Source organism: Kitasatospora kazusensis (assembly GCF_039529945.1).
Lineage (GTDB): Bacteria > Actinomycetota > Actinomycetes > Streptomycetales > Streptomycetaceae > Kitasatospora > Kitasatospora kazusensis.
This window is the reverse complement of sequence record NZ_BAAANT010000014.1, coordinates 109,065-161,837: the sequence shown is the minus strand read 5'-3', so window position 1 is coordinate 161,837 and position 52,773 is coordinate 109,065. Positions and strand designations below refer to the sequence as shown.

Genomic DNA, 52,773 nt, shown 5'->3' with positions numbered 1-52,773 from the left:
ACCTGATGGCGCAGGCCATCGAGGTGGCGCAGGGGCACCGCAAGAGCATCGACATGAAGGAGCTCGGCCAGGCGGCCGAGGGCGGCGCGGTGGCCGGTGCGGCCGGTCACCTGCTGGGCAAGGGCGTCGGTGCGGCGGGGGAGAAGCTGGGCCTCGGCGGTGCGATGGGCACGACGGCGGGCAAGATGGTCACCGGCGCGGGCGTCGGTGTGGGGACGGACGCGGCGACGCAGCTGATCACGACCGGCCACGTCGACGGCAACAGCCTGCTCGGCTCCGGCCTGAGTGGTGGCGCGGGCGCCGGGCTGCACGCGGGGGCGAGCGCGGCCAAGGCCCACTTCAACGAGCCGAAGACGGTCCCGGAGGGCGGTGCGCTCCCCGGCGGGGAGCACCCGACCTTCTCGTCCGACAGCAAGCCCACCACCGAGGACAGCTACCAGGGCCCCACCGGCTCCGGGGAGAAGAGCGGGCCCGCCGGCCCCACCGCAGACGAGGGCGGATCGTCGGCCGACCGGCCGACCGGCCTGGTCCCGTTCGGCTCCGACCGCACCTCCGCTGCTCCGTCCTCCTCGGCCGAGTCTCCCCGGGCCGGTAGTTCCGAGACGGCCCCCGCCTTCTCGGAGGGGGCGTCGGAGCGTGGCACCTCCACGCCCGAACCCTCCTCCGCCTCCCTCGGCAACCGGGACAGCGCCCCGACCGACCGGTCCGCGTCGCCGGACCGGGCACCGCTCAGCCCGAGTGAAGAGCTGCCCGCCCACGAGGTTCCGTCGGAGAGCGCCCGCGTCCAGGAGACCGTCGCTGCCCAGGGTGAGGCGTTGTCACCGGAGAGCGGCGCGGAGGCAGTCGGTGGTGACCAGAGGGCGGCGGGTGAGGAGTCGGCGCGGTCGATACCCGCGCCGGAGGCGCTCACCGGGCACGAGGTTCCGTCGGAAGCCGCTCCCGTCCAGGAGACTGCGGCTCCCCGGGAAGAAGCTCAGACGCCCGTCGCGGAGACGGCGTCCGTACGGGAGGCCGCTCCCGCGCAGGAGGCCGTTCCCGTGCAGGAGTCGCCCCCGGTGCAGGAGGCGGTTCCGGTACAGGAGGTGGCTCCGGTACACGAGGCGGCGCCCGTCAGTGAGGCGGCCGCCGCGCCGATGCGCGAGAGCGAGGCGCCCGACCTCGCGCGGACGGCGGAGCCGGAGAGCCGGCCCGCGCCCGTCCCGACGACGGCGGCCGAGGCAGGGGGTGGACCCGCGCCGGTCTCCCACGCGGAGCCGGTGTTCGGCCCGGTCGGCGGGCAGGCCGACAGCGCCACCCCGCCGACCGCCGGGCACCTTCCCGGCGTCACCGGGACCCACCTCGACGGCGCCCGGGTCGCGAGCGCCCCGGTCCCGACCGGGACGGTAGCCCGGGAGCGCCAGGCGGGCCCGGCGGACCTGCCCACCCCGTCCGCTCCGGCGGACCTGGCCGGTAGTACGGCCGACAACCCGGCCGGCAGTGCCAACGGCGGGGTGTTCGTGCCCCCGCCGACCGGCTCCGCCGTCGGTGCGCACACGACCTCGACGGCTCGTCCGTCCTCGGAGCAGAGCGCCCGGCCGCCTCGGACCGAGGCCGGCGGCAACGCCTCCGGCTCCGGGATGCGGCTGGGACGGGTCCAGCCGTCCGGTCCGGTGGGCGGTGGGCTCGGGGCCCGTTCGGAGCGGGGCGGTACCGGAGCGCAGGCCGGTGGCGGAAAGCGCTCTCACGAGCAGGCGTTCGGTACCGAGCCGGGCAGGACCACCCCGCCCGGGGATCGGCCGATCAGCACCCCCCGGAGGCTGCGCGACAGACTCGCCGCGGCCGGCCCCACGAACGGACCCGCGCACGACTCCGCCCGCTCGGGCGGCGAGCGTCCGGCCGAGGGCATGCCCCCCGCGAAGCGGCAGCGCACGCCCGCCTACGAGAACACCGACGCGGTGCTCCGCGCGCGCGGACTCGAACCGCCGACCCCGGCGCAGCGCAAGGCCTTGGAGGACCACCTCCTGGAGAAGGGCGGCAAGCCCTTCCCCCACCCGGACAAGGCACTGCTGGACCTGGTCAACCCGCACGAGACCGCCGAGAGCGGCGGCAACCTGCACAACTGCCTGGAGAACACCGAGGCGCTGCGCGACACCCACTACGGCCGCCCCCGCCCGGCCGCCCGGCCACGCGAGGACCGGGCGGAGGACGGCGCGGCGATGACGCTGCTGAAGCGTCACGGCCTTCCGCACGACTTCGGGACGGACCAGTCCGGCGTCGACTCCCTGCTGAAGCAGGTCCGGGAGGGCGGACCGGGGACCTTCTCGACGGTGCTGCTCGGCAAGGCCGGTGAGGAGGGGCACGCGCTGGCCCTGATCCACGGCACCGACGGCAAGCTGTACTGGTCCGATCCCAGCATCCACGACACCTGGGAGGCCGCGCAGGGCAAGGCCCCCAAGTCCTTCCCGGACTTCGACCACGTCTGGGCCGCCACCTCCGGCCCGTACGAGGGGGACCGCACCGGCGGCACGGCCGACTACGGTCTCCTGGAGACCTCGGCCAAGTTCGGCAACCCGGCGTCGGACGGCGGGAACCAGGACCACGCCAACGGTCGGGAGACGTCCGACGACATCGAGCTCACGGACCTGCCCCCGGTCGTACCGACGGTCGAGGTGCCCCGGGTCGAGCCGAAGGCCGAGGACGCGCCTCTGGTGGAGCAGGACTTGCCGCAGGCCCAGCCGAAGGCCGGGGAACCGCCGCTGGTCGAGCCGGAGGCCGCTGGGCCGCCGTCGACTCCGGCGCTCAGGATCGAGGGCGTCGAGGGTGTCGAAGGGGTCGAAGGGGTCGACGCCGTCGAGCACCCGGTGGAGCCGAAGGCGGAGGAAGTGCCTCCTCTGGTCGAGCCCAGGGCTGACGAACTCCCCCGGACCGAGCCGACGGTGGTCGCACCCGCGCCGGTCCCGCTGCCCCGGATCGAGGGGACGGAGGGAGGCGAGGGCTCCCGGCGCCCGGCCGTGCCCAGGATCACGGTGACCCCGCCCAGCGAGTCGGGCCTGCCGTCGCCGACCGAGTCGGGCCATCCATCGGTTCACCCGTCGGAGACGTCGTCCGGCGACTCGTCGAAGTCGCTTCCGTCGCTCCCGCACAGCGACTCCGACGCCGGGGGGTCCGTCGACCACCCGGGCGAGCCGCCGCGCAAGGACCCGGCGTTCACCCCCGAGCAGGCGATCGACCCGGACAAGGTGCTGACCGCGCCGTCGCGGGTGGCCGCCTTCGAGACGCTCGGCGGTGCGGACCTGCTGGTCAGCCTGCACGAGGGCGACGCGGTGGTCCTCGACCGGATCACCGGGCTGTTCAAGGACACCTTCGGTCTCGACCTGCCCGCGGCCAGGACGATGGCCGAGGGCTTCTTCAGCGCGTCCACCCTGCGGCCCGACCTCGCCGCGCTCTCCCGGGGCAACGTCCGGGAGGCCCCGTTCAGCGGCAACGGCTGGGACGGCAAGGTCGCGATCACCGCTGCTGTGAAGCGGCTCGACCATGTCGGCACCGCGGACGCGATGGAGCAGGAGCACGGGTCCGAGCAGCAGTCCGCGATCGGTTCGTTCGACGGCAGCCGCTGGCGCACCGGTGCCGGTCTGCAGCTCGGGACGAAGGGCGCGCCGGGCACGTACACCGTGCCGGCGGAGTACTTCCACGACGCGAACACCGACAAGGTCCGGATCGACGCCGACCGGGTGATCGGCCGTGCGAAGACCGTCGCGCCGGTCGGACTGTTCACCGGAACCGTCGAGCTGAAGGTGGACTTCAGCCAGCTGAAGAAGAACGGCAAGCCCTTCGAGACGCTCACCGGAGTCCACGAGGAGACCCTGGCGCTGGGCGCCACCGTGGGCATCCCGGCCCGGGACTGTCTGGACGCGGACGGACTGCCGCAGCCGGTCACCGAGCACTTCCAGCTGCCGGAGAAGGTCGCCGGGGGGCAGGGTCTCGGCGCGGCCGTGGTGCTGGACGTCTGGTCCGGCCGCGATCCGCAGAGCGGCCGCAACGGCATGGCCGAGGTGCTGAGCGGTGTCGACGAACCCGGCAAGGAGTTCTTCGGTGGGCTCTGGGACGACGCGCGGGCCAAGATGCTCGCCGAGGTCGACGTCACCCGGCTCCACCAGGAGCTGAGGGGGATGATGGCCGGTCAGAGCATCCACCTGGAGGTCAAGGACAAGACCGGCCTGGTGACGGGCGCGGTCGACATCAGCGCCAAGCTCGACAGCGCCTGGCAGAAGGGTGTCACCCCGGCCAAGACCGAGTTCAACTTCGGTACCGGAGTTGTCCGTTCGAGCTCGAAGCAGGTGACCCACAGTGATGCGGTCACGCTGCCGCTGACCGGCCAGGGGACGCTGGCCGCCGCCAAGCCGGCGCTGCTCGGCGGCGGCGCGAGCGCGCAGTTCGTCCGGGACCGGGTGGGCATCACGGGCAGCGGCTTCGAGGTCACCTCGACGACGAAGACCAAGGAGCCCGGGGTCGTCTTCGACGGGGTCGCGGCCCTGAAGTTCGAGTTCACCAAGTCGACGCCGCTCGGCACCACGCACGGCGAGGCCGACTCCAGGATCGGCTTCAGCGCGCTGATCCCGCAGGCCGACGCCCGTCGGCTCGACGCGCCGGCCACCGACCAGGCCGGGGGAGCGGAACGTCCGGTGGACCCCACGCTGTTCCAGGCGGACTCGGGCAAGCCGCTGCCTCCGGGGCCGCCCAAGGCGTTCCCCGTCGGCGCCGAGGTCCTCAAGCCGTCCGCCGACGTCTGGAAGAGCGGGCTCAAGGACACCACGACCGTCCGTGACCTGCGTGACATCCGGCCCCTGCACGACGAGTTGAACGCCCGCGGCGAGAGCCTGCTGGGCAAGAGCGAGTGGGCCGGGATCAAGCAGGACGTGCTCCAGGCCTTCAGCCACCCGAAGGTGTCGTCCCGGCTGGTCTCGATGACCCGCGACCTGCGCCTGGAGGCCCCGGAGCAGACGGTCGGCCTGACGCGGAAGAAGGTCAAGGTCAGCGCCACCGCCCATGTGACGGAGATGGGTTTCAACCGCAGGGTCAAGGATGCCGAGCGCAATCCGGTCAGCGAGGTCACCACCTTCGAGGCGGACCGCCACCTGGTGTCGGACGCCAAGACCTACCAGGGCCGGGCCGGCGGGGGCGGCCCGCTCGACGCCACCCACAGCATGAGCGGCCAGGCCTCCTACAGTCGGCAGCAGCGCGAGCGCGACGGCCTGCGCAGCGGGACTTCGGGGAAGACCTACTCGAACGGCAAGTACAGCGAAGAGCAGGGGATCTACGAGTCGAAGGTCGCGGTCGACGTCACGGTCAAGGTCGACGGCCGGGACCACACGTTCAGCGTCGAGCTGCCGGCCGAACTCAGCCTGAACGCCCGCGACTGCCTGACCGATCAGGTGGGCGAGGACGGCCACGCACTCTTCCACGCCCCCGACCCCGCGACCGTCGACCCCGCGACCGCCGGCACCCACACCGCCGGAGCGTCGGCCGACACCCCGGCCGACACCCCGGCCGTCGACCCGGCCACGTCACGACCCGTGCCGGCCGCCGAGGAGTACGGTCCGCCACCCCGGCTCAACAAGGGGCAGCTGTCCGCGTCCGACGTGGTCGACAGCCTCGGGCACGGGGACGTGGACGTGCTGCACACCATCGAGAACACCTTGGGCAGGCACGCCGGCACCATCCCGGACAAGGTGCTGATGGACCTGCGGGAGGCCTTCGACCCGTTCGCGCTCAAGCCCCGGCTGTCCGGGCTGACCCGTGGCGGCGAGCTGGTCGAGGAGGTCTCGGTCAACGGCTGGAAGGGCCGGATCAAGGTCACGGCGGAGCTGGGGGACGACTTCAGGCACACCAACACGGTCAAGGCGTACGAATTCCAGCAGGGCGGGCAGTCGCGGACCGCCTCCGGTGTGACCGCCGACACCCAGGTGACCCACACCGTCGGCGCCGCGGTCAGTGCGACCCTGCCGCACGCCCAGGTCGGCGCCGCCTACGCACACACCAGCGTGCACACCGAGGGCCACACGGTGGACCGGCGGGGTGGCACGGTCAGCACCGGCAAGTCGGTCGAGCCGGCCGGGGAGTTCACCGGTACGACGAAGTTCAAGGTCGAGTTCGACCTGCACAAGCTGGGCTCGGCGTTCCCCGAGCCGCACGCCGAGGTGCCGGTCGAGACGACCGTCGCGGTGCCGCTGCGGCAGGCCCTGCCGCCCGCCGTGCACGAGGGCGTGGCACCGGAGCCCGTCCGGCAGCACGTCCCGGACCGGATCCAGCGCACCCACCGGCTCGGGGACACCGACATCGTCCACAACGCCTTCCACCTGGAGCCCGGCAGGGACGGCCTGTCGGCCAAGGAGGTGACGGTGCGTCCGCTCGACGCACCCGGCCGCAAGGTCCTGGGCTCGGACTGGCGCGGGATGAAGAAGAAGGTCCTCGCGGCGCTGGAGCCCGACCGGCTGCAGCCGCAGCTGAAGTCGATGATGGCGGGCCAGGAGATGGTCATCAAGCACGGCCGCTCCACCGTCCGGATCTGGGCCTCGGTCGGCGAGCTGGAGCACGTCGGGGACAGTGCGCAGGTCGAGTTCAACGCCGGCACCAACGTCCAGCATTCCTTCGCGAGTTCGGACGGCGCGACCGCGTTCGGCAGCGGGAAGGGCGACACCGTCACCGTCTCCGGGCTGGGCACCTCCAACCCGCTGGGGCACGGCCCGGCCGTCGTCGGCGGCGGCAGCGTGACGCACGGCCGGGGCACCGACCGGCAGGAGCTGCAAGCCCGTACGACCACCTCGGGGATGACCGGCAAGTCCAAGCAGGGCGGATCCGACTTCACCGGCAAGGCCGTCCTGCACTACTACATGGAGCGCGAGCCGCTGCTCCCGGTCGGCGGGCAGCACAAGGTGGCGCCGCGCGAGGAGCCGGTCCGCGGCTCGCGCTGGAACCCGGCCCACTGGCCGGGCGCGGCCAAGCGCGGCATCCGGCAGCTGACCAGCCCCAGCCGGGGCGTCGGCAAGGCCGAGATCGGGTTCGACGCGCTGGTCGAGACGGGCTCGGCGGGCAGCGCCGAGAGCCCGTGGCGGTTCACGGCCGAGACCGCCGAACGGGTGCCCAGGCCCTTCGACCTGCCGCCCGGCGAGGAGCGGCCGATGCCGGTCCGGGTGCCTCCGGCCCGGATCTGGGACGGTCCGCGCGACATCGACGTGATGCGCTGGGCGGGCGACGTCCACGGCGTCCAGGACGTGCTGCGGGTCCGCGGGCCCGAGTACTTCGGAGCGGACGCCTGGGACCGGATGCAGAAGGCGGCCCGCGACACCCTCAGCCATTCGCAGATCTCCGCACGCTTCCCGGAGGAGATCAACACGCCCAACTCCGACCGCCGGAGGCTGGTGTCGAACGGCGGCGTGAAGGCGAAGATGGAACTCGTCCAACTGGAGTACCGGGCCACCGACAAGAAGCTCGAACTCAGCCCGATCAACGAGACCTCCAGCTCCACCGCCCGGACCGAGGTGGACTGGAAACTGTGGGGCGGCCAGGCCCAGTTCGGCGTCAAGGGCAGCCTGCCCGGGCTCGGCGAGGCCAGCCTGACGGCCAACGCGGGCGTCCAGCACCGGAGCCGCGAGGGCGACTCGGCGAACGACGGCGGCCGGGCGATGTCGCACGCCAAGTTCAACACGCCCGTCTCGGTGTTCGACGGCTACGCGAAGGTGACGCTGACCTTCTACGACGGCAAGCGGAAGCCGCTCACCGAAGTGGGCCTGATCCCGGTCAGCATGGAGATCCCGGATGTGGAGTGCACCCCCGGGACGGTGATGAGCGACCACTACCTGGCCTTCCGCCCTGGTGCGCAGAGCGGCGAGGCGGTCTCGCTCCGCGCTCCGGAGCCTCCGGCGGAGACCGAGGCGGAGACGGCGCCGCAGACCGTGCCGCAGACGGTGCTGGAGACCGAACCGCAGACCGTGCCGGAGGTCACCCCGGTGGTGGTTCCTGACACCGTCCGGCAGACCACTCCGTCGGGGAGCGGCTCCGGGTCCGGGGCCACGCCGCCCGCCTTCCAGTTGGGACGCGTCACGCCGCGCCGCCCGCCCGCCGACCCGCTGGCGGGGCTGAAGGAGCCGGAGCCGTCCACCGCCTTCCAGGGGCTGGGCTCGCTGGTGACCGGGCAGCGGCCGGCCACCGTCGACGGTCCGCTCGGTCCGCGCGGCCTGCGCGATCTGCGGGAGCCGGAACCGGATCTGCCGCCGCGGGGGCTGGACGCCACGATCGAGGCACTCCGGCCGGGCGGACCCGCTCCGACGGTGCCGACCGTGACGGGCGGCACACCGGCGCAGAGCTGACGGCCTCCGGGAACCGGCCGCAGGTGCAGGGCGTTGTGGCCGGAGGACGGAAAAGTTCGGGAACGGTTCTGGAGGGATGTCATGGGTGTTGCCCTGGCAAGAGGCGGCAATGTGTCGCTGGGCAAGCAGGCCCCGGGCGTGCACGCCGTGCGGGTCGGGCTGGGGTGGCAGGCCGGTGCGGCGTACGACCTCGATGCCAGCGCGCTGCTCTGCGACGGCTCCGGCAAGGTCGTCTCGGACCGGCACTTCGTCTTCTTCAACAACCCGCGCAGCCCGGACGGCACCGTCCGTCACGGCGGCAAGGCCGCCGACGGGGTCGACCAGGAGCAGATCGAGGTCGATCTCGCCGAGGTTCCCGCCGGGGTCGAGAAGATCGTGTTCGCCGTGGCGATCTACGACGCCGCCCAGCGCGGCCACTCCTTCGCCCGGGTCGGCGGGGCCCGCATCCGCTTGGCGGACCGGGCGGACGGCACCGAGCTGGTCCGCTACGACCTGGACGCCGCCGGGGCCGGCGAGACCGCGATGGTGTTCGGCGAGCTCTACCGGCACGGCGGGGACTGGAAGTTCCGGGCCGTCGGCCAGGGCTACGCCTCGGGCCTGGCCGGTATCGCGGCCGACTTCGGCGTGGACGTCGGACAGCCGGCGGCGCCCGCGCCCACGCCCGCGCAACCTGCCGCCCGGCCCGCTGCCGCCGCTGCTCCCACTACCGCTCCCGACTACGTCCCCGCCCCCGCCCTCGCCCCCGCCCCCGCCCCCGCCTACGCCCCTGCCCCTACCTACGTCCCCGCCGCTGCCGCGGCCGTACCCGGCGTTCAGCCGGCACCAGGGAGTTCCCACGTGACGTGCTTCTTCGACCCCGCCCACGGCGCCGCACAGGCGTCGGCGATCTGGTCGCCGCAGTGGGGTGTGCCCCGGCAGATCGAGACGTGCCTGGCCTGCGCACAGCGGGTGCAGAGCAGCCCGCCGCCGTTCTACCAGGCTCCGCAGGCGGCCGGATATCCGCAGCCGGTGCAGGCGGGCTACCCGCAGGCGGGGTATCCGCAGTCCGGCTACCCGCAGCAGTCCGGCCAGCCGCAGCAGCGCCGCTTCGGCACGGGTGCGCTGATCGGGGCGGGCGCCGCGGGCCTGGTGGGTGGCGCGCTGCTCAACGAGGCGTTCAGCGACGACTCGCCCGAGGTGGTCGTGAACAACTACTACGAGGACGACGACAGCTTCTTCTAAGCCTGCCTGCCTGCCTGCCTGCCTGCGCCTGCCGCCGGCCGGTCACCCGTCTGCCGTCGGCAGGCCGTCAGCGCACCGGCATGGCCTGGCTGGCGACGAGTTCCCGGTAGGGGGTGCAGCGTTCCAGCAGGCTGGGGTGGTCGCCCGCGTCGACGACCGTGCCCTGGTTCATCATGATCACGTGGTGGGCGTGCTGGACGGTGGAGAGCCGGTGGGCGACCACGATCACGGCGCGGGTCGCCGCGAGGTCCGTCACGATGCTGCGGAACCGCTGCTCGTTGAGCCCGTCCAGCTGGCTGGTGGGCTCGTCCAGCAGGACGATGTCGGCGTCGGAGAGCAGGGCGCGGGCCAGGGCCATCCGCTGGCGCTGGCCGCCGGACAGGTCGGACTCACGGCCGAGTGGCGTGTCCAGCCCTTGCGGGAGGCGGGCGATGTCCTCGGTGAGCCCGACGGCGTCCAGGGCGGCCGCCAGTTCGTCGTCGTCGGCGCGGTCGGTGCGGCCGAGCTGGAGGTTCTCCCGCGCGGTGGCCTCCAGCAGGGTGAAGGCCTGGTCGACGTAGGCGATCCGGGCGCGCAGCGCGTCCAGCGGCCAGTGCCGTGCGTCGTGGCCGAGGACGGTGATCGAGCCGGTGGACGGCCGGATGAACCGGTCGATCAGCGAGAGCGTGGTGCTCTTGCCGGCCCCCGAGGGCCCCACCACGGCGGTCAGGCCGGTGCGGGCGGTGCTGAACGAGATCTCGCGCAGGGCGGCGTCGCCGGCCCCGGCGTGGGTGAAGGAGACGGCGCGGAAGACCACGGACGGAGCGTCCGGGCGCGGGACGGGGACGGGCCGTTCGGCGTCCTGCGGGTCGGTCTCCGGTGCGAGGGCGAGCAGTTCGTTGCAGCGGTCCCGGGCGGCCAGTCCGGCCTGGAGGCGGCCGAAGCCGGTGGCCAGGGTGCTGATCGAGGGAACGGTCTGCAGCAGGTAGAGCAGGAACGCGGCGAACGCCGCCACCTGGATCGCGCCCGCGGCCAGCCGTGCGCCGCCGGTGAGGATCACGGCGATCATCGCGAACTGGTTGCCGAGGGTCAGTACCGCCGGGATCAGGGCGCCGAGCCGGGCGCCGTCCAGTGACACGGCCCGCAGCCGCTCGGCGTCCGCCGCCAGCGCGCGGGCGGCCACCGGTTCGGCCCGGTAGGCCTTGATGGTGGTGAGGGCGTCCAGATTGGCCGAGAAGCGCTGGGCGATCTGCCCGACCGCGTCCTGCTGGCCGGTCACGTTGGCCTTCATCCTGCGCACGATCAGCAGCACCAGGACCGTCAGCACGGCGAGCGCGACGACGGTGACCACGGTGAGGACCCAGTCGATCCACACCATCACCAGCAGCGTCGCGACGACGGTCAGCGCGGCCAGCGGCAGCTGGGTGGCGACCTCGACGACCTGCCGCAGCAGGAGGGCGTCCGAGGTGATCCGGGCGGTGAGCTCCCCGGTGCCCTGGGCCCGCACCACGCCGAGCGGCAGCCGCAGCGAGTGCTCCATGATCCGGGTCCGCAGCCGGTAGGTCATCCGCTCGCCGATCCGGGCCAGCAGGAAACCCGAGAGCGCCTGGGCGCCGGCGCCGGCGACGGCCGCGGCGCACATCAGCAGCACGTCGGTGCCGAGCGGCCGGTGGTCGGCGAAGTCGGTGACGATCTGCCGCACCAGCAGCGGCAGGGCGAGGGCCGCGGCCGTCGCGGCCAGGGCGAACAGGAGCGCGCAGACGAGCCGGCCGGGTTCGGCGCTCAGTTCGCGGCGCAGCCGTACCCGGACCGGCGGGCGCTGGGCCGGGCCTGGGCCGGCATGCTGGTCTGCCACGGGAAGCCTCTCTGACGGGCGGTACGGCGGTGTCGGCGGTACGGCGGTGTCGCCACCGCCGCGAGGTGCGACGTGCGGCAGGGGCGCGCCGGGCCGGGACGGGCTGTGCCGGGCCGGGCGTCGGCGCCGATCGGGCCGCAGTGGCGGATGCCACTGCGGCCCGATGGCCGGCCGGGCCCGTGGTGAGCGGCCCGGCCGACTCCGATGTGCTGACCGCCCTAACGGGCGGAGGTACGGATCAGAGGCAGAGCAGGGTGCTGACGGTGCTGACGGTGCAGTTGAGGACGCTGAGGGAGCTGGTGCTCGCGAGGGTGTCGTCGATCGCGGTGGTCTCGGTCTCGGCCAGCTCCAGGGTCTGGAGGTCCAGGATCGCCATGGTGTACTCCTTCATTACGGGGGTGAATCACCCGGCCGGCGGCCGGGAGTCGGTGGGCGCACGAGGTGCGCGGGTGCGCGCGGCGCGCGCGGGGCGGACGGGCCGGGCGGCCCGTCAGCCGGGGGTGGCGGCGGTCGGCGCGGGGGCGCCGGGACCGCCGGTCCAGGGGAGGAAGGGGGTGCCGGCCAGCGCCGTCCCCAGGGCCAGCAGCACCCCGGCGGAGCCGGTCGCCAGATCGGCCGAGAACCGCAGCAACTGGTCGCCGGGGAAGGCCGGATGGCCCTGGTAGGAGACCTGGTGCAGGGCCAGCAGCCGGCGTTGGCTCTCCAACAGGGCCGCGGCGGCGGCCGGTTCGGCCGCACGCTGCCGGGTGAGGGCCAGGTAGCCGAGCAGCCCCGCCCGCCCGTTGAACAGGCCCGGCTGGATGATGAACTCCGGCTCGCCGGCCCGGCGGATCGGCTGCTCGTGACGGGCCAGCGGGCTGTCGGGCCGGTGGGCCAGCAGATCGCCCAGGACGAGGCCGATGCCTGCGCTGCCGGTCTCGACGTACGGCAGGACCCGGCGCCCGTCGGCCACCTGGAGGGTGCCGTCGGGCATGCTCGTGCACCGGTCGAGGTCCAGCTCCAGCAGTGTCTCGGCCTGGTCGAGCAGCGTGCGCTCGCCGGTGTGCTCGTACAGCCGGACCAGGGCGAGCGCGGCCCCGGAGGTCCCGGCCAGCAGGCCCGCCTTGCCCCGGGGGTCGGTGCGGCCGGACTTCTCCAGCGCGTCGGCGGCGGAGCGGGCGAGGGCGAGCGCCTCGTCCAGCAGCCGCTGCTCGCCGGTGGCAGCGGCGAAGTGCAGGAGCGTCAGGGCGATGCCGGACGCGCCGTTGCCCAGGCCCGGCCCCCGGCCGTCGTCCGCGGCCCTGCCGAGGCGGTCGAGCAGGGCGAGGGCCGCCTCGTGCTCGCCGAGCAGGTCCAGGACGTAGGCCACGCCGTGACCGCCGTGGTAGAGGCCCGGCGTGGTGGGGCGGGTGCGGACGGCGTCCAGCAGCCAGCGGACGTGTGCGGGGTCGACCTCGGCGCCGGTGCTGCGCAGGGCGTAGAGGACACCGGCGGCGCCGTGGGCCAGGCCCAGGCCGCCGTGGGTGAACTGGGCGACGTCGCCGGGGAACAGCCGGTCGGTGCGGTCGGGGGTGGCCATCGCGGCGATACCGGCGGCCAGCGCGTCCCTGATCCGCGGCCAGTCGGCCGGCTGCGCGGTCAGCAGCGCGTTGGCCTCCGCCTGTCCCCGGCCCAGTTCGGGCCGGGGGGTGCGGCCGTCGGACGGGGAGGAGCCGAGCAGGCGGCGGATCTCGTCGGTGTAGCCCGCGGGCACCGGGAAGCGGCGCTCGATGGCGTCGGCGAGCTCGCCGGCCTTGCCCGGGTGGAGGGCGGGCAGCTGCGCCAGCGGCATGAACAGCCAGAGCCGGACGGCGGCCAGCCCGTACCGGTCGACCTGCTGCCCGGTGTACCCGGGCGGCGCGGCGAAGCCGGCGGCGCCCAGTGCCGGGCGGAGGAACTTGTCCTCCGTGCTGGCGAGTTCGAAGTCGATGAAGCAGATGTCGCCGTCCGGCCGGATGATCAGGTTGCGCGGGTGCAGGTCGCCGAAGACCACTCCACGGGCGTGGATCGCCGCGAGGGCCAGCTCCAGGCGGTCGACGACCGCGAGCGCCTCGCGGGTGTACTCGGCCACCGCCTCCGCGTCGCTGTCCGGGTGGATCAGCGGGTAGCGGGTGGCCAGCCAGTCGCTGAGGGACTGGCCCTCGACGTACTCCTCGGCCAGGAACTCGTGCTCCCAGGCCGTCAGCAGGCCGTACTGTTCGGGTACGCCGGGCACACCGGCCAGCCGGACCAGGGTGTCGTGCTCGTTGCGCAGCCTGGTCACCGCGTCCACCCCGCGCTGGTCCAGTCCCGCGTACGGCCGGGCCTCCTTGAGCACCAGCCGCGACCCGTCCGCCCGGCTCGCCAGGTAGACGCCGCCGGCGTTGGAGAAGTGCAGGACGCGCTCGACGGTGTACGGCAGACCGGAGTCCCGCTGCGCCGCCCGTTCGGCGATCGCCGGTGCGAGGCAGGCGGGCACCGGCGCCCAGGCGGGGACGGAGAACCCCGCGCCGCGGACGTCGGGCTCCAGCCGGCCGTCCGGCCCGGCCAGGGCCAGCACCCGCTCCCCGGCCTCGTTGCGGCAGTAGAGCTCGGCGAAGCCGCCGTACCTCAGGTAGAGCGGGCCCTCGCCCCAGCGCAGGTCGCTGAGGATGTAGGGGCCCCGCCGGCCGGCCAGCAGGCTGCCGAGGCCGTCGAGACATCGCTCCAGCTCGGCCTCGTCCGCCGGGTACAGGGTGCAGAACTTCCCGCTGGAACCGCGCTGCGCGTACTTGGAGTTCTGCACCTGGAGGATGGGCAGCCCGCGCAGGAACTTGAAGGTGAGGTGCTCACGCAGGCAGTAGGCGTAGACCTGCTCCAGCACCTCCTCGGCGTCCTCGGTGCACGAGGACACGTGGATCTTCCAACCCTGCTGGGGCAGTTGTACGTCCACGGGCCGCACCACGGACCAGATCTCCAGCTCGCCGCGCTCCCACCCCGCGGGCAGCGGCCGGCTGACTGCGGCGAACTCCTCGTGCGCGCCCCAGCGTCGGGGCGTGTCGTAGAAGAGCGGGTCGGCAAAGGCGTAGGCCTCGTACCGGTTGTCCAACGGAACCCTCCTCGGAGCGGGGTGTGCGCGGGTGGGACGGGCAGGAGAAGCCCGCCGTCGTCACGGCCCAGGGCAGGCAGGAGTTGTCGGCAGACCAGCGATGGTGGACCGGACGAGTCCTCGCTGTGATCTGACTAACCGAACTATTGGGGTGATCGGAGTTCGTGCGCAACGGCGCAAGTGCAGTTATTCCAAGCGAATATGCACGACCGGCGCCGCCGTGCGCCGCCGAACGAGCCGGGGAGTGCGGACGCACTCCGCACCGCGTGCGGCCGGGTGCCCGGACCGGGCCTGGAGGGCCGCCGACGGGGTGTGCTCCGACGTGGCCGGCCGCACCGGAAACCCCGCTGAGCTGCGTGGTTCGGGCGGTCGAAGCGGATCGGGGGCGGGCGCCCCGCGGCGGGGCGGCCGGGGTGGTGTACCGGCGCACAGGAGAGCGGTGTTCACGGATCCGTCGGTGGCTGCTCGCCGGGATCGCCTCGGGAATTCAAGGAGGAGGCGCAGACGAATGATCCAGCGTCGGCTTGATGTTCGAATTACGGCAAGATTTCGGCGCCCTCCCGAGGGCCGCTCCGGCCGGGGTTTCCATGAGAAAAGGCGACGCGTCGGGGGCTCCTTGAGGGCCGTGCCCGTCCGGCCCGTCCCGATCGGGGGCCCGGTCGCGCCGTCGGCGGAGGATGCCGGGGAGCGCGCCGCCGGAGGCAGTGCACAGAAGTGAACAGAACTGCTCGTTTGTCCCCTTGTACAAACACTTTCGCGCAGCTACGTTACGAGCACCGCCCGGACGGGCCCGGCCGTGCCGCAGCTCGGAGCCGGCCGGGACGCCGATGCGCGGGTTCCCTTCGTACCCCCCAGCGAGGAGACAGCCATGGACCGTCGACGCTTCCTGTCCGTCAGCATCCTGAGTGCGGCCGGGATGGTGGTCGCCGCCGGCCCCCCGGCCTCCGCCGCACCGGGCGCCGCCACCGGACACCGCTTCGGCTTCGCACCGGGCGGCGCCGGCTTCCTGCTCGACGGCAAGCCGTTCCAGATCCGCAGCGGCGAGATGCACCCGGCCCGCATCCCCGTCGAGTACTGGCAGCACCGCATCCGGATGGCGAAAGCCATGGGGATGAACACCGTGGCGCTCTACGTCATGTGGAACTACATCGAGGAGACCCCCGGCGTCTTCGACTTCCGGACCGACCGGCGCGACATCGAGGCGTTCGTCCGGCTGTGCCAGACCGAGGGCATGTGGGTACTGCTGCGGCCCGGCCCGTACGTCTGCGGTGAGTGGGACCTCGGCGGCCTCCCGCCCTACCTGCTGAAGAACCCCGACATCAAGCTGCGCGTCAAAGCCGCCGACGACCCGCACTACATGGCCGCCGTCACCCGGTACATCGGCGCACTGGCACCCCGGATCAAACCGCTGATGGCCGACAACGGCGGCCCGGTCCTGATGGTCCAGATCGAGAACGAGTACGGCTCCTACGGCACCGACGCCGCCTACCTGGAGGAGATCCGGCAACTCTGGATCGCGGCCGGCGTCACCGGCCCCTTCTACACCGAGGACGGGCTGTCGCAGGTCGAGAGCGGCCACACCTACGTCAGCGGCGGCGCGATCGCGCTCAGCGGCGGTGACGCACCGTCCGTCGCACAGGCCCGCAAGGACTTCCCGGCCGTGCCCGCGATGGCCGGCGAGGTCTACCCCGGCTGGCTGACGCACTGGGGCGACAGTACCTTCCAAGGCGTGGGCACCGACATCTCCGGCACCCTCAAGGCCTTCATGGACAAGGGGCTGTCCTTCAACATCTACGTGATCCACGGCGGCACCAGCTTCGGCTTCTCGGCCGGGGCCAACGCCAACGACCTCTCCGGCGACTACCAGCCCGACATCACCAGTTACGACTACGCGGCGCCGGTCAACGAACAGGGCGCACCCACCGCGCAGTACCTCGCGTACCGCAGCCTCATCGCCGGGTACCTCACCACCCCGCTGCCGCCCGTCCCCGCCGCCGTCCCCACCATCACCCGCTCCGGCGGCGCCGAGCTGCTCCCCTCCGCGTACGCCTCGGTCTGGGACAACCTGCCCGCCCCGCTGCCGGCCGACCTGACGGTGACCCCGCAGCCGATGGAGACGTACGGCCAGAACTCCGGATTCATCCTCTACGGCAGGCCGTTGCCGGGCTACGCCGGCGGCAGCCTGGACATCCGGTGGGTGCACGACTACGCCACCGTCTGCCTCGGCGGCAGCTACGCGGGCGGCCTCTACCGCCAGAACCTGCCCGCCGCCATGGCCGCCGCACTCCACCTGAGCACCGCGAACCAGCCGCTCACCCTCCCCGCCGCCGGTGCGGTCGGCACCGACCCGCGCCTGGACATCCTGGTCGAGGGCATGGGCCGCACCAACTACGGGCAGGCCCTGGTCGACCGCAAGGGCATCCTGGAGTCCGTCTCGCTGGCGGACGCCGGCCCGCTGACCGGTGAACTCACCGGCTGGCAGACCACGTTGCTGCCGATGGACGACCAGTACATCGCGGGCCTCACCCCCAAGGTCACCGACCCGCAGCGCCCCGGTCTGTTCTTCCGTTCGATCGTTGAGCTCACCGAGGTCGGCGACACCTACCTCGACCTGTCCGAGTGGACGAAGGGCGTGGTCTGGGTCAACGGCCGCAACCTGGGCCGCTACTGGCAGCTCGGCCCGCAGCAGCGGCTCTACTGCCCGGCGCCGTGGCTGCGGCAGGGCCGCAACGAGATCCTGATCTTCGACCTGCACCAAACCCGGCCGCAGCCGATCAGCCTGTGCGCCACCCTGACGGCCACGCCGGTCCCCACCACCGGCTGGAAACTCGTGCACGCCGACAGCCAGGAGACCGCCGCCGAGAACGGCGCCGCGGTCAACGCCTTCGACGGCAACCCCGCCACCTACTGGCACACCGCCTGGTCCACCGGCGACGCCCCGCTGCCCCACGAGCTCCAGATCGACCTCGGCGCCCGCTACACCCTGGACGGCCTGACCTACCTCCCGCGCCAGGACGGCAGCCCCAACGGCCGGATCGGTTCCTACGAGGTGTACGTGTCCGACACGGCCACCGCCTGGGGGAGTCCGGTGGCCACCGGCGCCTTCACCGACACCGCCGCACCGAAGACCGTCGCACTACCGCCCACCACCGGCCGCTACCTGAGGCTGCGGGCGCTGAGCGAGGCCGGGGGCCGGGGGCCGTGGACGAGCGCCGCCGAGATCGGCGTCACCGGCGTGCCCGCGCTCTGAACCGAGGCGGCGCCGGAGCGGCTGAGGCGTGAAGTCGGGGGCCCCCGCGCTTCCGCCGCTCCGGTACCGCTGAAGACTGCCCGAGGGGTGATGAGGTTTCGGTGAGGACGGAGGCGGGCGGGTCCTCGGCGCGCGTCGCCTGCCGCCCGCCGCTCGTCGAAGCCGGGCGCGGCTCAGTGCCGGGTCCGCGACGCGACGAACGCCCGCCTGGCCTCGCGGAAGGCGTGGCCCACGTCGGAGCCGAAGGTGATCAGAGCACCCGGCCGGAGGTGGACCGAAGGCCGCCCGGCGGACGCCCCGGACGCCCCGGAGTACCTGGCGGGTCCGGCGGACGTTCCGATGGCCGGGGCGGCTGCCCGGCCGCCGGCGGGCGCGGCGCAGATGAGTGCGGCGACGCCGGCTGCGGCGACTGCGAGGAGTGCGACGGAGCGGAGGCTCCAGCGGAGACCGGAGGAAGAGGTGGACATGGCTCCACCCTGTCGTGCGTCGTATGAGATGAAGATGAGGCGGCCTCGGCGGGACGGCCGCGCCCGGCTCAGCCGGCCCGGTGCGGTGGCAGCAGCAGTTCCGCCAGCAGCCCGCCGCCGGGTGCGGGGGAGAGCCGGGCGGTGCCGCCGTGCACCTCGGCCACCCAGCGGACGATGGCCAGACCCGCTCCGGTGCCGGTGCTCGCCGCTCCGGTGACGCGGCGTTCGAAGACCCGCGTACGGTCCTCGGCCGGCACGCCCGGTCCGTGGTCCCGGACGGCGACCCGGCCGGCCGTGACCGTCACCTCGATCGGGGTGCCGCCGCCGTGCCGCAGCGCGTTCTCCACCAGGTTGCGGACCGCCTGGGCGATCAGCTCGGGGTCGCCGTCGACGACGGCCGCTTCGGTGGTGACCGTGACGCCGCTGCGGTCCGGCAGCTCTTCGACGGTCTGTTCGACCAGCTGGTCGAGGCGCAGCGGGGTCAGCTCGACCTCCTGGGTCCCGGTGTCGACCCGGGCGCGGGCCAGCAGGCCGGTGACCAGGCGGCTCAGCCGGTCGACCAGCCGGACGGCCTCGTCCAGCGCGGCCGGTGCCCGGGCGGGCGAGGCGGTGCCGCTCTCCATGACCAGCCGCAGGGTGGCCAGCGGGGTGCGCAGCTCGTGGGCGGCCTCGGCGAGGAACTGCTCCTGCTGTTCGAGCCCTCGCAGGGCGGGGCGCATCGCGCGGCCGGAGAGCAGGTGCCCCACGGCGGCAGCGGCCAGGACGAGGGCCGCGCAGCCGAGCACCAGCCAGCGGACCAGCCGGTCGTGGGCCGCCCGGCTCTGGGCGGGATCGTCGCCGACCAGCACGGCGGCGCCGATCCGGTCGCCGTTCCACACCGGGGCGGCGGCCCAGTGGAACTCCCGGCCGCCCGCGCCCCGGGCGGTGAACAGGACGGTCTGCTGCTCGCGCTGGACGAGCTGCCAGATCCAGTCGAGGTCGGCCTGCTCGGGCAGCGTGGCCGGGGAGGTGTAGGCGTGCCGCAGCTGCGGCTGGGCGTCGGCGGCCGCCTGGAGGACGCCGAGCGCATCGGCGCCGTGGGCCAGGTCGTCGTCCGGCAGCGCGTCGAGGTACAGGGCGCTGTTGGCGTCGAAGTAGACGGTGCGGGCGAGCACGTCGGCGCGGTGCACCACGTCGTTGTCGACGTCGTGCGTCCGGGACTGGCCGTCGGTGCGGACGGCGATGGTGGCCAGCACCAGCAGACAGGCCGCAGTGGTCGCGGCGAACAGCAGGGTCATCGCCCACCGGGCGCGGTGCAGCCGGGCGACGGCGGGGGTGCGCGGCCTCACCCGTCGGCGTCCGGGTCGCCGATCCGGTACCCGACGCCGCGTACGGTCGTGATCAGCTCGGGCGGGCCGAGCTTGCGCCGCAGCTGTCCGATCAGCACGTCGACGACGTTGGAGAGCGGCTCGGCCTGCTCGTCCCAGCAGCGCTCGACGAGGTCGGTGCGGCTGACCACCTCGCCGGCCCGCAGCATCAGCAGCTCCAGGACCGAGAACTCCTTGGCGGTGAGGGTGAGCAGGACGCCGTCCCGCCGGACCCGGCGGCGCGGCAGGTCGAGTTCCAGTCCGCCGACCCGCAGCTCGGGCGGCCTGGCCGGCTGACCGCGCCGGCACAGTGCGCGGACCCGGGCACTGAGCTCGGCGAACGCGAAGGGCTTGACGAGGTAGTCGTCGGCGCCGTGTTCGAAGCCGGCCACCCGGTCGGTGACCGCGTCGAGCGCGGTGAGCAGCAGGACGGGCAGGGTGGAGCCGGCCTTGCGCTGGGCCGCGAGCAGGGTGAGCGCGTCGCCGTCGGGCAGCATGCGGTCGGCGATCAGGCAGTCGTAGCTGTTGACCGCGAGTTTGAAGTCGGCGTCCGCGAGATCGGCGGCGAAGTCGACGGCGAAGCCGGCCTCGCGCAGGCCCCTGGTGATCGCGGGGCCGAGGTCGGGGTCGTCCTCCAGGACAAGTACGCGCATGGTCAGGAAGCCTACGTGCTCCGAAATGTCACGATAACGCGCGCGGCGGGCCGGGCCGCCTCCGCGCGCCAGTGGCCCCGGGATCCCGGCGGTCGGCTCGGCCTGGATTGCTCAAAGGTGATCTGTTCATGGCAATCAGTGGCAGGACCGCGCAGCAGTGCGCATGATCGGCCGGGCTTTCCGCGCGATACGCTCGCCACCGGCCGATGTCTTGAGGAGTGGTGATGGGGACGCACGAGCGCTGGACGAGGCTGCTGGAGATCCTGGGCGACCGGGGCCGGATCGAGGTCGGCGAGGCCGCCGAGCTGCTGGGCGTCTCCGCGGCCACGGTCCGCCGCGACATGGAGGAGCTGGCCCGGCAGCAGATGCTGACGCGCACCCGTGGCGGCGCGGTGCTGAGCGGAGTCGCGTACGACCTGCCACTGCGCTACAAGACCGCGCGTCAGGCGGACGAGAAGCACCGGATCGCCAAGGCGGCCGCCGGGCTCGTCCCGCCCGGCGCCGTGGTCGGCCTGAACGGCGGGACGACCACCTCCGAGGTCGCCCGGGAGCTGGCGACCCGGGCCGACCTCGCGGACCACCTGGGCGGGACGGCGCTGACCGTCGTCACCAATGCCATCAACATCGCCAACGAGCTGGCCGTCCGGCCGTACGTGAAGACCGTGGTGACCGGTGGGGTGGCCCGGCCCAACTCGTACGAGCTGACCGGGCCGTTGGCGACCATGGTGCTCCAGGGGCTGTCGCTGGACTACGCGATCCTCGGGGTGAACGCCGTGGACCCCGGGTTCGGCGCGGCCACCCACGACGAGGGCGAGGCCAGCGCCAACCGCGCGATGGCCGAGCGGGCGGAGAAGGTCATCGTGGTCGCCGACTCGACCAAGCTCGGCCGCCGTGCGTTCGCCCAGGTCTGCACCGTGGCCGAGATCGCGGTGCTGGTGACCGACCGGGACGCGCCCGACGAGCTCGTCGAGCAGCTCGCAGGCCAGGGCGTCGACGTCTTCTGCGTCTGAACGCCTGCTGTACCTGGGGGTTCTGACGGCCGGCCGGTCGGCAGACCGGCCGGTGGTGGAACGGGCGCCGGTCGGTGTGGCCGCCCACGGGTCGCAGTCGTAGCCGGTCGTGTCGGGCCCGACCGTCGGCAGTCCGAGGAGTAACGGGCCCACGCGGAAGCCTTGTTGAGTACGGGCTGCCCGCGTCCGACGAGTCCTGGTCCGGCGCGACGTTCTCGGAGCGGACGAGGACGGGCGTCCGAGGCGTTCGGACGGGCGCCGTCGGCGGGACGGGCGGCGATGGCGCCCGGCGCCGGGGGCATGGCGGATTGCTTTCATCAGTGATTGATCCTGAGCTGAGCGGCCGCCTATCAATCGTCTTCAATCATGTGAGACACAGCTTCGAGCGTCCGGCCGGGTCCCGTCAAGGCATCTGTCGCAGGCGGCTCGCACCTGACGGAAGGTCTTCTCCAAGGCAACACTTCGGTAACGCGGGCTGGTCTGCCGGGTCTCGGGCAGGGCACACTCTCCCTACTGCGATGTTCAAACATGCGTGGAACGCGCGAAATTAGTCATCTTCGCGCAGATCTGCCCCTCTTCTGGCCTCCCTCCCCAGTCAAAGGCGGTACCCCGAGATGAACCAGCGCCTCCTCGTGTTCTCCGCGGTCGGCGTGGCCGCCGCACTCGCACTCGCCGGTTGCGGCTCCGGCAGCGGGGCAACCTCCGCCGACGGCGTCACCACCCTCAAGTTCGTTGCGGCGGACTACGGTTCGAACGGGCAGAACCCCTCGCAGGCGTACTGGCAGGGCGTGGTCGCGGCCTTCGAGCAGCAGAACCCGAAGATCAAGATCGACCTCCAGGTCATCAACTGGAACGACCTGGACACCCAGGTCAAGACGATGGTGCAGAACGGCAACCAGCCGGACATCCTGCAGACCGGCGGCTACGCCGACTTCGCCAAGAACGGCCAGCTCTACCCGGCCTCCGACGTCCTCTCCCCGCAGACCGCGGGCGACCTGATCCCGGCACTGGCCAAGGCCGGTGAGCAGGACGGCACCCGGTACGGCATCCCGTTCGTCTCCAGCGCCCGGATGTTCCTGGTCAACAACACCCTGTTCAGGAAGGCCGGCCTGGACCCGGCCAAGCCGCCGCTGACCTGGGACCAGGTCACCGCCGACGCCGCCGCGTTGAAGAAGGCCGGGGTGGAGATCCCGCTGGGTGTCCCGCTCGGCAAGGAGGAGGCGCAGGGCGAGTCCCTCATCTGGATGCTGGAGAACCACGGCGGCTACCAGGACGCCGACGGCCACTACGCGATCAACTCCCCGGCCAACATCGAGACCTTCACCCAGTTGAAGAGCTGGGCGGACGCGGGCCTGACCGAGCAGAGCCCCGCCTCGGTCAACCGCACCGACCTCGCCAAGGACTTCGCCTCCGGCAAGGTCGGCATGCTCAACGGCATCCCCACCGAGCTCGCCGACGTCAAGAACATGGACGTCAGCTGGACCGCCATGCCCAGCAAGGACGGCGCGACCAAGGCCACGCTGGGCGTCGCGGACTGGGTGATGGCCTTCAAGAAGGGCGGCCACAAGGACCAGATCAGGGCCTTCCTCGACTTCGCCTACACCAAGGAGAACACGGTGAAGTTCGACAAGGAGTACAACCTGATGCCGGTGACGCAGTCGGCGCTCACCGCGTTCCAGGCCGATCCGGACGAGAAGGCGCTGCAGCCCTTCCTGCAGATCCTGCCGACCGCGAGCTTCTACCCGCTCAGCGACCCGACCTGGCCCGCCGTCTCCGCCCAGGTCAAGACCCAGATCGGCAGCGCACTCGGCGACCCCAAGAAGGGCCTCGACGCGCTCCAGCAGGCCGCCCGGCAAGCCGGCCAGTAGAGCTCCGCAGCTTCGCAGCTGAAGCCGGCCGCTGAGCACCCCTACAGGAAGTCGCACCGTGTCACCGAGCTCCAAAGCCGCCCCGGCGGGCCGCCCCCCGGCCCGCCGCCTCCCGCAGCGCCTCGGCCCGCTGCCCTGGCTCGCCCCCTCCGTCCTGCTCATCCTCGCCGTGGTCGTCTGGCCGGTCGTCGAGATGGTCCGCACCTCGCTGCGCCGCATCGACACCACCGGGACCGACCACGGCCCGGCCGGCCTGGTCAAGTACCGCAAGCTCTTCGCGGACCCCCGGCTCGCCGGGGTGCTCGGCTGGACGGCGGTGTGGACCGTCGTCGTGGTGGCCCTGACCATGCTGATCTCGCTCGCGCTGGCCCAGCTCTTCAACCAGCGCTTCCCGGGCCGCCGGATCACCCGCTGGGCCCTGATCGCGCCCTGGGCCGCCTCCGTCCTGATGACCGCCATCGGATTCCGCTGGATGCTCGACCAGGTCGCCGGCGTGCTCAACCAGGTGCTGCTCGACCTCGGCCTGATCACCTCGGCCCAGGCCTGGACCGGCGACGCCGCCCACGCCAGGCCCTGGCTGGTGTTCGTCGCGGTGTTCGTCTCGCTGCCGTTCACCACCTACACCCTGCTGGCCGGCCTCCAGACCGTTCCCGGCGAGGTCTACGAGGCGGCCAGGGTCGACGGCGCCTCCCGCTGGCAGACCTACCGCCGGGTCACCCTGCCGCTGCTGCGCCCGGCCTTCCTGGTCGGCCTCGTGATCAACCTGATCAACGTGTTCAACTCCTTCCCGGTGATCTGGGGGATGACCCAGGGCGGACCCAACGCGGACACCGCCACCACCACCGTCTTCATGTACATGCTGCGCGGCTACGACGTGGCCGAGTCCTCGGCCATGTCCGTGGTCAACTTCGCGGCCGTGATCGTCATGGTGCTGCTCTTCCTCAAGGTCAGCCGCTGGAACGAGGAGAGCTGATGTCCGATCGGATCCGATACGCGTTCAGGCCGTCGACCGTCGTGCTGACGGTCACCGCCTGGTGCCTGGCCGCGCTCTTCCTGTTCCCGTACGTCGAGATGGTGATCACGGCCGGCCGGCCGGCCGACCAGCTGCGGGACCGGGGCTACCTGCCCACGCACTTCGACTGGTCCTCGTTCACCAAGGTGTGGTCCGACACCACCCTCGGCCAGAACCTCCAGGTCACCCTGGAGGTGGCGGCCGGCTCCACGCTGCTGGTGCTGCTGGTGGCACTGCCCGCCGCGTACTACACCGCCCGGGTGCGCTTCCGTGGCCGCAAGGCGTACCTGCTGCTGGTGCTGGTCACCCAGATGTTCCAGCCGACCGCTCTCCAGGTGGGCCTGTACCGCGAGTTCTACAGCCTCGGGCTGCTGGACACCGTGACCGTCCTGGTGGTCGCCAACGCCGCCTTCAACCTGGCCTTCGCGATCTGGATCCTGAGCGCCTACATCGGCTCCATACCGGTGGAACTGGAGGAGGCCGCGATGATCGACGGCAGCAGCCGGATCGGCGCGTTGCTGCGGGTCACCCTGCCGCTCGCACTGCCGGGCCTCGTCACCGCGGTGATCTTCACCTTCATCTCGGCCTGGAACGAGTTCATCATGGGTCTCACCCTGACCGACTCGCCCGACCGGCAGCCGCTCACGGTCGGCATCGACAACATGATCGGGGCCTACAGCGTCCAGTGGAACTACGTGTTCGCCGCCTCCCTGGTCGCCATCGTCCCCGTCGTGATCCTGTTCGCCGTGATCGAACGCCATGTGGTCTCCGGCCTCACGGCGGGGTCGGTCAAGTAGGCGGCCGGCCGGTGCGGGTGGCCGGTGCGGGTCACCGGTCCGGCGGGCGGCCCGGGCCGGTGTCGGCGGTGTCCGGCAGACTGGGCCCATGCCGAAGCCCGTGTCCACACCGATGACGTCCGAAGCGCTCAAGGCCGCCTGCCTGGCGCTGGCCGGCTCCGAGGAGACCTTCCCGTTCAACCCGGAGACCTCGGTCTTCAAGGCCGGCGGAAAGGTGTTCGCGATCAGCGCCCTGGGGGCCGTGCCGCTACGGGTGAGCCTGAAGTGCGACCCCGACCTCGCCGTCCGGCTGCGCGCCGAGCACCCGGCGATCACCGGCGGCTGGCACCTCAACAAGCGCCACTGGAACACGGTGCTGATCGACGGCTCGGTGCCGCAGACCCTGCTGCTGGAGATGATCGAGGACTCCTACGACCTGATCGTGGCCCAGCTCCCACGCCGTCAGCAGCTCCTGCTGGACTGGCCCGGGGCCGGTCGTCCCGAGGGCGGCTGACCGGGCTCCCGGCCGGCAGCGCCACTCGCCGGGAGCGGTGGCGCTGCCGTCGGGGCGGCGGGCCGGTCGGCGCCGTCCCCCGGCGGTACGCCGTCGTCCTCCCGCAGTGCGGCGGTCTCCGCTTTCAGGATGCGCAGGGACCGGCCGAGGCCGCGAGCCGCCTCGGGCAGCCGCTTCGAGCCGAACAGCAGGACGACGACGCTGACCAGCACGACGAGGTGCCAGGGTTCCAAACCGTTGCGGAACATCCCGCACCACCTCTCTCCTCTGATCTCTCCGGGCCTTCGCGGAGCCCGGCACGGCCGGAGCGGGTACGTCTGCGAGCCGGCCGGCGCACCGCGCGCCTCACCACCGGTTCGTAGCCGCATCCGGAGAGGATTGGTGCCTACAGCCACCGAGCCCGGCCCTGGCAGCCCAGCAGCCGCCGGGCAGCCGAGCGGCCGGGCACCGGCCGCCGGGGTACCGGGTGGGTTCCTGTCACACCCGCGCGGCAGACTGGTGGCGGATCACTGGATCGACCCGAGGATGGATTCATGGCTGACCGGCCCTTGACACTGATGGCAGTCCACGCCCACCCCGACGACGAGGCGACGGGGACCGGGGGCGTGCTGGGACGCTACGCGGCGGAGGGCGTGCGGACGGTGCTCGTCACCTGTACCGACGGTGGCTGCGGCGACGGTCCGGGGGGCACCAAGCCGGGCGATCCCGGGCACGACCCGGCGGCCGTCGCCGAGTTGCGCCGCGCCGAACTCGAAGCGAGTTGCGAGATTCTGAAGATCAGTCATCTCGAACTGCTCGGGTACGCCGACTCCGGGATGATGGGCTGGCCGGCCAACGACAAGCCGGGATCGTTCTGGACCACGCCGGTGCAGGACGCGGCGGCCCGGCTGGGCGAGCTGATGCTGCATTACCGGCCCGACGTCGTCGTGACCTACGACGAGAACGGGTTCTACGGCCACCCCGACCACATCCAGGCGAACCGGATCACCATGGCGGCGCTGGAGCTGACCGGCCTGACCCCCAAGGTGTACTGGACGACGGCGCCGCGCTCCATGATGCAGAAGTTCGGCGAGGTCATGCGCGAGTTCGGCGCGGACTGGGACGAGCCTGGCCCGTCGGAGGCGGAGGAACTCTCCGAGATCGGGCTGCCCGACGAGGAGATCACGACCTGGGTGGACACCACCGAGTTCGGCAGCCAGAAGTTCGACGCGCTGGCCGCCCACGCCAGCCAGACCGAGAACATCTTCTTCCTGCAGATGGGCAAGGAGCGGTTCACCGAGCTGATGGGCATGGAGACCTTCGTCCGGGTCCGCGACACCACCGGTGCGGCCCTGCCGGAAAACGACCTCTTCGCCGGACTGCGCTGACCGCCGGGCCTGCGGGTTCCCGGCGGGTGGGTCCGCTCCGGGAGCCCGCAGGCCGCCGTCACCCGGCGCCTGTCACCCGGTGCCCGTCACCCGTCGGTGGTCACCCATCGGCCGGTGGAGCTGTCCGGCCGCAGGCCCGGTCCAGTTCCGCCCAGCCGTGCAGCTTCACGCGCTCGCCTCTTCCCAGTTCGACCGCGAGTTCCCGTTCGCGTGCGTCGATGCCCAGCCAGTCGGTGTAGCTGACCGGTCGTACGCCGCGGGCGGCCAGCAGCTCCGTCAGCCGGGGTGCGCGGGCGGCCCGGCACGCTGTTCCGTTCCCCGGTGTTCCGTCCCGCGCTTGCGCGTTCCGTGCCGCCTGGTCGGCGAGCAGGGCGCTGACCGTCCGCACCGCGTCGGACCGGTTCGTGCCGATCACCCCGGTGGGCCCGCGCCCCAGCCAGCCGACCACGTACTCGCCGGGCCGGGGGGTGCCGTCCGCTCCCAGTACCCGCCCCCCGGCGTTCGGGACGACGGACCGTCGTTCGTCGAAGGGCACCCCGGGCAGCGGCACGCTGCGGTAGCCCACCGACCGGAGCACCAGTTGGACCGGGAGGTCCGTGAACTCCCCGGTGCCGACCAGCAGGCCGGAGCCGTCCAGCGCGGTCCGTTCGACGCGCAGCCCCCGTACCCGGTCCGGCCCGGTGATCTCCACCGGCCGTAGCCAGAACCGGACCGACACCCGCCGGGGCCGGCCCTGCGGCGCGCGCCCCGCCCACTCCGCGAGGACGGCCAGGTTGCCCCGGACCCGCCGGTCGCCCGGTGGCGGACCACCGTCCGGTGGTGGACCGGCGTCCGGGCCGGAGGCCGCCGGGCAGGCCTCCGGCCGGTGCACGAGGACCTCACTGCCGGGCAGTTCGCCGAGCGCACGCAGCTCCCTGGGGGTGAACCGGGCCTCTTCGGGCCCGCGACGGCCGATGACGTGGATCTCCCGCACCCTGCTCGCCGCGAGTGCGGCGAGGACCGGTCCGGGTACGTCGGTGGCGCCGAAGTCGGCGGCGGGCCTGGCCAGCACGCGGGCCACGTCGAGCGCGACATTGCCCGAGCCGATCACCGCGACCGAGGTGGCGTCGAGGGCGAACCCCGCCGGGTCCGCGTCGGGGTGGCCGCAGTACCAGCGGACGAAGTCGGCCGCCGCCGCGCTGCCGGGCAGCTCCTCACCGGGGATCCGCAGCCGCCGGTCGAGCGTCGCGCCGGTCGCGTACACCACCGCGTCGTAGCAGCGCAGCAGCAGTTCGCGGTCCACGTCCCGGCCGAAGCACAGGCCGCCGAGGAAGCGGACCTGCGGGTGTTCGAGCACCCGCCGCAGGTAGTCGGCGATCGACCGGATCGACGGATGGTCGGGGGCGACGCCGTAGCGCACCAGGCCGTACGGCGTCGGCAGCCGTTCCAGGACGTCCACCTCGACCTCGCCGCCGGCCGCCCGTACCTGCTCGACCAGTGCCTCGGCGGTGTAGAGCCCGGCCGGCCCCGAGCCGACGACCGCCACTCTGGCACCCGCCGCGCTGCCGGACGGCCCGGGCGCGGTCACCGGACCGGAAGCGGTCGGCGGACCGGAAGCGGTCGGCGGGCCGGAAGCCGGCGGCGCGACCGCCGGGCGTCGGTCACGGCGCCCGCCGCGAGCTGCTCATGGGGATTCTCCTCCCGCCCCGGCCCGGCCGGAGGCAGTTGCGGGCCCGGTCCGCCGGCGGCCCTCGGAGGTGCGGAACCCCGGGGTCCGCCCGGGGCGCGGCCCTCTCCTCTCCATGGTGGCACCCACCGCCACCGCCTGCGCCCGCTGTCCAGGGCCGGCGTGCGCCGGCGCGGGCCGGTCCCCGGACGTATGTGATCTGCGGTCACCCGCCTACGCATCCCTTCAAGAAATGAACATTGCGCTATGGCTTGACGGTGGTTCAGACCACTAAGAGACTGCCATTCCGGATGCGCAGCTTCCCAAGTGTCCCTCGGGGAGCGTTTCTTGCCCAGCGATGCGAAGGTCCGCACCCGCATGACGACCCGAGTTGCGCTCTGAGATGTCGCCAGTTCTCCTCCTGCGCCGATCTGGCGTTCACTTCACGAACACAGACGAGAGGACCCACCGCATGCAACGCACCGACCGTCCGAGCCGCACCCCGTCCGATCCGGGGCGGGGCCGGCGCACTGTCGCGCTGCTCGCCGTTCTCGCCCTGGCGCTCGCGGGGCTCATCGGCCTCACCTCCGGCGCCGGGGGCGCCGCCGCCGACTCGGGCGACTACACCCAGAGCGCGGTGCAGCTGAGCGCCTCCCAGGCGCAGATCCGGTTCACACCGACGACCCCGGCCCGCTACGTGGACGTCCATTACCTGGTCAACGGGACCGGCCAGCAGAACTTCCGGATGACGGAGAGCGCCGGGACCTGGACCCAGAGCATCGCCTCACTGAACACCGGCACCTCGGTCGAGTACTGGTTCACCTACGAGAAGAACGGCCCGCAGTACGACACCCCCCACTTCAGCTACACCCAGGGCGGAAGCGCACCGAACCAGGCCGCCACGCCGACCTTCAGCCCGGCCGGCGGCACCTTCAGCACCGCCCAGACCGTCACCATCGGCGACGCGACGGCGGGTGCGGCCATCCACTACACCCTCGACGGCTCCACCCCCACCGCCTCCTCGCCCCGCTACAGCGCGCCGATCACCGTCGCCGCCACCACGACCGTGCAGGCCGTCGCCACCGCCGCCGGGCTGGCCGACTCGGCCACGGCGAGCGCCGCGTTCACCATCGGCGCCGCCACCGGCTGCCCGGCCCAGTCGGACACCCCGGACTTCGGCCCAGGCGTGCACGTCTTCGACCCCGGCATGTCCAGCGCCGCGATCCAGTCCCAACTCGACGCCCAGTTCGCCCAGATGAAGGACACCGCCACCGCCCAGTTCTCCGAGAACCGGGTCGCGGACCTGTTCAAGCCCGGCGTCTACAACGTCGAGGACAACGTCGGCTACTACACCTCCGTCGCGGGCCTCGGCCAGAACCCGGACGACGTCACCATCAACGGCCACGTCACCGTCGACGCCTTCAACGCCTCGGACCAGGGCAACGCGACGCAGAACTTCTGGCGCTCTGCCGAGAACCTGGCCATCAACCCGAGCGGCGCCGACCGCTGGGCCGTCGCGCAGGCCGCGCCCTTCCGGCGCATCGACGTCCACGGTGACCTCCAGCTCTACCCCGCCAGCTACGGCTGGGCGAGCGGCGGCTACCTCGCGGACGACAAGGTGACCGGCCAGGCGTCGTCCTCCTCGCAGCAGCAGTGGTACACCCGCGACAGCAGCCTGGGCAGCTGGTCCGGCGGCGTCTGGAACATGGTCTTCTCCGGCACCGGCGGCGCTCCGGCGAACACCTTCCCCAACCCGCCGGAGACCACGCTCCCCACCACCCCCGTCTCGCGGGACGTGCCCTACCTCTACCTCGACGGCACCGGGAAGTACCGGGTCTTCCTGCCTGCGCTGCGCACCAACGCCTCGGGCCCCAGCTGGGCCGGCGGCAGCACCCCGGGCAGCTCGCTGCCGATGAACCGGTTCTACGTCGTCAAGGCCGGTGACACCGCCACGACCATCAACACGGCCCTCGCGCAGGGGTGCGACCTGTTCGTCACCCCCGGCGTCTACCACCTCGACCGGACCCTCCACGTCACCAAGGCGGACACGGTCGTCCTCGGCATCGGGTACCCGACCTTCGTCCCGGACAACGGGGTCGACGCGATGCAGGTGGCCGACGTCGACGGCGTCCGGCTCAAGGGCCTGCTGTTCGACGCCGGCACCACCAACTCCGCCGCGCTGCTGACCGTCGGCACCGCCGGACCGGGCGCGAGCCACGCGGCCGACCCGACCACGATCCAGGACGTCTTCTTCCGGATCGGCGGTGAGATCGCGGGCAAGGCGACCAGCAGCCTGGTCGTCGACAGCAACGACGCGATCATCGACCACATCTGGGCCTGGCGCGCCGACCACGGCAACCCGGGCACCGTCGGCTGGGCGGTCAACACGGCCGACAACGGCCTGGTCGTGGGCGGCGACAACGTCGAGGCCACCGGCCTGTTCGTCGAGCACTACCAGAAGTACGAGGTCACCTGGAACGGCCAGAACGGCAGGACGGTCTTCTTCCAGAACGAGATGCCGTACGACGTGCCGAACCAGGCGGCCTGGCTTAGCCCGACCGGGACCAACGGGTACGCCGCGTACAAGGTGGGCGGCAACGTCACCTCGCACGAGGCGTGGGGGCTGGGCAGCTACTGCTACTTCAACGTGAATCCGGCGGTGAACAGCTACCACGCGTTCGAGGCCCCCGCCACCCCGGGCGTGCGGTTCCACGACGCGCTCACCGTCTCGCTCGGCGGCCAGGGCAGCATCACCCACGTCGTCGACGACACGGGAGCGAGCACGCCCCCGGGCACCGTGCCCAGCAACGTGGTCTCCTTCCCCTGACCCGAGGCCTGAACCTACGCCGGCCCGGTCCGCACCCTGCGGACCGGGCCGGCGCCCCGCTGCCCGACCCGGCCGCCCGACCCGGCCGCCCGGCCGCCGCGCGGGCTGCGCTCAGGCGCCGACGTACGCCGCGAGGTGCTCGCCGGTGAGGGTGGAGCGGGCGGCGACGAGGTCGGCGGGCGTGCCCTCGAAGACCACCAGGCCGCCGTCGTGGCCGGCGCCGGGGCCGAGGTCGATGATCCAGTCGGCGTGCGCCATGACCGCCTGGTGGTGCTCGATGACGATGACCGACTTGCCGGAGTCGACGAGCCGGTCGAGCAGGCCGAGCAGCTGCTCGACGTCGGCGAGGTGCAGCCCGGCGGTCGGCTCGTCCAGGACGTAGACGCCGCCCTTCTCGGCCATGTGGGTGGCCAGCTTGAGCCGTTGCCGCTCACCGCCGGACAGCGTGGTGAGCGGCTGGCCCAGGCTGAGGTAGCCGAGCCCGACATCGGCGAGCCGCCCCAGCACGGCGTGCGCGGCCGGTGTGCGCGCCTCGCCGGAGCCGAAGAACTCCTCGGCCTCGGCCACCGACATCGCGAGCACCTCGCTGATGTCGCGGCCCCCGAGGTGGTGGTCCAGCACCGACGCCTCGAAGCGCTTGCCCTCGCACTCCTCGCAGGTGCTGGCGACGCCGGCCATCATCGCCAGGTCGGTGTAGACGACGCCGGCGCCGTTGCAGCCGGGGCAGGCCCCCTCGGAGTTGGCGCTGAACAGGGCCGGTTTCACGCCGTTGGCCTTCGCGAACGCCTTGCGGACCGGGTCGAGCAGCCCGCTGTACGTCGCCGGGTTGCTCCGCCGGGAGCCGCGGATCGCACCCTGGTCGACCGACACCACACCCGCCCCGGGACCGATCGACCCGTGCACGAGCGAGCTCTTGCCGGAGCCCGCGACACCGGTGACGACGGTCAGCACCCCCAGCGGAATGTCGACGTCGACGTCACGCAGGTTGTTCGCCGTCGCACCCCGGACCGCCAGCACGCCCGTCGGCTTGCGCACCGACTCCTTCACGGCGGCCCGGTCGTCGAGATGGCGGCCGGTGACGGTGTCGCCGGCCCGCAGCCCCTCGACGGTGCCCTCGAAGCAGACGCTCCCGCCCGCCGAACCGGCACCGGGGCCGAGGTCGACCACGTGGTCGGCGATCGCGATCACCTCCGGCTTGTGCTCCACGACCAGCACCGTGTTGCCCTTGTCCCGCAGCTGTAGCAGCAGGCCGTTCATCCGCTGGATGTCGTGGGGGTGCAGACCCGTGGTCGGCTCGTCGAAGACGTAGGTGACGTCGGTGAGCGAGGAGCCGAGGTGCCGGATCATCTTGACGCGCTGCGCCTCACCGCCCGAGAGCGTGCCCGACGGCCGGTCGAGCGAGAGGTAGCCCAGCCCGATCTCGACGAACGAGTCGAGGGTCTGCCCCAGCGCGGCGAGCAGCGGTGCCACCGACGGCTCGCGGACGCCGCGGATCCAGCCGGCCAGGTCGCTGATCTGCATCGCGCAGACGTCGGCGATGTTGACCCCGCCGATCCGGGACGACCGGGCGGCCTCGGCGAGCCGGGTGCCGTCGCACTCGGGGCAGGTGGCGAAGGCGACCGCCCGGTCCACGAACGCCCGGATGTGCGGCTGCAGGGCCTCCCGGTCCTTGGCGAGGAACGACTTCTGGATCTTCGGGACCAGCCCCTCGTAGGTGAGGTTGATGCCGTTGATCTTCACCTTGACCGGCTCGCGGTAGAGGAAGTCGTGCAGCTCCTTCTCGGTGTACCGGCGGATCGGCTTCTCCGGGTCGAGGAAGCCGGACTCGGTGAAGATCCGCGTCGTCCAGTGGGCGTCCGTCGTGTAGCCGGGGACGGTGATCGCGCCCTCCGCGAGCGACTTCGAGTCGTCGAAGAGCTGCGTGAGGTCGATGTCGGAGACCGCGCCCCGGCCCTCGCAGCGCGGACACATGCCGCCGGTGCGGTGGAAGGTCGCCTTCACCGCCTTCTTGGCACCGCGCTCGACGGTGATCGCCCCGCTCGCCCGGACCGAGGGGACGTTGAAGGCGAACGCGCCCGGCGGGCCGATCTGCGGCTGCCCGAGCCGGCTGAACAGGATGCGCAGCATGGCGTTGGCGTCGGTGGCGGTGCCGACCGTGGAGCGGGGGTCGGCGCCCAGCCGCTGCTGGTCGACGATGATCGCGGTCGTCAGCCCCTCCAGTACGTCGACCTCGGGCCGCGCCGGCGTCGGCATGAAGCCCTGGACGAAGGCGCTGTAGGTCTCGTTGATCAGCCGCTGCGACTCCGCCGCGATCGTGCCGAACACCAGCGAGCTCTTGCCGGATCCGGAGACGCCGGTGAACACCGTCAGCCGCCGCTTGGGGATCTCGACGCTGAGGTCCTTGAGGTTGTTCACGCGCGCGCCGTGCACGCGGATCAGGTCATGGCCGTCGGCACCGCGTTGCGCGGGCGACCGCCGGTCCGTCCTCCTGGCCGTGCTCATCGTGTCTCCCTCGGTGAGGCGGGGCCGCCCTCGCGGTCTCCGTCCTGGACGGTCACGCGACCATCCAAGCGGATGCCTCCGACAATCGGCCCCCGGCCCCGGTGCGACACGGTCGGCAGCCGTCCCGGGCCGTCCCGGAGGGCCTGCCGACCCCGCCCCGCCCGGCTCAGGCCGGGCCCGCCACCACACGCAGCAGGTGGGCGACGGCGTCGGCCATCGCCGTGCGGCCGGCCCGTAGGTAGGGGCGCGGGTCCACGGCGGCCGGGTCCGCGGCCAGGTGGGTGCGGACGGCCGCGCTGAAGGCGATGTTCAGCGCCGTACCGATGTTGACCTTGGTCATGCCGGCGGCGACGGCGCGGGACAGGGTCCCGTCCGGGACGCCGGAGGAGCCGTGCAGCACCAGCGGGACGGGCACCGCCTCGCGCAGGCGGCCGATCAGCGCGTGGTCGAGCGCGGCCGAGCGGGTGGTCATGGCGTGCGAGCTGCCGACCGCGACCGCCAGGGCGTCGACCCCGGTGTCCTCGACGTAGCGCGCGGCCTCGCCCGGGTCGGTCCGTACGCCCGGGGCGTGCGCGCCGTCCTTGCCGCCGACCTCGCCCAGTTCGGCCTCCAGCCACAGGCCGTGGCGGTGCGCCCAGGCGGCCGCGTCCCTGGTGGCGGCGACGTTCTGCGCGTACGGCAGCTTCGAGGCGTCGAACATGGCCGAGCTGACCACGCCGTGCGCCGCGTGCAGCAGCGCCGGGTCCTCGACGTGGTCCAGGTGGAGCGCGACGGGGACGGCCGCCTCCCGCGCGAGCGCGGCGGCGGCGGACGCGATCGGCAGCAGCCGGCCGCCGTGGAAGGCGACCGCGTTCTCGCTGAGCTGCAGCACGACGGGGAGGCCGACGGCCTCGGCACCGGCGACTATCGCCTCGGCGTGTTCCAGGGTGATGACGTTGAACGCGGCGATGCCGCGCCCGCCGGTGTGCGCGTCGGCGATCAGTTCACCGGTGTGGGCCAGGGGCATGACGGGATTCCTCGGTGTGGTGGGTGGTCATGGGCCGGTGGCCGGGCCGTGGCGGCCGACGGTCACCAGGGGGAGCAGGCGGCGGTGGGCCGCGGCGTCGAAGCGCCCGGCGACCGGGCTGAGGACGGTGGCGGCGGAGAGCGCCACCGCCTCGGCCAGCCGCTCGGGCCACGGGCGGCCGTCCACCAGGCCGAGCACGAGGGCGGCGACCGCCGAGTCCCCGGCGCCGGTGGGATTGCCCTCCAGGCGCTCGGGCGGCCGGGCGAGCCAGCAGCCCTCGCCGGTGACGGCGAGCATGCCGTCGGCGCCGAGCGAGGCGACGACGGCTTGTGCGCCGCGCTCCCGCAGCAGCTGCGCGGCCCGGTACGGGTCGGCGGTGCCGGTGCTCTCGCGCAGCTCGTCGGCGTTGGGTTTCACGAGGTCCGGCCCGGCCGCGAGCGCGGCCGACAGGGGCACCCCCGAGGCGTCCAGCACGACGGGGACGCGGTGGAGCCGGGCGAGTTCGACCAGCGGACGGTAGGCGTCGGCGGGAACCCCGGGCGGCAGGCTGCCGGCCAGGACGACGCCCGAGCAGGCCGGGAGCAGCGCCGCGTAGTGCCGGACGAAGCCGGCCCACTCCTCGGCGGTGATCTCGGGGCCGGCCTCGTTGAGCATCGTGACGTCGCCGGCCCGCCGGTCGACCACCGCGATCGTGCGGCGGCTCTCGGCCGCGACGGGCAGCAGCGCGTCCGGCAGGCCGGCCAGGGCCAGCTCGGCCCGGACCGCCTGGCCGGTGGGGCCGCCGACCAGTCCGGTGACGACCGCCTCCCGGCCCAGCTGCGCCAGGACGCGGGCCACGTTGACGCCCTTGCCGCCGGCCTGGGCCCGGCTCGCCTCGACCCGGTTGCTGTGGTGCCGCCGCAGCTCGCCGACCTGATAGGTGACGTCCAGCGCGATGTTGGGGGTGACGGTGAGGATCATCCGCGTGGCGCTCCCGCACCGGCGGTGAACTCGTCCCAGGCCAGCAGGCCCGCGCCGACGCACCCGGCGGCGGCGCCCAGGGCCGCCGGTACGACCACCGGCGGGACGTGGAAGGTCACCCGGCGGGCGATCGCCGCGCCCAGCGGTCCGAAGAGGGTCGGTCCGGCCAGGGCCAGGCCGCCGCCGATCACGAACACCTCCGGGTCGAGCACCGCGGCGCAGAGCAGCACGCCGTCGGCCAGCGCCTCCACCGCCTCCTGCCAGACGGCGGCGGCCCGCTCCTCGCCGCGCTCGACGGCCCGGGCGACATCCTGGGCGCTGGAGCCGGCGGGGCCGCCGGCGGCGGTGTAGGCGCGGGCGACCGCGGCGGCGGAGGCCAGCGTCTCCAGGCAGCCGTACGCGCCGCAGCCGCAGCGCAGGCCGCCGGGCCGGACGACGACGTGGCCCACCTCGCCGGCCCGCCCGTGGGCGCCGGTCTCGATCCGGCCGTCGATGCCGATCGCGCCCGCGACGCCGGTCCCCAGCGCCAGGAAGACGAAGCGTCCGTGGCCCCGGGCGGCACCGAGCCGCGCCTCGGCCACGCCGCCGGCCCGCAGGTCGTGGCTCAGCGTGACCGGCAGGCCGAGGCGGTCGGTCAGCAGGTCGCGCAGGGGGACGTCCCGCCAGCCGAGGTTGGCCGAGTAGCGGGCGATCCCGTGTTCGTCGTCGAGGTTGCCGGGGACGGCGACGCCCGCTGCGACGGGTGCCCGGCCGGTACGGGACCGGGCGTCCGCCAGCAGCTCCGCAGCGAAGTCGAGCAGGCCGGCGACCACGGCGTCCGGCCCCCGGCCCCGCAGGGTCGGGCGGGTGGTCTGCGCGCCGAGCGAGCCGTCGGACGCCAGCAGGGCGGCTTTCATGCCCGTGCCGCCGACGTCCAGGGCGAGTACGTGGTTCATGGTGATCGGGTGTCCCTGCGGGTGCGTGGGTGCGCGGACGGGTCGGTGCGGGTGGCCGGTTCGGGGACGCCGGTTCCGGGGCGTCGGCCCGGGGCGCCGGGGAGGCCGCACGGGTGGGTCCGGTGGGTGCTCAGGCGTGGTCGGCGGCCAGGATCACCGAGCGGGTCAGGTTGAGCGGCCGGTCGGGGTCCAGCCCCTGGGCCTCGGCCGTGGCGACGGCGAGCCGGTGTACGCGGACCAGGTCGGCCATCGGGTCGAGGCCGGCCGGGCCGTCCTGGGAGCCGGCGACCAGCAGTCCGCCGACCCGGGCGATGTCCTGGTCGAGACCGGCGGGCAGGGCGCCGAACATCCAGGCCGCCCGGCCCGGCCGGGTGATCGCGATCGGGCCGTGCCGGTACTCCATCGCCGGGTAGGCCTCGGTCCACGCCCCGGCGGCCTCGCGCATCTTCAGCGCCGCCTCCAGGGCCAGGCCGTTCGTCCACCCGGCGCCCAGGAAGGTGATCTGGCCGGCGGCCGGCACGCCTGCGGGCAGCGGCGCCGCGAGCGCGAGCTCGGCGTCCGCGGCCGCCTGCGCGACCGTGCGCACACCGGGCGCGAGCGCGCCCTCGGCCTCCAGGTGGGCGCGCAGCAGGGCCAGTGCGGTGGTGGCGAACCGGGTCTGGACCACGGACTCCTCGTCGGCGAAGGCCAGCGCCACGCTGTGGTCGGCGATCCCGACGACGGGGGTGGCCGGGTCGCCGATCACCGCGGTGGTCCTGACGCTGCCGCGCAGTCGCCGCAGCACCTCCAGCACCTCCGTCGTGGTGCCGGACCGGGTGATCGCGAGTACCCGGTCGTAGGCCCGGCCGACCGGGAACTCGGACGCGGCGAAGGCGTCGGTCTGCCCGTGGCCGCCCGACTCGCGCAGCGCCGCGTACGACTGGGCCATGAACCACGAGGTCCCGCAGCCGATCACGGCCACCCGCTCGCCCCTGCCGGGGAGGGCGGCCGCATGGACGGGCACCAGCCCGGCGGCCTGCCGCCAGCAGGACGGCTGGGAAGCGGTCTCGACGGCGGTGCGGGACGCGGGGGTCGCGGCTGACGGGGACTCGGGGCTCGACATCGGGGTCTCCAGACGGCGGATGAGCATTGGATGCTCATTGGTGTTCGTTTGAAGCGAGTTTCGCTTAGAAATGCGCATCTGTCTACGCTCCAATGGACACGGTTCGAGCATCGGAACCGCCGTCCGGCCGTGCCGGTGCGCAGGCGGGATCCGACGGGCCGCAGCCGGGGCGGAGGGGGAAGATGGTGCGGGGGAGCGCCGTGCGGAGCGGGACTCCCATCCCTCGGGAGGTGGACGGACTGTGGGCACCGACGGTCGGCGGCGGGACCCGCCCGGCTGCGGAGCCGGAAGGCAGGTGTTCGCCGGCGCCGCGCTCGGCGCACCCCGGGCCGCCCCCGCGCAGGCTCCCCACCCGCCCGGACGGTCGTCCGTGCAGATCGACCTGTTAGGCGGCTTCAGGCTGCTGGTCGCCGATGTCCCGGTGCCCGTCCCGGCGGCCTCCGAGCGGCTGCTGGCCTTCGCCGCGCTGCACCGCCACGCCATGCCCCGGGCCTTCGTGGCGGGGACCCTGTGGCCCGAGACCTCCGACTGCCGGGCCTTGGCCAACCTGCGCTCGGTGCTCGCGCGGCTCGGGATCTCCGGCCGGTCGGCGCTGGAGATCAGGCCGGGCGAGATCTGCCTGGCGCAGCGGGTCGCCGTGGACCTCCACCGGGCGCGCGAGCTGGCCCTGCACGTCCTCGACCCGGCCACCCCGGGCGAGGACCTCGGGCCGGCCGGACTCGGCCTGACGGGCCTCCCGCTGGAGCTGCTGCCCGGCTGGTACGACGACTGGATCCTCGCCGAGGCCGAGAACTGGAGGCAACTGAGCCTGCAGACCCTCGAAGTGCTCTCCGGGAAGCTGGTCCGGGCCCGGCAGTTCGCGGGTGCGGTGACCGCCGCCAGCGCGGCGGTGCGGGCCGATCCGCTGCGCGAGAGCGCGCAGGCGGCCCTCGTCCGCGCCCACCTCGCCGAGGGCAACCAGTCGGAGGCGGTCCGCGCCTTCAGACGCTACGAGTGCCTGCTGCGCGACGAGTTGGGACTGCGTCCGACCGCGCTGCTGTCCGGGCTGGTGACCGGCCTGTGTGGGGATCCGCACCCCGGCGTGGGCGGCGCGGTCGGGCGCGGCCGGTGAACCCCTGCCCGGGGCCGCCGCCCGGCGGGCGCGGCCGTCACGCCCGCGTCACGCCGCTGCGACACCGGTGTCCGGACGATGGCCTCGTGTCCCGACCACACGAGGAGTTGTGTCATGAGCACCGACATCCCGTATTCCGCCGTCGTCCCAGCCCCCCACGACTCGGTCCGCATCGTCCCGCTCCATTCGGATTCGGAGCTGTTCGGGTCGCCGGAGGGCGGTGCTCCGGCGGCCGCTCCGCAGCTGACGTTCCGCGGCGGACCGCTGCTCACCGCCGTCAAGGTCTTCACCGTCTACTGGGGCGCCGCCTGGTCCACCGCCCCGCTGTCCGACACGGCGGCCAAGCTCGACGGGTTCTTCGACTTCGTCCTGACCAGCCCGCTGCTCGACATGCTGGGCGAGTACCGCGACGTGAACGGCCTGCAGGTCGGCCACGGATCCCACATCGGGCGGGCCGTGGTGACCACTCCCGCACCCAAGCACGTCGTCACCGACGCGGGGATCCAGCACCTGCTCCAGCAGGAGCTGGGTGCCAATCCGGCCTTCCCCGCCGCCGACACCGAAACGCTGTACTTCGTCTACCTGCCGCCGGGCACCTCCGTCGTCCAGGGCGGATCCCGCTCCTGCCAGGCCTTCTGCGGCTACCACAACGACATCGGCGGTCAGATCTTCTACGCGGCCATGCCCTACCCGGGCTGCACCGGCTGCACCGGCACCCTGACCCCCTTCGACGCCCTGACCTCCACAAGCTCCCACGAACTCTCCGAGGCGATCACGGACCCGATCCCGGGCAAGGGCTGGTACGACGACGTCAACGGTGAGATCGGTGACATCTGCGCCTGGAAGACCCACTCGGTCGGCGCCTACACCGTGCAGTCGGAGTGGTCGAACCTCAAGAACGCCTGCATCTGACGAGCGTCAACATCTGACGACCGCCAACATCTGACGAACGCCGGTATCCGGCGGGTCCGAGGTGCCCGGCCGCGTCCGCACGCGGCCGGGCACCTCGGCTGCGCGCCGTCCGCGACGGTCGGGCGCACTGCTTCCAGGCGAGGTGGTACGTGGTGTCGATGCTGCCGTCGGTCGAGTCCACCGTCATGAGCTGGTCGTCCTGGTCGGGTCGGAGGTGCCGGCGGCGACCCGGAGTTCGGTGTTGATGTTGAAGTTGCGGTCCTCCCCGCAGGGGGCTCGACGAGGAGGTCTGGGGCGATCCCTGGAAGTAGTAGTTCGCCCGCGGCGCGCCTGCCAAGACTTGATGTGTCCATGCCATCACGTGGCAGGCGTCCGCGTACAGGGCGCGGGCGGCGTCGGGCGTGGGAAGTGCCCGGCCGACTGCCACCGGTCCGGGAGAATATCGGATACACCTGCTGCGGACGGCAGTTGAGCAGTGAAACCCGGGGCCGCACGGGTATGTCAGGTGAAGTGTATTCAGATTACTGTTCGGTAGCTGAAGGAAGAGCAGCACCTCCACAGTCGTCCACCCACCTCAGGACCGTGATGAAGAAGCTCGTCACCCGCACCCTGTCGGCCGTCTCGGCGCTCTCCGCGCTGCTGGCCGTGACCACCGGCGGCGGCCAGGCCGCTCGGGCGGCCGCTCCCGCCGCCTCCCGCCCGGCCGCGGCGGTGCCGAGGACCGGCGCGCAGCTCGCCGCGTCCTGGACCGGCCCGCTCAGCACCCGGGGCCGCTACATCGTCGACGCCGACGGCAACCGCTTCAAGCTCCAGTCGGGCAACTGGGAAGGGGCGCAAGGCACCTGGCTCGGCAGCGGCGACCCCGACGTTCCGGCGGACAACGAGAACAACGAGCCCTCGTACAACCTCCCGCTGGGCCTGGACCGGGTGCCGATGGCGCAGATCATGGCGGGATTCCACAGTCTCGGGATCAACAGCATCCGGCTGCCGTTCTCCGACGCGCTGATCCGCAACACCACCCCGGTGCCCGACGCGGCGGTGGCGGCCAACCCGCAGCTGCGCGGTGAGACCCCGCTCCAGGTGTACGACGCGGCGGTCACGGCGCTGACCGCCGACGGCTTCGCGGTCATCCTCAACAACCACACCACCACCGCGCGTTGGTGCTGCGGACTGGACGGCAACGAGCGCTGGAACAGCGGGCAGAGCACCGACCAGTGGCTCGCCGACTGGGTGTTCATGGTCAGCCGCTACCAGGCGAACAAGCGGGTGGTCGGCGCGGACCTGCGCAACGAGGTCCGCCGGGACGTCACCGACGACCCCAACTGGGGCTGGGGCGACTCCCACGACGAGAACGCCGCCTTCGAGACGGCGGGCAACCGGATCCTCCAGGCCGACCCGGACATGCTGGTCATCATGGAGGGCATCAACTGGCAGGGCATCCCGCTGGCCGGGCTGCCGCACGGACGGCCGATGCTGACACCCGTCCAGAACCTGTCCAACACGCTGATCTCCTCGGACAAACTGGTCTACTCGGCGCACTTCTACGCGTACACCGGCCCGGCCAACAGCGGTGCGGGCAGCGGCCTGGGAGCCACCGGCGACCCGCGCTACGAGGACTTCACCCCCGCGCAGCTCGCCCAGGTGGTCAGCCAGGAGGCGCTGTTCGTCACCCAGGCAGGACAGCACTTCACGGCGCCGGTCTGGGTCAGCGAGTTCGGCGCGGCCGGGCGGGGCGAGACCGATGCCAAGGAGCAGGCCTGGTTCGACAGCTTCACCGACCTGCTGGTCGCGAACGACACCGACTTCGCGATCTGGCCGCTGATCGGCTGGACCCGCAACGGTGCGCCGCTGGACAGCTGGGCACTGCTCTCGTACGACGCCACCGGCAACCGGCTGAGCGTCGAGGACCCGGGGGACTGGCGGGCCGCCGACTGGAACAAGCTCGTCGGCGCGCCCGGCCTGACCGGCCCGGTGGCGCGCACCGCCCGCTGGAACATGCTCGACCTCGACCACAGCGACTACGACGTCTCCGCGCAGATGCTCGCCCGGACCGACTGGGACCCGGGCGCGCGCAAGGGCGACTGCCCCGACACCGAACGGCTCGCCGGCCTCGGCCGCAGCGACAGCCGGGGCCTGTGCACGGACGCGGGGCAGCCGGCCAAGGGCGGTGCGCAGTACCTGGCCGTCACCGACGAGCGGTACGTCACCGAAGGGGACTGGGCCTCCGGCTACAACAAGCTGCAGTGCCCGGACGACTACTTCGCCGTCGGGTACAGCGTGCGCGGCAACGCGATGTCCTCGCTGCTCTGCGCACCCGCGGCCGGGAAGCTGCCGACCACGGGACGTGACGTCTGGTTCGACCACGGGGACAGCCGTCCGGGCAGCGGCGGCTCGACCGCCAGTGACTGGGCGCCCGGCTACTACAAGGGCCAGTGCGCCGACGACGAGTACCTCGCGGGTGTCGCCTACACCTGGCGCTGGGCCGACGCCGGGGTGCCGGACGCGCTGCTCTGCCGCCCGCTCGGCTGACCAGGTCTGACATCGTGCCGACGACTGTCCGGCTTCGCCCCCTGCGGCCGGCCGGCGGGCGCTAACCTGACGATCGATCATGGCCGAACCGGGCGGGCGGAGGACCGTTCTCCGGGGGCGGCACCGCAGGTGAGGGAAGGACAGTCACGATGGCGCTGATCAACGGCACGGTCAAGTGGTTCAACGACGCGAAGGGCTTCGGCTTCATAACCCCGGACGACGGCAGCAAGGACGTCTTCGTCCACTTCTCCGCGATCCAGGGCAACGGCTTCAAGACCCTGGCCGAAGGCGCGGCGGTCACCTTCGAGATCGACAGCAGCGGTGCCAAGGGCCCGGCGGCCGTGAACGTCACCGCGATCTGACCACCCCGCCCCTGACCTGGGGAGCTGTCCGCACGGGCGGCTCCCCCGGCCGCGGCCCCCGTGCGGCGGCCGCCCCGCCGACGACACCGGGGGCGGACGCGGCCGCCCGGTGACGTCCCGATAGCCTTGCCCCCGGACAGGCAAGCGATCAGGGGGACGACTCGGTGAGGTTTCGGCTGCTCGGAGCCGTTGCGGTGGACGGCGAGGCCGGAGAACTCGCGCTCGGCCCGGAGAAGCGGCGCAGCCTGCTCGCGATGCTGCTGCTGCGCCGCAACCGCGCGGTCTCGGTCGCCCAGCTGACCGAGGCGATGTGGGTGGACGAGCCGCCCGCCAACGCCCGCTCCGTGGTCCAGAGCCACGTCTCGCGGATCCGCACGCTGCTCGCCGAGGCCTGCGCCGACCAGGACGGCGTGCTGCTCGCCACCGAGGGCGACGCCTACGTCCTGCGGGTGCCGGACGGGCTGCTCGACGTCGACCGGTTCGAGCAACTGGTCGCGCTGGCCCGCAGCCGGCAGCCCTCCGCCGAGGCGGTCGACGCCCTGCACCGGGCCCTCGGGCTGTGGCGCGGACCGGCGCTCACCGGCACCGTGGCCAGCCAGATGCTGGAGGCCTGGGCCCAGACGCTGGAGGAGAGCCGGCTCGCCGCCGTCGAGGCGCTCGCCTGCCACTACCAGACCCTCGGAGAGCACGCCAGCGCCGCCGAACTGCTGCGCGGCGAGGCGGTCGCCCACCCGATGCGCGAGACGCTGGTCGCCTCGCTGATGCTCGCCCTCTTCCGGGCGGGCCGTCAGTCCGACGCCCTCGACTGGTACCACCGGACCCGGCACGTGCTCTCCGAGAAGCTGGGTGTCGACCCCGGCCAGGTGCTGAGCGGGGCCTACGAGTGCATCCTGCGCGGCGAGGAGACGCCCGCCGAACCGGCCGAACCGGCGGGCGTGCCGCGTCCTGCGGCGGAGCAGGGCGGCCGGCCCCGGGACAGCGCCCCGGATCTGCTGCCCCGGGCACCCCGGGGGTTCTACGGCCGGACCACCGAACTCGGCGCCCTGGACCGGGCCGCCGCCCACGCCCAGGACGGCGCGATCTGCCTGGTCACCGGCCCGGCGGGGGTGGGCAAGACCGCGCTGGTCCTGCACTGGGCGCACCAGCACGCCGACCGGTTCCCGGACGGCCAGCTCTTCGCGGACCTGGGGAGCTTCAGCGACCGGCCGGACCGCGAGGTGGGCGAGGTGCTGACCGAGTTCCTCCTCGCGCTCGGCGTGCTGCCGCAGGACCTGCCCGGGTCGGTCTCCGCGGGCTCGGCGCTGTTCCGGCGGCTGACGCACGGCCGCCGGGTGCTGGTCGTCCTGGACAACGTGCGCGAATCCGACCAGGTCAGGATGCTGCTGCCGGGCGGCACCGACTCGGTGACGCTGGTGGCCAGCCGGAACCGCCTGGTCGGCCTGGTCGTCTCCGACCTGGCCAGCCCCGTGCCACTGGCCGCCCTGCCACCCGAGGAGGCGACCGCACTGCTCGCCCGGGTGCTCGGCGCGGCCCGGGTCGCGGCGGAGCCGCAGGCCGCCCGCGAGGTGGCCACCCTCTGCGACGGGCTGCCGCTGGCGCTGCGGATCGCCGCCGCGAAGATCGCCTCCGACCCGCGTCGCGGGATCGGCGCGATGGCGGAGCAGCTCGGCCACGCCCACCGCCGGCTGGCCCAGCTCTCGGCCGAGGAGATCAGCGTCGCGGCGGCCCTGCGGCTCTCGGTGGAGCAGCTGCCGCCGCCCGCCGCCGCCCTGTTCCGCCTGCTGGGCCAGCACCCCGGACCCCGGGTGGACCGGTACGCCGCCGCCGCCCTCTGCGGCACCCACCCGGACGACGCCGCCCACGCGCTGGACCAGCTCGCGGCGACCCACCTCGTCACCGAGACCGACGACGACTGGTTCAGCCTGCACGACCTGGTCCGGCTCTACGCCCAGGGCCTCTCCGACGAGGCGGCGCCGGAGGCGTTCGACCGGCTCGCCGACCACTACCTGCACGTCGCGCTCGCGGCGGCGGCCGCCGCCGAACCGGGCGGCCAGCCGTGCTGCGCGCCACCCGCGGACAGCTACCGCCCGCCGCTGGTGACCGGGTTCGCGGACCCGGACGCCGCACTGGCCTGGTTCGCCGGCGAACGCGAGACCCTCGCGGCGCTGGTCGCGCGGGCGGCCCCGGAGCGTGCCTGGCGGCTGGCCCTGCTCCAGTGGCCGCTGGTCCTGCGCCAGGTCCGGGACGGCTGGGTGCCGGTGCTGGACCTGGCCCTGCGGGCGGCGGTCGAGGTCGGTGACGAGGACGCCGAGAGCCGGGTACGGGCCCTGCTCGGCTGGGTGCTGACCACCGAGCGGCGGTTCCCCGAGGCGCTGGTCTGCCTGGCCCCCGCCCCTGAACTGGGCGCCCGCTCCGGCAGCCTGGTCGGGGAGGCGATCGCCCGGGTCAACCTGGCCGTCGTACAGACCGCCCTCGGCGACGCCGACGGCGCCGGCGCCGGCCTCTCCCGGGCCCTGGAGCTGGCACTCGCCGACGGCCACCCGCACACCGTCACCCTGGCGATCCAGCACCTGGCCCGGCACCTGCTCGACACCGGCCACCCGGAGGACGCGCTGCGGCGCGCGCTGTACGGGCTGGAGGTGGCGACCCCCGGGGTCTCGGCAGCCCGGCGGGTACTCCTGCACACCACCTGCGGCGAGGCGCTGCTGGCACTCGGCCGGCCGGCCGAGGCGGGTGACTGCCTGCGGACCGCGCTCGCGGAGGCGGAGGTGGTCGGCCACGACGAGAGCACCGCCGAGGTGCTCCAGGTGCTGGCCCGGGCCGCGGACGAGGCCGGGCAGGAGCGCGAGGCCGCCGGCTACCGGCGGCGCGCGGAGCTGATCACCTCGGTGTGACGGCCGGGCCGTGCCGCGGGAGCGCGTGCGGGGGGTGCCGGGCCGGGCCGCGCCTGCCCGTTCCTCAGGGACGGGCTCACCGCCGGGGTGTGACGGGCAGACTTCCTGGGTAGGTGACGGCAGCAGCTGCGCCCTGGGGCCTTCGTGAGGCGTCGGCGAGGCATCGTCCGCGAGACATCCGCGAGACATCCATGGGCACTGCCGAGGTTCTGGCGGGGTGCCGGCCGGACGCAGCCGCGGCCCTGGCAGTGAAGCGTTAGCCAAGCGCACGCAGGAAGCAAGCGGGCTGGTCAATGCTGGTGACAAGGCAGACGTGATGTCCTGCCGGACCCCCCGTGCTCTCGCGCAGGCGCGATCGCGCGCGCGACGGCCCGGGGCCAGCACTGTTCCGTTCTCGGGAGTACCGGCGTGACCAACTGCTCATCCGCGAGGTATCGCGACGTACCCGGCCGCCGCCGGACCGGGCGCGAGAGACCGGCCGCCACGGTCTAGCAGGTGGTGCCGGGCTGCGTCCCGACGGATCGTCGGGACGTTCCGAGCCCCCGTTCCCCGTACCGGCCCGGGCCTCCGGAGACCGGTGGTCCCCGAGGCGGACCCGCGAACGCCCACTGCCCGGCCGGATCCGGCCGGGCAGTGGGCGGCAGTCCGTGGATCCGGCCCTCCGTTGCTCCACTCCGGGCCCGTGGTCCGTCCCTCCTCCTCAGCCGGGCGGTCCGTCCGAGAAAGTGATCCGCCATGATCGAGCTGCCGTCCGACCTCGCCGATGTGCTCAAGACCGTCCAGAGCAATGACCACGGCAAAGACATCGCGTTTCCTGACGCCAACGAGGACGTACTGGGTGACCTGGCGACGGCCTGGGAGAAGTGGATCGGTGTCGCCGACTCGCACATCCAGACGATCATCGCCAACTCCAAGCGGGCGATGGCGGGCATGTCGGGCCCGGCGGCCGACACCTTCGAGCAGTACCTGGAGAAGTACGCGGGCCGGGACGACTCGCACGCGCCGACCACCCTGGTGGCCGGGCAGGCCGTCGCCCAGTCGCTGCGCGGCGCCACCCAGGCGGTGGGGCAGACCAAGACCGAGATGATCCGCGAACTCCAGTACGCGAAGGAGTACATCGCGAACAACCCGGCGGGCAAGCACGACGACGTCGCGCAGTCGGCGGGCGTCAAGCAGGCCGCCGACACCTACCACACGTACGTCGGGCAGGTGGGCTCCGGCGTCGACTCGATGCTGCGCCAGAACGCCACCCACATCGAGGCGATGACCGGTGCGGGGAAGGGCTGCGCGCTGCCGAACGCCGGCGGGGGCGGTGCGGGCGGGGGTTCGGGGGCCGGTTCCGGTACGGGGCTGGACAGCGTCCCGCCGCCCGGTGGCGCGGGTGCGGGCGACGGCGCGGGCGGGGGCGACGGCGCGGGTGCCGGCGCGGGCGGCGGGGCGGGCGGGGGTGCCGGTGGCGGCGCGGGCGGCGGGGCAGGAGGTGGCGCCGGGGGCGGTCACGGTATGCCGAAGATGCCTCACATGCCGCAGATGCCGGGGATGCACGGCGGTCAGGGGGGCGCGAAGTCCCCGGTCCTGCAGCCGTTCAAGCCGCCGATGCCGGCCATGCCGACGATGCCGGACTACGGGTCGGGCCTGGGCAGGAACGGTCTGCCGGTGTTCACGCCGCTGCCGCTGGACAAGACCTCGGGCGGGCTGAGCCTGGCGGGTCTGCCCGGCTTCGACTCCGGTGCGGGGGCGGGTGGTTCGGGCGGTCTGTCGGCGTTCGGCGGCGGCGGTGCGGGCGGCAGTTCGCTGGGCCTCGGCGGCGGTGGTGGCGGCGCGGGTGGCGGCATGGGTGGCGGTATGGGCGGTGCGCTGGGGGGTGCGCTGGGCGGGCTGGCCGGGGGTGCGGGTGCGGCCGGTGGTGCGGCGGGTGCGGCTGCGGCGGCGGCTGCGGCGGGGCGTTCGCTGGGTGGTGCGGCGGGTGCCGCGCGTGGGGCTGCCGGGGGTTCGGCGGCGGCGCGGCCGGGGGGTTCGGCTCCTCATATGCCCGGTGGGGGTGCGGGTCGTGGCGGGTCGAAGGAGCGCAAGGCCAACCGGTTCCTGCGGCCGACGCGGTTCGGCTGCGAGGGCGACGAGGAGGAGCAGGGGCCGCGCGGGGACCGGGGGATCGTCGGGCAGGCCACCGAGCAGGGGCCGCGTGACCAGCGCTGGCAGCGGATGCGGCAGCGGTGGATGGACGAGTCCCGGACGGAGAGCGCGGGTCACGCGGCCGCTGCGGCGGCGGCGCACGAGGAGGCCGCTGCGGCGGCGGCGCAGCCGGCCGGTGAGAACGCCGTGCTGGCGCAGCTGGCCGGCGCTCTGCTGGGCCCCGGCGCAGCGACCCCGGCCGGGGAGGATGCCTCCGGTGACGCGGCCGCGTCCGGCACCGAGACGACGTCGGACGGCAAGGCCGCAGGTGGCACCACCTCCGACGGCGGCTCAGCCAGCGGCTCCGGGGACGACGCCTACCTCGACCGGGCCCGCTCGGCGGCGTCGCGCCGCGGCCGCCCCGACGAGCAGGCCCCCGGCGAGACCCGGCCCGCCGGCGGGGCTCCGGTGGAGGCGGCGAAGCCGGCCGTTCGGGCACCCCTGCTGGAGGAGGGCGGGTACCAGGTCCCCAGCCCCTTCATGCGGGCGGCGCTGGCCCGGCTGGCGGCCGCACCCCAGGCCTGACCCCTGCCCCTGGCGCTCCGCATTCCTGTCCTGAACGGCCGGTCTCCGGACCGGCCGAAGACCACGCTGATGAGGGAACACCATGACCGACGACGCCCAGGCCGAGTACCGCGCCACCGAGATGTTCACGACGCCCGAGTACCGGCAGGGTACGCCGGTCGAGTACGAGCCGGTGGAGCGGTTGCGGGAGGGAACGCCCGTGGAGTACTCGCCGGTGGAGCGGATGCCCGTCGAGGTTCCTGAGCACCAGATGGCGCGACTGTTGCCTGATGGTGTGATGCCGGCGCAGACGGCGCGGGTGGGGGAGATGTTGCCTGATGGTGTGATGCCGGCGCAGACGGCGCGGGTGGGGGAGATGTTGCCTGATGGTGTGATGCCGGCGCAGACGGCGCGGGTGGGGGAGATGCTGCCTGATGGTGTGACCCCGGCGCAGACCGCGCGGGTGGAGCAGATGCCTGTTGAGATGCCTGCGCACCAGATGATGGCGCAGAAGTCGTCGGGTGAGCCGGCTCCTGAGGGTGTGCCGGCGACGCCGGGGATGCCGTTGTCGGGGGCCGGGGTTGAGAGTGCGCAGAAGTCGTCGGGTGAGCCGGCTCCTGAGGGTGTGCCGGCGACGCCGGGGATGCCGTTGTCGGGGGCCGGGGTTGAGAGTGCGCAGAAGTCGTCGGGTGAGCCGGCTCCCGAGGGTGAACCGGCGACGCCGGGGACGCCCCTGTCGGGGTCCGGGCTGTCGCCGCGTATCGGTACGCAGATGCAGCCGACGACGCCCGCGCAGAGCGCCGCCGCTCCTGGTTCGTCTTCCGCTTCCGGCTCGGGTGGTGGGGCCGGTCAGGGATTCCAGGTACGCCCGGAGCAGTACGGTGCGGCGGTTTCGCCGATGCTGGCGGCTTCGGAGGCGATCGCCGCGCTGTACACGAGCCTGAACTCGTACCTGCCGAGCATGGAGTCGCAGGCGCCGTGGGGCAAGGACGAGTCGGGCAAGCAGTTCGCCGAGGGTGACAAGGGCTACCTGAAGTACAGCGCCGACACCCTGAAGGCGTTGAAGGGAATGCCCGACGGGCTGAAGTACATCGCCGACGGCCTGAAGTCGATGGCGCAGGGCTACGAAGGCGCGGACGGCTCCACCGCATCCGATCTCGCCGGTCAGGAAGGCCAGTTGCAGTCCTCGCCGCCGCCCGCCTACACGCCGCCCATGCACATCCCGATCTCGCCGAGCATCACGCTTGAGCACATGAACACCGGAAAGCACTGACCCCAAGCCTGTCGGACTTCCTGAGCGCTTGCCGGGGAGAAACGTGCACAGCATGACTCCCTCCCACGGCACACGCGTGAAAAACCGTCTGATCTGAGCGGGTTCCGACCGTCACCGCCTGACCGACACAATGAAGAACCAAGGAAGAATTTTCGTGATTAGCCAGGAGCAAGCTCTCGGTACGGCCGACGTCTGGCTGAACGGCGGCCGTGGTGACGGCGTGCGCCGTGAGGTGCGGCACCGTGAGTTCGATCTCGGGTGGGCGGTGTGGGCGGCGCCCGCGCCGTTGGAGCGTGATCCGGTGACGGGTGAGCGGCGGCCGCCCGCAGACCTGGGCAGCGCCTGTGGTGTCGTGGACCGGCAGAGCGGCGAGCTCAGCGTCTGGTCCTCCATCCCCGTGGACGAGGTGATCGAGGCGTACCGGCTGCGCGCCCGTCCCGCCGTCGGTCCGGGCAACGTACTGACCGCGTCCTACAGCGACCCGGCCACCGGCCAGGTCGCCCAGATCGAACTGGTCGCCGCGCCGGGCCGGGATCCGGTCGAGCACCGGCTGGTCGCCGAACTGGCCCGGCTCGGTGTTCCGCACACGGCCGTCCGCGGAATCCACACCGCGCTGCGGTCGGCCACACTGCCCGGCGGCTATCCGGCGGCCCTGGTGGAGCGGGAGTTCCCCGCCGCCGAGATCAGCTGTGACCACCCGTACGGGATCCTCGCGGAGGAGCGCGCGGAGGGGGTGGCCGCGCTGACGGAGCGGGTGCAGCGTGAGGTCCGTCCCGCGCCGCCCCGCCCGAGGCGTGTCCCCGCGCCGGCGCACGGCAGTGTTCCCGCGGCGGCGCCGGTGCGGGACGTGGAGCTCGGCCGCCGGCTCAACGCCGCCTTCGCCGAGGTGGTCCGCTACGACGTGGACGACCTGGCGGCCAGTCGGCTGCCCGAGGACACCCGGTCCGCTCTCGCCTGGGCCGGCCAGCCGGCGGAGGTGCCGCTGTTCTTCACGGCCGACCGGCTGGAGTCGCCGCCGGCCGGTGGACTCTTCGCCGACCTGCGCACCCACCTGAGGGCAGCGGGCACCGCAGTCGAGCCCGCGACCCTGGACGTGCTCGCCGGTTGGACCCGGATCGGTTCGGACGGCCTCTGTGCCGTCGCGGTCCGCTGCTCGGGCAACGAGAGCGGCTCCGTCTGGGCGGTCCATCCGCGGACCGGCAGCGGACGCTTCGTCAACACCTCGCTCTCCGCCTTCCTGCGCAGCCTCATCCTGCTCGCCACCGCCCGCCACACCCTCAGCGGCCTCGACCCCCTCGAAGCCGCTGACGTCCTCACGAACCTCCAGACCGCTCTCGGGGAGAGCGACCCCGATGCCTTCCGCAAGGAAAGCACCTGGTGGTCCGTCGTCATCGAGCAGATGTGGCACGGCCTCTACTGACCTGACCTGACCTGACCTGACCTGGTTTGGTCTGGCTGCACGCCACCCGCGTACCGAACCTCACGACGCTCGATCGTGGACCGACTGAAGCCGACGGCGCAGGGCTACGAGCGGCGGACGATCTGCCGCGTCCGATCTCAGTCACCTGGACAGCCAGTTGTAGGCCTCGCCGCCGCCGACCTGGCCCCGGTCCGTCCACACCCCGATTTCACCGAGCGGCAACGCTTGAGCACATGAACACCGGAAGGCACTAATCCCATGGCTGTCGAACTCCCCGAACCCCTGCAATGGGTGCTGTTGCTTCTCGCCGGTACGCGTTGGCCGGAGGCGGACGAGGGCCAGTTGCGGGAGATGGCGGACCACTGGCGGAAGGTGGGTTCGAGTCTGCAGGATGCGTCGCATTCGGCGGATGCGGCGGTGAAGCAGGCGCTGGAGGGTCAGCAGGGTACGGCGGCCGAGGCGTTGGGCAAGCACTGGGCCGAGTACACGGTGGGCAAGGGGACGGAGTCGGATCCGGGGTACCTGCCGGGTCTGATCAATTCGTGCAACGGCATGGGCGACATGCTGGAGGCGATGGCGAACTCGGCGGAGACGGCGAAGATCCAGATCATCGCGCAGCTGGGGATTCTGGCGTTCGAACTGGCGACGGCGGAGGCGGAGGCGCCGTTCACGGCGGGTGCTTCGCTGGCAGAGGCTCCGGTGTTCATCGCGGCTTCGCGTGAGACGGTCCAGCAGGTGCTGAAGCGGCTGTTGAAGGAGGCGTTGCAGCACGCGTTGAAGCAGGCGGTGCAGATGGCGGCGATCGATCTGATGGCGCAGGCCATCGAGTTGGCGCAGGGGCACCGCAAGAGCATCGACATGAAGGAAGTCGGTAAGGCGGCCGAGAGCGGTGCGGTGGCGGGTGCGGCCGGGCATCTGCTGGGCAAGGGGATGGGTGCGGCCGGGGAGAAGCTGGGCCTGGGCGGTGCGATGGGCTCGACGGCGGGGAAGATGGCCACCGGTGCGGCGGTGGGTGTCGGTACGGATGCGATCACGCAGTTGGTGACGACCGGTCATGTCGACAGTCACAGCCTGCTGGGGTCGGGTCTGAGCGGTGGCGCGGGGGCCGGGCTGCACGCGGGTGCGAACGCGGCCAAGGCCCACTTCAACGAGCCGAAGATGCCGGAGGGCGGCTTCCCGGGTGGTGAGGGCGGTGGGAAGCCGACCTTCTCCGAGGGCGGCGCGGGCACCGGCAACGACAACTACCAGGGTCCGGGCGGCAGCTCGGGCAGTGCTGGTGAGTCGGGCGGTTCGGGGGGTTCCGGGGGTTCCGGCGGTTCGGGTTCGGGTGCGCACGAGAGTACGGAGGGCGGCGGGGACTCCGGATCGTCGTCGTCCTCGTCGGGGACCAACGGCCTGGTCCCGTTCGGCTCGCAGCGCCCCGGTGGTTCGGGCGGGGGTGCCGGGCACGACGGCGCGGCGCCGTCGTCGTCGCACGGGTCGGCGGACTCCGGTCCGGCGCCTTCGCACTCGGAGAACTCTGCCGGTGGGCATGATTCTGCGGGTTCGCAGGGTTCGGGCGGTCACGAGGAGGGTCTGGATTACCTGAACGTCGGGGACGGAACGCACCCGGACGAGATCGCCGCAGCCGCGGCCGCCCGTGACGGGCAGAACTCCCCGTCACCTGAGCACACCCCGAGTGGGCACGCCGGCGAGAGTGTGCCGTTGCACGGTGAGGCGGTGCCTCGTGAGGGTTCGCCGTTGTCGGAGCAGAGTCCGGGTGAGCGTCCGGTTGGTGAGGCGGTGCCTCGTGAGGGTTCGCCGTTGTCGGAGCAGAGTCCGGGTGAGCGTCCGGTTGGTGAGGCGGTGCCTCGTGAGGGTTCGCCGTTGTC

The 52,773-nt window shown here is 73.0% G+C and carries 32 protein-coding genes and 1 pseudogene; 19 read left to right on the top strand and 14 right to left on the bottom strand.

Going from position 1 to position 52,773, the window contains the following annotated elements; genetic code table 11:
• Positions 1 to 23: 23 nt before the first annotated feature.
• Both ABD330_RS15085 and ABD330_RS15080 read left to right on the top strand, forming a co-directional pair.
• Positions 24 to 8,345: a toxin glutamine deamidase domain-containing protein gene (locus ABD330_RS15085; protein ID WP_344465054.1), complete on the top strand. Its 8,322-nt coding sequence runs from the start codon at positions 24 to 26 to the stop codon at positions 8,343 to 8,345.
• An 81-nt stretch (positions 8,346 to 8,426) separates the two neighbouring features.
• Positions 8,427 to 9,566, top strand: coding sequence for a TerD family protein (locus ABD330_RS15080; RefSeq protein ID WP_344465052.1), 1,140 nt, complete (start codon positions 8,427 to 8,429; stop codon positions 9,564 to 9,566).
• A gap of 67 nt (positions 9,567 to 9,633) precedes the next feature.
• On the opposite strand, the gene ABD330_RS15075 is transcribed toward ABD330_RS15080, so the two are convergent.
• From ABD330_RS15075 to lanKC, 3 genes are all read right to left on the bottom strand, one after another.
• Positions 9,634 to 11,400 (bottom strand): ABC transporter ATP-binding protein, encoded by a 1,767-nt coding sequence (locus tag ABD330_RS15075; protein ID WP_344465050.1) that lies wholly within the window; start codon positions 11,398 to 11,400, stop codon positions 9,634 to 9,636.
• 238 nt (positions 11,401 to 11,638) lie between these two features.
• Positions 11,639 to 11,776: a SapB/AmfS family lanthipeptide gene (locus ABD330_RS15070; RefSeq protein WP_344465048.1), complete on the bottom strand. Its 138-nt coding sequence runs from the start codon at positions 11,774 to 11,776 to the stop codon at positions 11,639 to 11,641.
• Positions 11,777 to 11,890: 114 nt separating this feature from the next.
• Entirely contained in the window at positions 11,891 to 14,485 is a 2,595-nt protein-coding gene (gene lanKC, locus ABD330_RS15065) for a class III lanthionine synthetase LanKC (RefSeq protein WP_344465046.1), read from the bottom strand.
• Positions 14,486 to 15,353: 868 nt separating this feature from the next.
• Between lanKC and ABD330_RS15060 the strand changes: the two genes are divergently transcribed.
• Positions 15,354 to 17,735: a beta-galactosidase gene (locus ABD330_RS15060; RefSeq protein ID WP_344465044.1), complete on the top strand. Its 2,382-nt coding sequence runs from the start codon at positions 15,354 to 15,356 to the stop codon at positions 17,733 to 17,735.
• A 173-nt stretch (positions 17,736 to 17,908) separates the two neighbouring features.
• Here the strand turns inward: ABD330_RS15060 and ABD330_RS15055 are convergent, their stop codons facing one another.
• The 3 genes from ABD330_RS15055 to ABD330_RS15045 all read right to left on the bottom strand — a co-directional run bounded on the left by ABD330_RS15055 (position 17,909) and on the right by ABD330_RS15045 (position 20,201).
• Positions 17,909 to 18,202 carry a hypothetical protein gene (locus ABD330_RS15055; protein WP_344465042.1) on the bottom strand — a complete coding sequence of 98 codons (294 nt, stop codon included), beginning with the start codon at positions 18,200 to 18,202 and terminating at the stop codon, positions 17,909 to 17,911.
• Positions 18,203 to 18,270: 68 nt separating this feature from the next.
• Positions 18,271 to 19,530: a sensor histidine kinase gene (locus ABD330_RS15050; protein ID WP_344465040.1), complete on the bottom strand. Its 1,260-nt coding sequence runs from the start codon at positions 19,528 to 19,530 to the stop codon at positions 18,271 to 18,273.
• Complete coding sequence (locus ABD330_RS15045) at positions 19,527 to 20,201, bottom strand: winged helix-turn-helix domain-containing protein (protein ID WP_344465038.1); 675 nt, start codon at positions 20,199 to 20,201, stop codon at positions 19,527 to 19,529. The genes ABD330_RS15050 and ABD330_RS15045 overlap by 4 nt, the downstream gene beginning before the upstream one ends.
• A 224-nt stretch (positions 20,202 to 20,425) precedes the next feature.
• On the opposite strand from ABD330_RS15045, the gene ABD330_RS15040 reads away from it, so the two are divergent.
• The 5 genes from ABD330_RS15040 to ABD330_RS15020 all read left to right on the top strand — a co-directional run bounded on the left by ABD330_RS15040 (position 20,426) and on the right by ABD330_RS15020 (position 25,381).
• Complete coding sequence (locus tag ABD330_RS15040; protein ID WP_344465036.1) at positions 20,426 to 21,211, top strand: DeoR/GlpR family DNA-binding transcription regulator; 786 nt, start codon at positions 20,426 to 20,428, stop codon at positions 21,209 to 21,211.
• 614 nt (positions 21,212 to 21,825) lie between these two features.
• Positions 21,826 to 23,079 (top strand): extracellular solute-binding protein, encoded by a 1,254-nt coding sequence (locus ABD330_RS15035; protein WP_344465034.1) that lies wholly within the window; start codon positions 21,826 to 21,828, stop codon positions 23,077 to 23,079.
• Positions 23,080 to 23,137: 58 nt separating this feature from the next.
• Complete coding sequence (locus ABD330_RS15030) at positions 23,138 to 24,052, top strand: carbohydrate ABC transporter permease (RefSeq protein WP_344465032.1); 915 nt, start codon at positions 23,138 to 23,140, stop codon at positions 24,050 to 24,052.
• Entirely contained in the window at positions 24,052 to 24,888 is an 837-nt protein-coding gene (locus ABD330_RS15025) for a carbohydrate ABC transporter permease (protein WP_344465030.1), read from the top strand. The genes ABD330_RS15030 and ABD330_RS15025 overlap by 1 nt, the downstream gene beginning before the upstream one ends.
• 112 nt (positions 24,889 to 25,000) lie before the next feature.
• Positions 25,001 to 25,381: an MmcQ/YjbR family DNA-binding protein gene (locus ABD330_RS15020; protein WP_344465059.1), complete on the top strand. Its 381-nt coding sequence runs from the start codon at positions 25,001 to 25,003 to the stop codon at positions 25,379 to 25,381.
• Here the strand turns inward: ABD330_RS15020 and tatA are convergent.
• The gene (gene tatA / locus ABD330_RS15015; protein WP_344465028.1) at positions 25,330 to 25,629 is read right to left on the bottom strand and encodes a Sec-independent protein translocase subunit TatA; all 300 of its coding nucleotides are present in this window, start codon (positions 25,627 to 25,629) and stop codon (positions 25,330 to 25,332) included. The genes ABD330_RS15020 and tatA overlap by 52 nt on opposite strands.
• A 285-nt stretch (positions 25,630 to 25,914) precedes the next feature.
• Between tatA and ABD330_RS15010 the strand changes: the two genes are divergently transcribed.
• The gene (locus ABD330_RS15010; protein WP_344465026.1) at positions 25,915 to 26,748 is read left to right on the top strand and encodes a PIG-L family deacetylase; all 834 of its coding nucleotides are present in this window, start codon (positions 25,915 to 25,917) and stop codon (positions 26,746 to 26,748) included.
• Between the two features lie 100 nt (positions 26,749 to 26,848).
• Here ABD330_RS15010 and ABD330_RS15005 read toward each other — a convergent pair whose 3' ends face one another.
• A complete protein-coding gene (locus tag ABD330_RS15005; RefSeq protein WP_344465024.1) occupies positions 26,849 to 28,315 on the bottom strand; it encodes an FAD-dependent oxidoreductase in 1,467 nt (488 codons plus the stop codon).
• A gap of 550 nt (positions 28,316 to 28,865) precedes the next feature.
• Here ABD330_RS15005 and ABD330_RS15000 point away from each other — a divergent pair.
• A complete protein-coding gene (locus ABD330_RS15000) occupies positions 28,866 to 31,220 on the top strand; it encodes a chitobiase/beta-hexosaminidase C-terminal domain-containing protein (RefSeq protein ID WP_425555534.1) in 2,355 nt (784 codons plus the stop codon).
• 111 nt (positions 31,221 to 31,331) lie between these two features.
• Here ABD330_RS15000 and ABD330_RS14995 read toward each other — a convergent pair whose 3' ends face one another.
• The 5 genes from ABD330_RS14995 to ABD330_RS14975 form a co-directional block, all read right to left on the bottom strand.
• Positions 31,332 to 33,722: an ATP-binding cassette domain-containing protein gene (locus tag ABD330_RS14995; RefSeq protein ID WP_344465019.1), complete on the bottom strand. Its 2,391-nt coding sequence runs from the start codon at positions 33,720 to 33,722 to the stop codon at positions 31,332 to 31,334.
• A gap of 166 nt (positions 33,723 to 33,888) precedes the next feature.
• Positions 33,889 to 34,728 carry a class II fructose-bisphosphate aldolase gene (locus tag ABD330_RS14990; protein ID WP_344465017.1) on the bottom strand — a complete coding sequence of 280 codons (840 nt, stop codon included), beginning with the start codon at positions 34,726 to 34,728 and terminating at the stop codon, positions 33,889 to 33,891.
• Between the two features lie 27 nt (positions 34,729 to 34,755).
• Positions 34,756 to 35,688 carry a 1-phosphofructokinase family hexose kinase gene (locus tag ABD330_RS14985; protein ID WP_344465015.1) on the bottom strand — a complete coding sequence of 311 codons (933 nt, stop codon included), beginning with the start codon at positions 35,686 to 35,688 and terminating at the stop codon, positions 34,756 to 34,758.
• On the bottom strand, positions 35,685 to 36,623 hold the full coding sequence (locus ABD330_RS14980; protein ID WP_344465014.1) for an ROK family protein: 939 nt from the start codon (positions 36,621 to 36,623) through the stop codon (positions 35,685 to 35,687). The genes ABD330_RS14985 and ABD330_RS14980 overlap by 4 nt, the downstream gene beginning before the upstream one ends.
• 130 nt (positions 36,624 to 36,753) lie before the next feature.
• Positions 36,754 to 37,725: an SIS domain-containing protein gene (locus tag ABD330_RS14975; RefSeq protein ID WP_344465058.1), complete on the bottom strand. Its 972-nt coding sequence runs from the start codon at positions 37,723 to 37,725 to the stop codon at positions 36,754 to 36,756.
• 241 nt (positions 37,726 to 37,966) lie between these two features.
• Between ABD330_RS14975 and ABD330_RS14970 the strand changes: the two genes are divergently transcribed.
• A complete protein-coding gene (locus ABD330_RS14970) occupies positions 37,967 to 38,836 on the top strand; it encodes an AfsR/SARP family transcriptional regulator (RefSeq protein WP_344465013.1) in 870 nt (289 codons plus the stop codon).
• Between the two features lie 114 nt (positions 38,837 to 38,950).
• On the top strand, positions 38,951 to 39,748 hold the full coding sequence (locus tag ABD330_RS14965) for a hypothetical protein (RefSeq protein ID WP_344465011.1): 798 nt from the start codon (positions 38,951 to 38,953) through the stop codon (positions 39,746 to 39,748).
• Positions 39,749 to 39,872: 124 nt separating this feature from the next.
• On the opposite strand, the pseudogene ABD330_RS14960 reads toward ABD330_RS14965, so the two are convergent.
• A pseudogene (locus tag ABD330_RS14960) lies at positions 39,873 to 40,070 on the bottom strand (DUF4360 domain-containing protein); the annotation flags it as partial.
• Between the two features lie 263 nt (positions 40,071 to 40,333).
• On the opposite strand from ABD330_RS14960, the gene ABD330_RS14955 reads away from it, so the two are divergent.
• The 7 genes from ABD330_RS14955 to ABD330_RS14925 all read left to right on the top strand — a co-directional run.
• Positions 40,334 to 42,277, top strand: coding sequence for a glycoside hydrolase family 5 protein (locus tag ABD330_RS14955; protein ID WP_344465009.1), 1,944 nt, complete (start codon positions 40,334 to 40,336; stop codon positions 42,275 to 42,277).
• Positions 42,278 to 42,426: 149 nt separating this feature from the next.
• Positions 42,427 to 42,639: a cold-shock protein gene (locus tag ABD330_RS14950; RefSeq protein ID WP_344465007.1), complete on the top strand. Its 213-nt coding sequence runs from the start codon at positions 42,427 to 42,429 to the stop codon at positions 42,637 to 42,639.
• A 164-nt stretch (positions 42,640 to 42,803) separates the two neighbouring features.
• On the top strand, positions 42,804 to 45,533 hold the full coding sequence (locus ABD330_RS14945) for an AfsR/SARP family transcriptional regulator (RefSeq protein ID WP_344465005.1): 2,730 nt from the start codon (positions 42,804 to 42,806) through the stop codon (positions 45,531 to 45,533).
• A gap of 735 nt (positions 45,534 to 46,268) precedes the next feature.
• Positions 46,269 to 48,230 carry a WXG100-like domain-containing protein gene (locus tag ABD330_RS14940; RefSeq protein ID WP_344465003.1) on the top strand — a complete coding sequence of 654 codons (1,962 nt, stop codon included), beginning with the start codon at positions 46,269 to 46,271 and terminating at the stop codon, positions 48,228 to 48,230.
• 82 nt (positions 48,231 to 48,312) lie between these two features.
• Positions 48,313 to 49,482 carry a hypothetical protein gene (locus tag ABD330_RS14935; RefSeq protein ID WP_344465002.1) on the top strand — a complete coding sequence of 390 codons (1,170 nt, stop codon included), beginning with the start codon at positions 48,313 to 48,315 and terminating at the stop codon, positions 49,480 to 49,482.
• A gap of 154 nt (positions 49,483 to 49,636) precedes the next feature.
• On the top strand, positions 49,637 to 50,902 hold the full coding sequence (locus tag ABD330_RS14930; protein WP_344465000.1) for an SUKH-4 family immunity protein: 1,266 nt from the start codon (positions 49,637 to 49,639) through the stop codon (positions 50,900 to 50,902).
• 258 nt (positions 50,903 to 51,160) lie between these two features.
• On the top strand, positions 51,161 to 52,773 hold a 1,613-nt coding region (locus tag ABD330_RS14925; protein ID WP_486327077.1), incomplete at its 3' end, for a WXG100-like domain-containing protein.

Bases quoted from the DNA above. Each gene is read 5' to 3' on its own strand.
- ABD330_RS15040 (WP_344465036.1), top strand. From the start codon at position 20,426: ATGGGGACGCACGAGCGCTGGACGAGGCTGCTGGAGATCCTGGGCGAC.
- ABD330_RS15070 (WP_344465048.1), bottom strand. From the start codon at position 11,776: ATGGCGATCCTGGACCTCCAGACCCTGGAGCTGGCCGAGACCGAGACC.
- ABD330_RS15060 (WP_344465044.1), top strand. From the start codon at position 15,354: ATGGACCGTCGACGCTTCCTGTCCGTCAGCATCCTGAGTGCGGCCGGG.
- ABD330_RS14980 (WP_344465014.1), bottom strand. From the start codon at position 36,623: ATGAACCACGTACTCGCCCTGGACGTCGGCGGCACGGGCATGAAAGCC.
- ABD330_RS14985 (WP_344465015.1), bottom strand. From the start codon at position 35,688: ATGATCCTCACCGTCACCCCCAACATCGCGCTGGACGTCACCTATCAG.
- ABD330_RS15000 (WP_425555534.1), top strand. From the start codon at position 28,866: ATGCAACGCACCGACCGTCCGAGCCGCACCCCGTCCGATCCGGGGCGG.
- ABD330_RS15045 (WP_344465038.1), bottom strand. From the start codon at position 20,201: ATGCGCGTACTTGTCCTGGAGGACGACCCCGACCTCGGCCCCGCGATC.
- ABD330_RS15010 (WP_344465026.1), top strand. From the start codon at position 25,915: ATGGCTGACCGGCCCTTGACACTGATGGCAGTCCACGCCCACCCCGAC.
- ABD330_RS15035 (WP_344465034.1), top strand. From the start codon at position 21,826: ATGAACCAGCGCCTCCTCGTGTTCTCCGCGGTCGGCGTGGCCGCCGCA.
- ABD330_RS15020 (WP_344465059.1), top strand. From the start codon at position 25,001: ATGACGTCCGAAGCGCTCAAGGCCGCCTGCCTGGCGCTGGCCGGCTCC.
- tatA (WP_344465028.1), bottom strand. From the start codon at position 25,629: ATGTTCCGCAACGGTTTGGAACCCTGGCACCTCGTCGTGCTGGTCAGC.
- ABD330_RS14965 (WP_344465011.1), top strand. From the start codon at position 38,951: ATGAGCACCGACATCCCGTATTCCGCCGTCGTCCCAGCCCCCCACGAC.
- ABD330_RS15025 (WP_344465030.1), top strand. From the start codon at position 24,052: ATGTCCGATCGGATCCGATACGCGTTCAGGCCGTCGACCGTCGTGCTG.
- ABD330_RS14935 (WP_344465002.1), top strand. From the start codon at position 48,313: ATGACCGACGACGCCCAGGCCGAGTACCGCGCCACCGAGATGTTCACG.
- ABD330_RS14990 (WP_344465017.1), bottom strand. From the start codon at position 34,728: ATGCCCCTGGCCCACACCGGTGAACTGATCGCCGACGCGCACACCGGC.
- ABD330_RS14950 (WP_344465007.1), top strand. From the start codon at position 42,427: ATGGCGCTGATCAACGGCACGGTCAAGTGGTTCAACGACGCGAAGGGC.
- ABD330_RS14975 (WP_344465058.1), bottom strand. From the start codon at position 37,725: ATGTCGAGCCCCGAGTCCCCGTCAGCCGCGACCCCCGCGTCCCGCACC.
- ABD330_RS14995 (WP_344465019.1), bottom strand. From the start codon at position 33,722: ATGAGCACGGCCAGGAGGACGGACCGGCGGTCGCCCGCGCAACGCGGT.
- ABD330_RS14955 (WP_344465009.1), top strand. From the start codon at position 40,334: ATGAAGAAGCTCGTCACCCGCACCCTGTCGGCCGTCTCGGCGCTCTCC.
- ABD330_RS15055 (WP_344465042.1), bottom strand. From the start codon at position 18,202: ATGTCCACCTCTTCCTCCGGTCTCCGCTGGAGCCTCCGCTCCGTCGCA.
- ABD330_RS15080 (WP_344465052.1), top strand. From the start codon at position 8,427: ATGGGTGTTGCCCTGGCAAGAGGCGGCAATGTGTCGCTGGGCAAGCAG.
- ABD330_RS14940 (WP_344465003.1), top strand. From the start codon at position 46,269: ATGATCGAGCTGCCGTCCGACCTCGCCGATGTGCTCAAGACCGTCCAG.